We start from the raw sequence: 57,671 nt of genomic DNA, 5'->3' as shown, positions 1-57,671 counted from the left end.
CGAATGGACGCCAGTCCAGCGCGTATTGCAGCGCGATATTGCGGTGGCGGAGCCGGAGCAAGGTTGGTTTGGCCGTACCTGGTCTCGTATTACCGGCCGCTGAGGCCGCATCCCGCGCGCGCGGTTATTTCGAGGCGCGCGGCAGTTGGAAGGAGGGCGCATGAAGTGCGCGGACACCGCCCCCGGCGGTGCGGCCTGTTGCGGGCTGGAATGGCCCCGGCTGGCGGCGTGGCTGCTGGTGGCCGGGTCGTTTGTGTATGTGCTTACGGCGCTGCACGCGGTGGTGCTGGGCGATTCCGCCGCGAGCCGCCTGGCTACGGTGATGAGCCTGGTGCACGAGGGGACGTGGTACATCGATCGCCCCGGCGGCGCGGAACCGAACCCGTTCGAGCAGCGCACGATTGACAAAGTGGAGGTGGACGGCCGGATCCTTTCCACAAAGCCGCCGGTGCTTCCGCTGGCGATGACCGCGGAGTATGCGGTTCTTCACGCGCTGCTCGGGTGGGACCTGCGCGACCCCGCGTATTGGAAGCCCGTGTTGCAGTTCATGATCGTGACGCTGTGCATTGTGCCCTACGCGATCGGGTGCGTTTTTTTTCTCTGGCTGCTCGAGTTGCTTATCGCGGATCCGCGGCAGCGCCTGATCCCGCTTGCGGCGTTGCTTTTCGGAACGCAGCTTCCCGGCTTTGCGACGCAGCTGAACAATCACACGCCCGCGATTGCGGCGCTGATCGCGGCGCTGTATTTCACGGTTGGCATCTGGAGCGGGCGGCTTGCTCCGTCGCGGCCGCGCCTTGTTGGATTCGGGGTGGCCGCGGCGCTTGTGTTTACGCTGGACATGCCGCTAACGCTGTTTGTTGGGGTGGCGGGGCTGGGGCTGATCTGGAAGCATCCGGTTCGGGCGGCGATCTGGGGCGGGGCGGGCATGTTGCCGATACTCGCGGTTCATTTCGGCGCGATGCTGTATGTAACAGGGAGCCCGCTTCCGATTCAGATGCACAAGGCGTGGTACCTGTTCGAGTCGAGCGCGTGGCGCAATCCGGGGGGCATTGACGCGCTGAACGAGCCTTGGGGGACCTACCTTTTCCACTCGACGTTTGGCCGGTATGGGATCTTCCTGCTGTATCCGGCGCTGCTGGCGGGGCCGGTCGCGCTGGTGTGCTGCGCGTGGCGGCGGGAATACGCGGCGGCGCGGGCGGGCTATGCTGCCGCGGCGCTTTCGATCGCCGTGCTGTACGCGTACTACGTGAAGAGCACGAACAATTACGGCGGGGCGGCGTATGGTTTCCGCTGGGGTATGGGATCGATGCCGCTGCTGGTGCTGATGGGCATCCCGGTGTTTCAGCGCATTCGCCGCCCGTGGGCATGGGGCCTGTTCGCGCTGGCCATGGGTGTCTCGGCCTATAGCGCGTGGGAGTGCTATCGCGCGCCCTGGGGGGACAGCCACGAATGGACCTGCCGCCTGCTGTTCGGGCCGCCGTATCTCAAGCCGGGGGGCTGACGGATCAGGGAGCCGATTCGCCGGCGAGATAGTCCATGGCGGTACCGGCGAGGACTTCGATGCCGGTCGCGATGCTTTCGTCGTTGAAATTGAAGCGGGGGCTGTGCAGGGACGGGGTGTCCGCGGCGCCCGGGGGATCGTTTCCCAGGAAGATGAATGCTCCGGGGACGGCCTGGAGATAATAGGCGAAGTCCTCGGCGGTCATATAGGGGTGTGTCACGGGGTGTACGCGAGCCTCGCCCAGGCGCCTGGCCGCGATGTCCCGTGCGGTCTCCGCCGCCCCGGGGTCGTTGATCAGGACGGGATAGCCGGGGCCTTCGGATTCAACGCGAGCTTCGGCCCGGAAGGCGCGCGCGACGTTTGACGCGATACGCTCGATCGCCTCCATGGTGTGAGCGCGGCTCTCGGGGCTCAAGGCGCGAAAGGTGCCTTCCATGATGGCGTTTTCGGGGATGATGTTGGAGGCGAATCCCGATTCGATCCGGGCCACGGTGACGACGACGGCGTTCCAGGGGTTCGTTTCACGGCTGACGATCGATTGAAGCGCCGAAACGATGTGGGCCGCAACGACGATGGGGTCGACGGCCGCGCCGGGATTCGCGCCGTGTCCGCCCCGGCCTTTGACGAGAATACGGAAGAAGTCGGCGCTTGCCATTACCGGTCCTGCGCCGACGGCGACGGCGCCGCTGGGGATTCCCGGCCAGCAGTGGAGGGCGAAGGCGGCGGAAACGCCGTCCAGGATGCCCTCCTCGACGATGAAGCGCCCGCCGGCGGCGATTTCCTCGGCGGGCTGGAAGATGCACTTTACCGTTCCGTTCAGGGCGTCGCGGTGCTTCCAGAGCAGGCGCGCGGCTCCGCAGAGCATTGTGGAGTGGCCGTCGTGCCCGCATGCGTGCATACGGTTGGGAATGCGGGAGGCGTAGGGGAGACCGGTTTCTTCCTGAATCTCCAGGGCGTCCATATCGGCCCGAAGCGCGACGGTTTTCTCGCCGCGCCCGGCGATGGTGGCCACGATTCCGGTGCCCTTGGCGTGGCCGCGCGTGAAGGGGATGCCCGCATCGCCAAGAAAGAGCGCGATGCGATCCGAGGTCCAGCGCTCCTCAAAACGGATCTCCGGGTGCTGGTGAAGCTGGCGCCGCAGCGCGACCAGTTCGGGCAGCAGGGGCTGGATATCGGGGAGCAGGGGGGCGCGCATGTGGGCTACAGTTTGATCCGGCTTCCGGGGAAGGCCTTGATGTTGAACTCGAAGTTGATATCGAAGCCGGATTCGCGGTCTCGGAAACGGATGGCGGTTTCCCAGCAGTGGAGGCTGCGGCGGAGTTCATAGGTCTGCGAGCGCAGGTCATCGCCTTCGAGGTTGTAGATGTGCTCGAAGCCGATACCCCACTTGTCGCTTATGCGGTAGCCGAGACCATAGAGCACTTCTCGATTGAAGACTTCGCTGTTGGTCTCGGTATAGGCGAAGCCGACCCGCCCGGACAGGGACTCGCCGCGCTGTGCGCCATCGTAGTACAGCTGGGAGAGGATCCGGTTATAGTCGCCGAACGATCCGCTGAAATCGCTCCGGATGTCACGATCGAGGAGGCGGTTGACGGCATTGTAGGCGCGGGGCAGGTTTCTTGCGAAAGAATAGCGGTTGAGGCTGGCGTCTTCGTCGGAAGTAACCTGCCGCTCTCCGGCAACCTGGAAGCCCCACCAGGGCCGGGGGCGGACATCCACCTCAATTTCGTAGTCCTCCGTGGCGCGGCGTTCGTTCCAGAAGTCGTTTCCCTGGTAGAGCGTGACGCGTCCGACCTGCCAGACCTCGCCGGATTCCGCGTCGCGGCCGTAGACGATATTCGCGAGCTTGGATTCGATGCGGCTGCGGCCGAAAATGCTGTCGATCGGGTCATATTGGGGAATGTTCAGGGGGTCTACGCTGGTATCGTGCCGGTAGGAGTAGGTGATGGACGGGACGACCACGTGTTTGAATGCGGAGAATCCCCATCGTCCGGCAAAGGTCCTGTGAAATCGTGTTTGCGCGGTGACGCCCCAGGTGTTGGCGAAGGTGCCTGTTGAACCGCTGTCGCGGCGGTCGCGGGTATAGAAATTGGCGTCGATTTCCCAGAAGGGGGTGACCGCCACGGCGGGATGCGGGTTCCAGGCATAGGAGATTCTTGCCGTGCTCGCGGAGCGGGCTCCATCCACGCCGCGCGGCTCGCGGTTGTAGTAGCCGTTCGCGGTGTCGAAGGTTACGTAGAGGCGCTCGGCAAGGGGGCGCTCGAGGAGGTGGAAGGTCAGGTCCGGGACTTGTTCCGTCTGGCTGAACCAGCCGTGGGTTTGCGGGCGCACGGTCGCGGTGGCGAAATAGGCGGGCTGGCGGTAGGTCACGTTGGCGAAGGACCTGGGGAGTTCGCGGTTGCGGAACGCGTCGTAGTAGAAGTCCTGGTAGAAGTCTTCATCGCCCCAGTGCTCCACCTGGACGCGCGCGATGAGGTCGTCGCTGTACTCATAGCGGTGGTACAAGTGGACGTAGCCGCGGTCCTCGGTGGTGTAGAGGAAGTGGCCATCGCCGCGTGTCCGGTAGAAACGGGACGCGGGGTTTTCCATGAAGTTGTACGCGATATCTCCCCCGAGTCCGACGCCCTCCTTTTCGGTCACGAAGAGGCGGGGGCCCAGCGCCACGTCGGGGCTGAGTTCGTAGGATTGCCCGACATTGACGAAATAGCCGATGTCGGCCTGGCGCCCGCTGTCGAAGTCGATATTCCAGGGGGATCCGCCGACGCCGCCGCGCTGCCATCGGGGGAGAAAGAATGGGGTGTCCGCGCGGCCGAGTTGCAGCCGGGCGTTTGAGCCGGCCACGGGCTGGCCATCCACGAGTTCGAGTTCGCTGAGGCGGATCTTGTAATGGGGGTGAACGTGGTCGCAGGTGGTGACCCAGACATCCTCGCCGCTCAGCGATTGGGGTCCGTGCAGGTGAAGGCGGTCGGCGGCGAAATAGTAGATACCGGCCTGCCCGCGGGCATTCCGGAGTTCGCCCTGTCCCGATTTGAAATCGTACTCGAGGTATTCCGCCTCGAGTTCGCGAGTCGGCTCGGAGATGTGCGCGTTGTTCAGTGTCAGGCGGCCCTTGTCGAGGGCCGAGTCCGCGCCATCCTCGCCGGCGAGGATTCTGGGGGGGCTCTTTTCGCCGGATTCGTCGAGCTGGAATTGGATATCGTCGGCCGTTATTGAGGAGGACTGTTGCGTGATGAGCACATTGCCCTCCGCATGCACCTCGACAGGCGTTCTGCGGTGGGTAAACTTGTCGGTCGTCAGGGTCAGGTCGCCGAGCTCGGCGCGAAACTTCGAGAACACGGTGGCGTCACTGTCGGCAGCCTTTGACGCGGTGTCGAAGGTGATGTTTTCGAGATTCCTGGTCAGGTCCGGCGCCTGAAAACCGCCTTCCGTCGAGCCGAACTCGGTGGGCTGGGTCAGCGCGTCGGTGATGGTTCTTCGGGAGAGCTGTTGGAGCGGCGAGGCCGAGGGGCGGTCCGGGGAAGGGGCACGAACGCCACTGGTCTGAATCGGGAAGCGGCGGATCGAGGCGGCATCCCGGCTTATGGTCTCGGTGGCTGGACTCGTGGGCTCCACGGGTTCCCGGCTGCCGGCCGGCCGCTCTGGACGGGGCTCGTCCGCGGGGTCCGCTTGCGACTCGGCTTCGGGAGCGGGCGCATCGACCTCCGGGCGCGGGGCGCGGGCGATCCGGACTTCCTCTTCGCCAGGCGCTTCGGCCTCCCCGGCCTCCGGTATCGCGCCGCGCGCGGCGTTATCCTCGTTGGCGGGGGGGGTATCGGCAGGATCAGGAATGTCCTCGACTTCGAAGGCCACGGGCCTGGCTTCGACGACATCGACGCCGCCCGGGAGATCCAGCGGCTCGGGGGCGGTCTCGGGGGCGGCGGGTTTCAGGCTGGCGAGGCCATCGACGTGGGCGCGCTGTCCGGCGGGATCCAGCGCGATTAGAAGGGAGGCGCCGGATACGAGGCGCGAGGCGCGAAGGCCCAGTGCGCGTGTATCCAGGGGATTGAGCGAATTGTCCAGGATTTCGATGCGGTTGCCCGAGGCCGCGTAGATACGATCGCCGGATGCGGCCAGCGCGGTGGCGCTTATTGAGCGCGCCGCGGCCACCCGCGCGGACTTGAGGTCCACGAGGTACAGTGTGGATTCGCCCGCCGCGACGAGCTGGTCTCCGGGCAGGGCCGCGAGGTGGGCGGCGGGCTCCGGGATCGGGATGGCGTCCAGGTGGACCAGGGTCTGGCGGTCGTATAGCTGGATTGAGGGCGCGATGCGGCCGGCGGCGGCGGCGAAGGACTCGGTGGCGGCCAGCGCGTGCGGGACGGCTGGAGCGCGCGGCACATCGCTGGCCGAGATTGCGCCGCGGGTGTCGATGACGGTGAGAGAATCCGCGAAGGTATTTGCGGTCAGGTAGCGTCCGCCGCCGAGGGCGATAATGGCTCCCGGGGCGGCGCTGAGATCGATTTCCGACAGTACGGAAAGCCCCGCGAGTTGAATTATGGTAACGCTCTTTCCCAGGCGATTTGCGACGGCGAGGGTTTGCCCGTCGGACGCCAGTGCGGCGGGCCCGCGCCCGGCGGTTACGCGCGCGGCGATGTTTCCCGTTGCCGGATCGATGGACCAGATTGCGTCGCGGTCATAGACGGCGAGGAAAATCTGGCCGCGCGCGGGATCGATGGCCGCGTCTCGAAATTGGCCCTGCACGGGCAGGGGCGAGGCGGCGTCCTGCGCCGCGGCGGTGAACAATTCCGGGTGCGGGAACAGTAGCCAGGCGGCCAGGAGAAGGCCGGCCAGTGAGGAAGAGCGTTTGAGCACGTGGTCAATTCCCGAGGCTTACAAACCAGAACGCAGCGACACGTTTTCCGGTGGGGGCTTCGCCGCCCGTGGGCTCTTCGGCGGCTTCGGCGGATTTCTCCTCAGCAAGTTCCTCGGATTCAACCAGCTCTTCGGCCTCCGAATCCTTTTCGGTTTCCGCCGGCGGGGGCGTCTTGGATTCGCTCCCCGGGCTTTGTTGCTGGGCCTGCGCCGCGGCGGCGCCGGATGGCTGGGCGGTGGCGGGATCGGCTCCGGCGAGGAGGGCGGCCCCGATGAGCGCGGCGCTTAGGAGGATAGTTGACATGGCTCTTTCTCCATGAGTTTGTTGGCGGCCTGCAGGGAAATGGCTTTGCCCGCGGCGCCGGATGTCTGCACGGTGAGGGCGCCCACGGCATTGGCCAGGGCGCATGATTTCGCCAGGGGCCAGCCATGAATGATGCCGTAGATGAAACCGGCGCACGCGGCGTCGCCGGCTCCGGTGCCGTCGACCACGGGAACCTGGTGGGCCCGGAAGGCGACGGTTTCGTTCTTGTGGCGGGCGAGCATGCCGTGTTCACCCATTTTCAGGAGGATGTATTCGATCCCGTATCCGGAAAAGAAATCCAGGATTTCCTTCGGGTCGGATTTCCCGGCATAGTGGGGCGCCTCGCTCATGCTGGTGCAGAGAATGCTGGTGTGGTGGAGCGCCTCCTCCATGAGGGGGAGCCAGGTTCCCGAGCCGTCGAAGCAGGTGTCAATGGAGGTCATGACGCCCTTCGACTGAATCTTCTTGAAGACGCGGGCGATGGGCTTCCCGTGCAGCTTCGTGGTGAGCCCGGGCCCGCCCCAGTGGAAGACCTTGGTGCGCTTGGCGAGCTCGAAGTCGATGTCCTCCTCGGAAACGATGCCGACCGTGCCGACATGGTGGAGGAAGGTGCGCTCGCCTTTGCTGTCGATGAGGACGACGGTGGCGGCGGTCTTGTGGTTGTCGACGCGGCGTATGCCCTGGGTGTTTACCCCGAGTTCCTGGAAGGATTCGATAATGAAGGCGCCGAAGGGGTCCTTTCCGAGGCATCCGGCGAAGGCGGCCTTACCGCCGAGCCGACTGAAGACGGCGGCGGTGACGCCGGCGAGTCCGCCCATGGTCATTTCGAGGGAAGGAACGAGCGCGAGCGTTCCGCGCTTGGGGATCTCGTCAACGGGTTGTACTTTTACATCGGCGCAAACACAACCGATGGTTACCAGATCAAACGCCATGCATTGCGCCCTTTATTCAGAACAGGTTTGAATTCGCAGCGGGTGGAGTATAGCAAGTTGGGTATCGGGGCGCAATCTTGAGGAGAGGTTTGATGGCGCGTTGCGCCGGTCAGGAAGGGTGAAATGCCGCTCTTGGCTGTCGGCGCTCAATTGAAGTCTCGCACGCTCAAGCCTTCGCGGCGGAGCCGCGGAGCTTGAACGTGGCGCCCGTGGCTCCACATTCGACTTCGGAGCGCCATGAAAGGTGCAATACCATGCCGGGGGTGATGGCGGGTTGGCGTTGCACGCTCTGGGGCGGAGGGGCTACCATCGGCTTTGGAAACAACTCGAAGCGGAACCGAGGAGGTAAGATCATGGCGAGCGTTTCACGGCGAACGGTATTGAAGGGGGCCGCGGCGCTTGCGGCGGCGACGGCGTTTCCCCGGCGGGCGAGCGCGAATGAGCGTATTCGTGTCGGGATTATCGGTTGCCGGGTGCGCGGGCCGCAGGTGGCGGCTTCGATGATCCGTTCGGGCCAGTTTGACGTGCCGGTCATCTGCGATTGCGACGACGCGATGGTGGAAAAGGCGCGCGCGGACGCGAAGGACGTTTTTGCGGAGAAGCCACCGAGGTCGGAGAAGGATTTCCGGCGCCTGCTGGAAGATCCGGATATTGACGCCGTGGTGGTGGCGACGCCGGATCACTGGCACGCGATGATGACGATCCTGGCGCTGGACGCGGGGAAGCACGTGTATCTGGAGAAGCCGGCATCGTTTAACATCGGCGATGGGAAGGCCATGCTTGCGGCGCACGCGCGGCGCCCGGAGCTTGCGGTGCAGGTGGGCACGCAACAGCGAAGCGGGCGGCACTTCGCGGATGCGAAGGCGTTTATTCAGGCGGGCGGGCTGGGGAAGGTCGCGTTTTGCCGGGCCTCGCATGTGTCGGAGCGCCACATCGTTCCGGTGATTCCGAATTCCGAGCCGCCAGCGTCACTGGATTACGATTTGTGGTGCGGACCCGCGCCGATTCACCCCTACAACGAGGAACTGCTGCATTACAACTGGCACTTCCGCTATGACTACGGCACGGGCGACATGGGAAATTGGGGCGCGCACTGGCTGGATGTGTTGCGTTGGCTGCTGGATCTGGATCTCCCGGTGTCGGTTTCCGGGTACGGGGGGCAGTACGTGGTAAAGGACGCGAAGGAGTTTCCCGACACGCAGACGGTGATGTATCACTTTCCGGAACTGACGATGCTGTGGGAACTGCGGCACTGGTCGCGCTTCATGCCGGGGGGCGGGCGCGGGAACTGCTGCGAGATCGACGGGGAGAAGGGGAGCCTCGTGGTTGATCGGCGGGGCTGGCGGTTTTATCCGCGGGATGAGGATGCACCGGGAGAGGAGCATCCGGGGAGCGAGATGGAGGTTGCGCATGCGCTTAGTTTTGCGGGCGCGATTCGCGGGGAGCGCGCGCCTTCGGCGCCGCTTGTCGAGGGGCACAAATCGGCGATACTGTGTCACCTGGGGAATATCACGGCGCGCCTGAACCGGAGCGTGGCGTTTGACCCGGCGCGGGAGACGATCACGGGGGATCCGGAGGCGGAGGCGATGATGGATCGGGCGTATCGGGCGCCGTGGGTTCGGGGGGTGTGAGAATGGACGGGGTGGACGGGGTGGACGGAGTGGACGGTTTTCTGCGGGTACAGGCCCCCGCGATCTGGAGGTGGTTGCAGCGCTTTCGCGGCTCGGGTGGTTCTTGTCGCGGGCTCCAGTCCCCTTGTTTGTCTCCCCGCGATCTGGAGGTGGTTGCAGCGCTTTCGCGGTCCAGGTGGTTCTTGTCGCGGGCTCCAGTCCCCTTGGTTGTCTCCCCGCGATCTGGAGGTGGTTGCAGCGCTTTCGCGGTCCAGGTGGCTTTAGTCGCGGGCTCCAGTCCCCTTGGTTGCAGCGCTTTCGCGGCCCAGGTGGCTTTAGTCGCGGGCTCCAGTCCCCTTATTTCTGGAGTTTGAAGTTGTCTAGGACTTTTCCGGGGCGGCCGTTTTCAAGCACTTCGCGGGCGGTGAAGGTCAGTGATTTTCCATCGACGCTTATGTGGCAGTAGTGGTGGCGGTAGAATTCGCCTTCGTCGGGTTCGTTTGAGTCCGGGTCGGCGGGGTGGTCGGGGATGTCGATTTTGTCCCACTCGGCGTATTTGTGGTTGTCGAGGCCGCCGCCGCCGCCGCCGGTGATGATGTAGGTGATGCCGTTGCCGAGTTGGGTGACGGGATCCCATTCGGGGTGGGGGAGGCCGCGTTCGTAGGCGTGGGTGTGTCCGTTGAAAACCATGTCGACCTTGTGCTGTTCAAGAATGGGAACGACGGCATTGCGCAGGAAGTCCTCGCCGTCGTGGTAGCCGCCACTCCAGGTTTCGAGGAAGGCGGGTTCGTGGTAGAACACGAAGGTCCAGTCGTGCTTCCCGGCGTTCGCGGCGAGTTCCCGATCGAGCCAGAGGAGTTGCGGGTCGTCCGGGACGATGGTGTTGCCGCGCGCGGGGTCGGGGTGCGGCATCCACTTCATCTTAAGGGGTTCGAGGACGACGAAGCGCGCGTTGGCCCAGGTGAAGGCGTACCAGTAGTGGTTGCTGCCGGGGGAAGTGTCCGGGTGCTTGAAGTAGTGGTCGAAGGCGACGACGTTGGGATTGCCTTCGTATCCGCCGTATTCGTGGTTGCCCATGGCGATGTAGCTGGGGCGATCGCCCATGAAAACGCGTGCGGGGAGCAGGTACTGGAGGGTCCACTCGTCCCAATTAATGCCGCGATCGACGACGTCGCCGACGCTCATGACGAAGTCAGCGGAGTCCGCGGCCATGGCGCGGGTCACGTGGCGGGCCATGCGTACGCCGCTCTGGTTGTCTCCCCACACGAGAAACTCAAAGGGGGCGGGTCCTTCGGGGGCGGTGATGAAGGTGCGCGGTGCGGTCTGGCGACGCCCGGCGGTGACGGCGTAGGTATAGGTGGTGGCGGGCGTGAGACCGGTCAAGGTGATCTTGTGTATGGTGGACTGGCTTTCGGTCTCGGCGGCGCCGCGATCCAGCGCGCCGACGCCAAAGTCGACAAGGGCGGGAACGGGCGCGCTGGTTTCGAAGCAGATGGTGATCTGATTGGGCCGGGCGTCCTGGAGATAGGGCGGAACAAGCAGGACGGGATCCGCCGCGACCTCGGCGAGGAGGGCGTCGAAGGCGGCGCGGGCCTCTTGGAGGGTGGGTGAAAAGCGGGTCAGGTCCGCGCGCGCCGTGGAGAGCGGGGCGTTGAGGCGGGACAGGGCGTCAACCCAGCCGAATTGGGGGAGGTCATGAGCGCGAATGGTGCGGGCGAGGCGGTTCACTTCGAGCTTGAGGTCGCGTTTGAGGTGGAAGCCCTCATCGATGCTGGCGAGGCGCCAGGCGGCCTGACGCAGCTTACCGCTACCCCAGCGATTGAGGATACGGAAGGCGACATCGATTTCGTCGCCGGGCTTCGTACCCGCCGGCAGGGCGAACAAACTGCCACGAAAATCCTTGGCGAGTGGCTCGACCTCCTTGCCGTTGACATAGCACCGGGCGGGATCGTCGAAATCCAGTGCGAGCAGCGGCATCTCGTCGCGCAGGGGCACGCCCGCGACCTCATAGGGGACGGTCAGGCGCGCGCGGTACCAGGCGGGGGTGTCGTCACCGCGCCACTCGTCGCCCACCCGCACGGTTTCCCAGGCGCTGTCATCGAAATGGGTCTGGTGAGCTCCGTCGGAGTCCGCGATGACGCGTTTCCAGGGGTTGATCGGTTCGGAGTAGTCGTCCATGACGTCGAGGGAGCGATTGATGGCGGCGACCGCCGTGGAGAGGCCCGCGGGCTCGGATTCGAGCCATACGCGGTCGAGGACAGCGGCGGTCTCGCCTGTTGCGCAGCCGATTGCGAGATTAATGGGCTGCGCGTTGGCGGACTGGGGGAGCCGCGCGGTGAGCGTGGCCAGGCCGGGGGCATTTAAGGAGGCGAGATCCGCGCCATCCGCCAGGACGCGCACGGGGCCACGGGTTTCCACATGGAGGAGGACATCGAGGCCCTTCCAGGCTTCCGGGATCTCGACGGAGGTCTGGAACCAGGCCATGGGGCGGGTGCGTTCGACGGTCCACGGGAGGGTGACGACGGCGAGTTGTCCGTGGGCTATGGCGGGGGGGCGTTCGGAAGGTTCCGCGAGGGAAAGATAGCGCCAGTCGCGGAGCTCAATCTGTACTTCGGCGTCGTAATCCCAAGGGGTGGAGAAGGCGGATACGGCGAGGGCCGCGGCGAGCGCGAGGCAAGCGAGGGTTCGGTAAAAGGTCACATTTAACTCCTGGAAGGTCTTTTGCAGGGCTTCGGGACAGTATAGGGGGAAGGCCCATGCTGATGCACCCCGTTACGCAGTGCAAGCGCATTCAGCATAGATCGCGATAGATGGGCGTGGGATCGTGGTGATTTGGCGCCCCGAATCGATGAACGTGAGCTTAATGGTGAGCGTCTCTGCCGGCAGGGATGCCGGCGCTCCAACACGCGCCAATTCCTGATTCACGGTGGTTCGTATCGCGAATGGCTCGTACACGAAGTTCAAATGCGATTGCCCTGCCCTGTCAGGCCTTCGCCGCAGGGGCCGCGTAGACGACGATATCCGCGCGTTGTTCGTCTTCGGGGCGCAGGGCCGAGGCTTCGGCGGGCTGGAGGCTGATGGTGAGGTAGCGCCGATCGGGTTCGGCGGCTTTCATGCGCAGGAGGAGGCCGCCATCGAAGTCCGTGTGAAACTGGCCGACGACGAGCAGGGCGTGGCCGTGATTGCCGGCGGCCTGGAGCGTGGAATGGGCCATGGTGGCGTCCCAGACCTGCTGCGCGCGGAAGAGGGCATCCAGGCGGGTCTCCGCGGCTTCGGGATCGGCTCCGGGCGCCGCGTGGTGTTGCATGGTTTCGCGGAATCGCTTCTGGTAGCTGGTTTCTTCGATTTCGGCCGGGAGGACCGCCTGGGCCGGGTAGGCATCCTGAAGGGCCTGAAGGGCGGGGAATCCTTCGAGCCGGGCGAGCCGCACGAGGCGTCGCGGGGCGTTTGCGGCGATAACGGGGGCGGCGTGCTTCCTGGCGGTGTCGAGCAGGGGCTGGTAGCAGGCGTCCCAGGAGTCCTTGCCGGCCCAGTCTCTTGAATCCGTGATGTCGACGAAAGTCTCCTTTGAGATGGCGTCGGTCAGGTAGGCGTCGAGGAGGGGTTGCTCATCGCGTTCGAGCATTTCGAGGCAGATGGCGCGGGGCCCTGATTCGAGCAGGGCGGCGGCGAGGGCGGCCTCGAAGGCGTGTGCGGCGGGGTTGCCGTGTTGCTCGCCGAGGATGACGATATCGGCGGCGGCGGCGCGCGCGAGGAGATCGGGCCAGGAGATGGGTTCACCAGAGCGCGCGTCGAAGGCGGGCATAGCGCGGGCGTCGGGGGGCGGCGTGTCGCGCGGAGCGCGGGACTCAGAGGTAGTGGCGCAACTGGACGCGAGTGCGGCGAGGAGGACGCATAGCAGGGTGGGGATGGCGTATGGGTAATGCATGGAGAGCCTCGGAGGTGGCGGTGTCTTTGTGGGAGGATAGCATTTTGGGGCGGGGCATGTGCACCCGGGCGTTGGGATGGGAAGGCGTGGACGGAGTGGACAGAGTGGACAGAGTGGACAGAGTGGATGGAGTGGATGGAGTGGATGGAGTGGATGGAGTGGACGGAGTGGACGGGGTGGACGGGGTGGATGGGGTGGATGGGGCGTGGGCCTTGGGCATAGAAAACGCCCCGATCGGGTTGCGACCGGGGCGTGAAGTGTTTCTTGTTGTACCCGTTGATCAGGCGGCGGCGGCTACGGCCTCTTGCACGGTGAATTTTTCGAGGTAGAGGGCGCGGCCGATGATGACTTCGTCGATGCCGTCTGTTTCGAGGGGCTTGACGGCGCGTACGTCGTCAAGGCTCGACATGCCGCCGGAGATGGTGACGGGAATCGAGATGGCCCGGGCGAGTTCGCGGGTGGCGTCGATGTTCGGTCCCTGCATCATGCCGTCGCTGAGGATGTCGGTGTAGATGATGCGCGCGGCTCCGGCGGCCTCCACTTCCTGAGCAAAGGCGATCGCGTCCCGGTCGGTGTCTTCGAGCCATCCGCTCAGGGAGAGCTTCCCCGCGCGAGCGTCGATACCCACGGCGATTTTGCCGGGGTAGCGGCGGCATGCCTCCTGGAGGAGATCCGGGTCGCGGTAGGCGGCGGTGCCCAGGATAACGCGGCCTGCGCCGGCGCCGAAGATGGTCTCGATGGTTTCCATGTTCCGGATACCACCGCCGACTTCGTAGGGGATGCCGGCGGCCTGCAATGCGCGGAGCTCCTTCTCCACGCAGCAGTGACCGGCCTTGGCGCCATCCAGATCAACGATGTGGATGATGCCTTCGCCGAGGGCGTCCCACCAGGCTTTGGCCTGGGCGACGGGGTCCTCGGAGAAGACGGTCTCCTGATCATAGTCGCCCTGGACCAGATTGACGCAGAGGCCGCCCCGGATATCGACGGCGGGAACAATACGCATCAGGACGCGGCTTCCAGGGAGGCGCGGGCCTTCTCGACGAGCTGGCTGAAGGCGGCGGCGTCGTTGACCGCCATGTCCGCGAGCACCTTGCGGTCGAGGTTGATGTTGGCGCACTTGAGGCCGCTGATGAAGCGGCTGTAGGTCATTCCGTTGGCGCGGGCGCCGGCGTTGATGCGGGCGATCCAGAGTTTGCGGAATTCGCGCTTGCGCACCTTGCGGTCGCGGTAGGCGTAGACGCCGGCGTGTTCGACGGCCTGGATGGCGGTCTTAATGAGGCGGTGGTGACTTCCACGGTAGCCGGACGCTTCCTTGAGAACCTTCTTGCGCCGCTGGCGCGAAGCCGGATTGTTTGTAGCTCTGGGCATGGGGATATCCTTTCTGTATCGCGGCCCGCCAGCCCCGGGGGGCGGCGTGCGTTATACCGCGGATGGCGCGGCGTGGGGGATCAGGAGTAGGGGAGGAGCACCTTGATCCGCGGCATTTCGACGTCGCCAACGGACTTGGCGCGGCGGAGCTGGCGGCGGCGTTTGGGCGACTTGGAATTCATCAGGTGGCGGGCGCCCATCTTGTGGCTGAGGAACTTCCCGTTCTTGGTGCGCTTGAAGCGCTTGGACGCGGCGCGGTTGGTCTTGACTTTTGGCATTGTCTTCCCTCCATCGGGGGTGGCGAAAAAGTTACTACTCGACCTCCGGGCAGTCGGGAGCGGGGCAAAACGGAGCCCTCCCCCGGATTTCCGGTGTCTGTCCAGCTTGAAAACATTGGGCCCCACGCGGGGCAACGGTCCGGTGAACGCCGGTCTACTTGGCCTTAATGGGCTGCAACACGAGGCTCATGTTGCGGCCTTCGAGTCGGGACGAGGCCGGGTCGTATTCGCCCGTGCACAGGTCGGCCGTCTCTTCGACCACCTTGACCAGTATTTCCCGCCCGAACTCGGGGTGGGCCATTTCGCGGCCTCGGAACATCACGGTGATTTTCACCTTGTTGCCCTCGGACAGGAACTCGCGTACGTGTTTCGTCTTGTATTCGAAATCGTGCTTGTCGATTTTCGGACGGTACTTGATTTCCTTGACGCTGACCGTGTGCTGGTTCTTGCGGGATTCACGCGCGCGCCGTTTCTGTTCGTACTTGAACTTGCCGTAATCCATGATGCGGCAAACGGGCGGCGTGGCGTTGGGCGCGACTTCGACCAGGTCTAGTTCCCGGGCTTCGGCTTCGCGGAGGGCGTCCTGGGGAGACATGATACCCAGCTGTTCGCCCTCGTCATCGACCACGCGCACCTGGCGGGCGCGTATTTTTTCATTAATTCGGACCGTGTCTTCTTCTCGCTTGACTGGCCTGGCTATGAGTAGAACCTCCTCTTGGACGTGCCCCGGAGTACGTTTCGCCCTCGGCCGGCCTCGGCCCGGGCGCTCCTGGGACAACAGGAACAAAAAAAATCGGCAAAGGAGCCAGTCCTTTGCCGATCTGGAACGTACCCATTTCGGGCGGCACATAACGCGCCGCGTTGCAAACCGAGCTGGCAGGCGATGTTGCCGCCGCAGGGTGAGGGACCGGCGTCCCTACTTACGGAAACCGGGGAGACCGGTTTCAATGTGCGAAGTGTATCAGATTCCGGGGGGCGGATCAAATTGTCTGGGGAGTGGGGGCGGGTACAAGCGCTCTACTGGGGTCTCGCACGCTCAAGCCTTCGCGGCGGAGCCGCGGAGCTTGAACGTGGCACCCGTGGCTCCCTTTGAAATTTCGGAGCGGTCCGAAATTCTCGGAGCAGCAGCCGCTTATGAGGTGTTTGCCCAATAGGGTGAAATTAGAAGGCGACTTCGCCGCCTGGCAGGCGGGGACGCCTGCGCTCCCAGCCTTTGACGCTTCCGTGATCTCACGTGCTGTAGCGTGGTTAGCATCAGGTGGATATGAAGGTGCGGAACCGGCGCGACGGGGTGGTTCCCTGTCGCGCCGGTGTGAATTCGGGGGCTTGCGGGATGGTTTTTCAGGCGCTGTTCTCCTCCGCGGGGCGCTGCCAGCCGACGAGCAGGAAGGTGGCGGCGATGCCGACGCTCATGCCGACCCAGGGGTTGAAGATGGCGAGGGCGACGGCGGTGAGGAGTACGACGCCGCGCTCGATGGTGGTGCGGGGGATGGCCATGGCGACGAAGGCGCAAGCGAAGCCCGTGAGGACGAGGGTCAGGGAGAGGGCGACGCCCATGAGGGGCTTGAGGGCGGTTACGAGGGGCAGGCAGAAATAGAGCACGGGGATGCCGAAGACGTAGTAGGAATGGATGCCGCTGAAGAGAGAATCCATTGACTTTCGGCCGTCGGTCCAGCGCTGGACGATGACGACCTGGACGCCGGTCCACAGCGCGCCCTGGTAGGGAAAGAAGGGCGCGACGAGGGCCATAACGGCGTTTCGGATGGCGAGCGCAAGGTGGCTGCGGTTGGAATTGATGTCGATGTGCTCGTCGGGGCGGGCCTTCTGGGCGGCCTTGATGATCTCGCTGCCGGTGATGATGTCGCCGAAGAGGATAACGTAGCTCATGAGGGCGAGGGGCAGGGCCTTGAGGAACATGGCGGGGTCCGGGAAGCCGATGGAGAAGGGCGACATCCTCTGTATGACGGCGCCGAAGGGCAGCCAGAGGACGCCCCATTCGATTTCGTAGATGACTTCGGCGGGGCCTTCGCGGAAGAATCCGGTGAGGGGGCCGATGAGGGCGGCGGTGAAGAAGCCGGGGAGGAGGCCCAGGCTGGCGAGCAGGGCCAGCCAGCGCATTTGCTTCTTGTAGCGCTGCACGGGCTCGGAGAAGATGAGGAGCATGCAGACCACGAGGGCGGCGGTGGTGGTGATCGGTGTGGCGTGAATGAGTTTGTCGGCGTCGTCGAGGAAGACGCGCTTGAGGGCGGCGATGGCGGCGCCGAGGATAATGCCGCCCTTGAGCGCGGGCGGGATCCACTCGATGAAACGGCTGCCGAGTCCGGTGATGCCGAGAACGAAGAGGATGATGGCGAGGTTGATGGAGGCGGCGGTGAGAAAGTGCAGGCGGTCCTCCGGAGTGGCCATGTCGGGGCCGCTGATGGCCAGAAGCATGAGCGGGAGCGCGGGGGTGACCATGCCGGGGGCGAAGGGCTCGCCGAAAAGAATCGGGGCGCTGCACAGGATGAGGGACTGTATGAACATGCAGGCGACGGCTTCTTCAAAGGAGAGGCCCAGATAGTGCGTGAGGATGGGCACGGTGGCCAGGCCTGTGGCGCCCGCGACGAAGATGCCCTGGACGAGGTCCTGCCATTCGAAGCGGGTGTGGATGAAGGGGATGCGGGTTGTGAAGGGGCCCCAGTTGATGCCCGGGTGGACGGAACCGCTCTCTCGCTGGCTCGGCATAGACACACTCTCCAGGTACGGGGGGCCGGACATCGCAGGCCCCGGTTGGAATGAACAGGGGGAAGCCGCCGTGGCTTCGCGAAAGGGTCTAACTTTACCAGCGTGCCGCCCGGAATGCCACAAAATCACACGCCAGGGCAATCGCATCCCAACCAGGCTGCGCCCTATTGGGCCGCAGCCAGAGCGGTATCGGCTCCTTGGTTCAAATGAGGTGGGCGCGGTGGAGCGCCGGCATCCGTGCCGGCAGAGATGCCGGCGCTCCAACGACACTGCCTTTTCACACGAGTCGCAGCCTGAATGTCGCATCGCTATCGCTACTGCGCCAAGTGCGGTTGCCCTTAGTTGCGCCCGCCTTGCGGGGGGGCGCTCGGGTGTGTCAGGCTTTTCCGTGACGAGGCGAACCAACCGCGCGGGGCGGCGGGCAGGGCTGTGATGGAGACCGTGGCAGATTCCAATAACGACGGCTTCGCGGCGGTGTCGCGTTTTGCGCCAAGCCCGACGGGCTACCTGCACCTGGGCCACCTGGTGAACGCGATCTGCGTGTGGGGGGTGACCCGGGCGCTTGGCGGAGCGGTGATCCTGCGCCTGGAGGATCATGATCGGGGCCGTTGCCGTCCGGAATATGAAACGGCCATTCTGGAGGATCTTGAATGGCTGGGGCTGGCTCCGGACCGGGGACTGCCCGCGGAATTTCGCGGGGGCGAGACGCCCTACCGACAATCGGATCGCGGGGCGCGCTACGCCGAATTGCTGGAGGGCCTGGCGGCGCGGGGGCTCGTGTATACGTGCCGCTGTTCGCGCCGGGAGATCCTGGAACGTACGGGCCCGCAGCCGGGGGAATTGTGTTACGACGGGCACTGCCGCGATCGGGGGTACGACCCGGGGTCGGCGGCGGGCGTGCGGTTGCGGCTTGATACGGGCGCGGTGGCGTTTGACGATGTCCTGGCGGGACGCCTGTCGCAGGATCCGTCTCGGCAATGCGGCGACGTGCTGTTGCGGGACCGTCACGGGAACTGGACGTATCAGTATGCGGTCGTGGTGGATGATTGGGATCGGGAGGTGAATCTGGTGATTCGCGGCGAGGACCTGTTGGAATCCACGGGGCGCCAGATCTTGCTGGGCGGCAGACTGGGGCGTGAAACGCCGCCGTTCTATCTGCACCATCCGCTGATCACGGACACGCGGGGGCGGAAGCTGAGTAAGCGGGACTTTTCCAGGGGGCTTCGGGACTACCGTGCGGAAGGGTGGACGCCGGAGCGGGTGCTTGGCGCGGCGGCGATGGGGGTGGGGCTGGGAATTCGGGGGGAGCGCCTGGAGGCGGGTGAGATTCCGGGGTTGTTTGAAGAAAGCGAGCTTGTGGCGCGGCTTCGGGAGATGTTTCCCGCGCGGCGCCGCCAACCAGAAGGAGCGCGGATATGAGCGGGATGCCGGAGGAAGATGCCCAGCGTATGACGGAGGCGATCTTTGCGGGCCGGAAGATCGAAGCGATCAAGATTTACAAGGAGGCGACGGGGACGGGGCTGAAGGAGTCGAAGGAGTTCGTGGAAGATCTTGAGCGGCAGTTGCGGGCGGAGTGTCCGGAGCGGTTTGCGGCGGGGGCGAAGGCGGGGTGTGGGGCGGTGGTGCTGCTGGGGGGAGCGATCGGGCTGGTGGGGTGGCTGGTTTGAAGAGTGAATGGTGAAGGGAGAAGAGTGAAGAGAATTGGCGGGGTGGATTCTGGGGGTACAGACATTCATGACGCGTTGCGCGATCTGGTAAAGTTGAAGCACTGCCCATGACTGTTGGGCACATCTTAAGTCTCGCACGCTCAAGCCTTCGCGGCGGAGCTGCGGAGCTTGAACGTCGGAGATCCGCCGCAGGAGGATGGCACCCATCGCTCCCTTTGATATTTCGGAGCCGTCGCTCATGACGCGTTGCGTCACCCGTTAAGGATGAGAATGGACGGCGGCTTCGCCGCCTGGCAGGCGGGGACGCCTGCGCTCCCAGCCTTTGCCGCTTCCTTGTTTGAGAAACGTTAATCTGGTTTGCATGAGGTAGTTGTGGTGATGCTGAGGCGCTTTTTTTCGGAGCAGCCATTCGCGAAATTGGGTTGGTTTGGGCGGTTTCGCGGCGTTGGTTTTGGTCGCGGTTGGCAGTCCCCCGGCGGGCGCCGCTTTGGACGCCCGCCGGATTGTGGCCCCCTGCCGTTTTCCCGCTATCTTGACCCGGTGAGGGTCTTGGCGGTGATGACCAGGTCGACGAAGGCTTCGCGGTCGGGATCGCCGTTGCTTGCGGCGCGGGCCATCTCGATGATGCGGTCGAAGTTGCTGGGGTGGCGGTAGCCGCTGTGGCGGAGCACCTGCCCGAAGGCGGCGACAGCGGAGGCGAAGCGGAAGTCGGCGTCGGCCTCGCGGAGGTCGTTGTTGACGGTGGCCAGGGGGACATCGAGACGCGTGCTTTCGCTGGCTTCGGGTTCTTTGTAGCGGAGTTTCACCGTGAGCCATTCGGGGAGCGGCGCAATGTCGGGCCGGGGCGTCGGTTCCGGACCGGGCAGGATCGGGGTTTCTCTATCGCCGGCAGGCGCGGCGCCGTACTTCAGGGAGTCCACATCGGGTTCCACAGCCTGGTACTTCAGGGGGTCGACGCCGGGCGCGGGGCCGCTGCCCGCCGGGATGATTTCGTAGAGCGCGGTCACGGTGTGGCCCGCGCCGATCTCGCCGGCGTCTTTCGTATCGTCGTTGAAGTCGCGGTTCGCCAGCGCGCGGTTTTCGTAGCCCAGGAGGCGGTAGTGCGATACCCGCGCCGGATTGAACTCGACCTGGATCTTGACGTCCTTCGCGATAGTCTGAAGCGTGCCGGCGAGCTGGTCGACCAGCGCGCGGCGCGCTTCGGCGTGGTTGTCGATGTAGGCGTAGTTGCCGTTGCCGCGGTTGGCGAGCTGCTCGAGGGTTGCGTCCTTCAGGTTGCCCATGCCGAAGCCCAGGGCGGTGAGGAAGACGCCGGATTTTGCGCGGGCTTCGATCAGGGACATCAGGCCGCCGTGGGACGTGACGCCGACATTGAAGTCGCCATCCGTGGCGATGATGACGCGGTTGATGCCGCCGCGGATGAAGCCTGATTGGGCTAGATCGTAGGCCATCTCGATGCCGCCGGCGCCGTTGGTGCTGCCGCCGGCGCGGAGGCTGTCGATGGCTGCGACGATGGAGCCGCGTTCGCTGCACGGGGTCGGGTCGAGCACCTTCCGAGCGTCGCCCGCATAGGTCACGATGGCCACGCGGTCGTTGGGGCGAAGCTGTCCGAGGAGGGTCTTCATCGACTCCTTTACGAGCGGGAGCTTGTTCGCGTCGCCCATCGAGCCCGAGACGTCCAGCAGGAAGACCAGGTTCGCCGGGGGGCGCTCACTCTGGGGTACTTCCAGGCCTTTGATGCCGATGCGCACGAGGCGGTGCTGCGGGGCCCAGGGGGCGGGCGCGCCCATGACATTCACCGCGAAGGGGCGGCCATCCACGGGCTGCGGATACGCGTAGGCGAAATAGTTAATCATCTCCTCGATGCGCACGGCGTCCGGCGGCGGGAGGTGTCCCTGGTTCAGGAAGCGGCGGACATTGCTGTAGGCGGCGGTGTCCACGTCGATGCTGAAGGTGGACAGGGGCTCGTCGCGGACGGCGAGGAAGGGCTTCACGCCCGCGACCTTGACGTAGGTCTCCGTGCCGGGGCCGCCGACGATTTCGGTGGGCTTGTTGTCGGGGGTGTTCCACTTCCAGGGTTCACGAAAGGCATCGCGGTCGGCGCCCAGCCGCAGGCCCGTGGCTTCATCGTCGGGTATGTTCGAGGCGAGTTCAGAGATTTCCGTCTGGCCGGTGAGGTTGCCGACGTTGTATTCGGCCCACTGTTCGGTCTCGGGCGGCGCGGAGGGTACAACTGGTTCCCCGCTGGCTCCGCCGTCGGTTTCGTAGCTCAGGCTCAGTCCGTCGTTCAGGTTGGCGCGTATTTCGAGGCGGTTCCGGGCTTCGACGATCTCGGATTCTTGTTCGAGGAGCTGACCTGGTTTGGGCGCGGGCTCTGTGGGTCTTGAAGTTCCCGAAACGAAGGGAACCTCTTTGCCGATCGTGATCGTCGACTCCGACGGAGCGGATTCCCGCTGCCCCGCGATTCCGGGGAATCCTGACGAGTATACGGTGCTGTCTTCTGATTTGATCGTCTCCATGTCGTGTCTACCTGATCTGGCACCGAGCGTACCAACTGGGTCTCTGAATTCACCGAAGTTATCCCTGCCGATGGGCGGGGGAGGCGGTTCCGCATGTTGCGCAGATTCCGAAGCCAAATAGTAGCCTTTCGATATCCACTTTTGCGTGTTCGGGATCGCAATGGCCGCGAGAATGGCAATTACTGCCGCAGCCGTTAAGAGTCCAGGGAAGATGGACTTTCGTCTCTTCATCCGTACCACGTTCTCCGGCACCTCCTCCGCCGTCCCCACAATCGCGGCGCGCTGCTCGTCGGTGAGCGCGTTCGCCGCTTCGTCTTCCCGCAGGATGCGGCGCGTGGTGTTTGCGACGCCGCGAAGTTCTTCCACGAGATCGCGGGCGTCCTTGTTTTCTTCGGCTTCCAGGGCGGCGGCGAGGGTCTGGGCTTCGCCGTCTTCCAATTCGCCGAGGATGTAGTCCATGAGGCGGGGATCGTCTTTGTCGAGTCGCATGGGGGGGACTCCTTTACTGGCCGAGGGCCGGGTCGAGGCGGCCCTGGAGTTGTTGGCGGAGGGTCTTGAGGGTGGTATGGATGACGTAGCGGATGTTGTTTACGTCGTGCCCGGTGACCTCGCTGATTTCCTTGTAGGTGAGTTCGTGCTGGAACTTGAGGCGGAATATCTCCTGGTTCTTTTCCGGGAGCCGCGCCAGGGCGGCGTGAACGAGCGCTTCGGCCTCGTGGCCTTCGGCGACCTCGCCCGGGACCGGTTTTTCGTCCGGCCGGGCCTCGGCTTGTCCTTCTGCGAGGGGTATCATGCGGTTTTCCTTCTTCAGGACGTCGAGGGCGCGGTTTCGGCAGACCCGGTAGAGCCAGGGGGCGAGATGGGCCTCAATGCGCGCCCAGTCCGCGGTGCACAGCTTTACGAAGGTGTCCTGCACAATGTCTCGCGCCAGCTCGCCGTTGCCGGTTAGCCGCGTTGCGTACCGTATGAGGGGGGCTTCGTACCGGTCGAGAGCCGCCCGCACCCGGTCCGCGCGACGTTGGTCGTCCATGGTCATCCAGTCTGCTCCGGAACCTGGTTGGTTGCCGACGCTTCGGCGTCTGTCTACCTTGTTAACGCTTCAGTCGGAAATGTGTTCGATACGTTTGTTGGCATGGTACAGGATTGGACACCGAAAGCGTGGGTTGGTTCGGCGGAGAGGGGGGAATGCGGTTATTCGCACGCATTTTTTCGTTGACAGGATCGACCTGCCAGTCGTATAAGGAATAATGGCTTGCTTCGCGGATGGTCCACGGGGTGAGACGATGGATAAGGTGGAAGGCCGCGAATGCGGTAGTGGCGGCTCCACAACCCATTTCCAGGAGGGCAAGACCATGTTGAGCACGCATCGGTGTATCGTATTGGGGTTGCTGAGCGGTTTTTTGGCGTCTGGTTCGGCGTATTCGGCGGAACCGGCGCGGATCGAGGGAATCCACTACCAGGACGGGAAACCGGCGTCGGGGGAGATTGCGCTGGAATATGTGGAGCGCGGCAGTGGGAAGGAAATGAAGCGGGTTCATGCGGATACGGAGGGGCGGTTTGTGTTCGAGGAGGTGGAACCGAGCGAGGTGAAGGTGGGGCGCTTTGTCGAGTACGTTCGGATACAAGGGGGCGCCTCGTGGCCAGCGTGGACTTCCAGCCATACCCGGATACTGTTTCCGAAACCTGGCGAAACGCTGGAGGTTGAACTGGGGAACGGCGGCTGGACCGTTCGGGGGCGGATGGTCGCGCCGGAGAACGCCCGGATCGACATAGGCTGGCAAGCGGGGAGTAGCCGTCGCCTGTATTCGATCGAGCGCGACGAAGCCGCCCCACCGGCAGGACTCACGCGGGAAGAGGCGGAGGCCTGGCGCAGGGAACGTTACGATTCAGAGGAAGCCAGGGCCATACGCGGGCGCCAGCGCATGTACGTGGTGGATGTGGAAGAAGACGGGCGCTTTGAAGTGGCCGATGTGCTTCCCGGCGCGTATCACTTATACATCGAGGTGGACGACGACGCCAAAGACAAGGATAAAACCGGCCCCATGGGTTCGGGTATGGCGAGCCTCGCGGTGACGGTGCCCGAAGGCGAGGGAGGCGAAGTCGACCTGGGCGCGATAACGGTCAAATTATACGATCATCTTCAGCCGGGGGATGCGGCGCCGGCATTCACGGCGGAGACCCTGGAGGGCAGGTCGATTACGCTTTCGGATTTTCAGGGCAAGTATGTCCTGATTGATTTCTGGGCGACCTGGTGCGGGCCGTGCATTGCGGAGATGCCGAAAATGAAGGCGCTGTACGAGAGGTTCGGGCAGCATCCAGCGTTTGAAATGCTCGGGCTCAGCGTGGACAACGAACGGGACAGGCTGGCGAACTACGTGAAGGACGAGGACCTGAAGTGGGTCCAGGGATATCTGGGGCCGTGGTCCGAGACGGATGTGCTTGACAACTACGGTGTTCGCGGTATCCCCTCCATTTTCCTGATTGGCCCGGACGGTAAGGTTGTCGCGAAAAACCTGCGCGGCGATCGGGTGGCGGAAGCGGTGGCGACGGCCCTGGGGGAGTAGGGCCTTTGGGGTACAGTCTTTCATGACGCGTAGCGTCACCTATTAAGGATGAAAATGGACGGCGGCTTCGCCGCCTGGCAGGCGGGGACGCCCACCACGGCGCGTCTTCGACCTGCGCTCCCAGCCTTTGCCGCATCCTTGGGACTTTGCGCCCTGGGATACATCGAACGGGTGGTGGACTTGGTGGACAGAGTGGACTTGGTGGACAGAGTGGACTGAGTGGACTTGGTGGATGGGGTGTGCTTGGTGGATGGGGTGGACTGGGGTGGTATTAGTCTCGGTTGGCAGTCCGTGCGGGGTGGCGCTGGGCTTCTTCGTGCATGGCCTGGACGGCGGCGTGGACTTTTTCGGCGAGTTCCTTGCGGTCGCCTTCGGCTTTGATGGGGTCGCCGAAGCGGATGGTGCAATGGATGCCCTTGAAGCCGAGGAAGCGCAGGACGTGTGGGCCCATGGGCGTGCCGCGCCAGTAGGCGATGTCCTGTTCGAGGTCTATTGCGGGGTCGCCGGCGCGCCAGGTAATACAGACCGGGACGATATCGACGCCGGCGTCGAGCGCGGGCTGGAGGAGGGGGGCGCGGAAGGGGAGCAGAGCCGTGCCGCCGGAGGTCGTGCCTTCGAGGAAGACGCAGACGTTGTAGCCCTCCTGGATGCGCCGAGCGATGCTGTCATTGGTGGCGGCGAGGCAGCGCCGGTCGTTGCGATCAACGGTGAGGTTGCGCGAGAAGCGGAAGAGCCACCCGAACAGGGGCCACTTCAACACGTCGGCCTTGGAGACGAACCACATGCGGGCGGCGACGGGCAGTACGGCGATGTCGGCGTAGGTGATGTGGTTGGGCGCCAGGAAGGAACCGTGTTCGGGCGGGGTTCCTTCGACGGTAACTTCGACGCCGATGGCGCGGGCCATGGCGCCGAGCCAGTCCTGGGTGCCGCGGTAGAGGAGGTTTACCCGTTCCTTCTCGGTCTTGTAGCGAAACTGTCCAATGTAATAGGGGGGGACGACGCGGGCGGTGCCGGCCAGCATGCACAGGATACGCCAGGCGCATCGCAGGCGGCTGGAGTGCGCGCGCGAGGTGGCGTAGCCTTCGTTTTCCTGGGTTTCTGCCGTCACCTGGGGTGCTCCGTGGGGTCGTACCGCGGGTCGCGATCATTGGGTTCACATGCTTACGCCTGTTACTATACTGGGCGTGTGCGGGGCGTTACAAGCGGCGGGGACAGGGCAATCGCATTTAAACTCGAGCTCGGAATATGGGGGTAAACTTGAGTCGATTTGGAACCTTGAATCAACGATAGTGAGCGTTTTGGAGCGCCGGCATCTGTGCCGGCAAGGTCAGAGATTCGCCGTAGGTGAAATGCCAGCGCTCCAACACGCGCCCTTTTTAACATTGAAGGTGGTTCATGTGGGGATCGGCTCGAGTTGGAAGCTTAAATGCGATTGCCCTGGCGGCGGGGAGGCCTTCGACGGGCGCTATTCCGGCCGATAGGGAACAATCGAACTGGCCCGAAGCAGGCTGAAGCCGTCGTAGCGCTCCAGGAGCCCCTCGACTGTGACGCGGGCGCCCGCCAGCGCCAGGTCGAAGCTCAGTGGGGCATTGCCGTTCCCCGCCAGGAGCACCACCGTGGAGCGGTTGCCTGTCGCGTGGACCAGAAGCCCCGGCGTTGTCCCGGCGGCGAGGCAACGCACGGCGCAGCCGCGGTGGAGCTTCCCCGCCCCGGGGCGCATCGATCCGAGCGAGCACGGCAGCGAAACGAGTTCGCCGGAGATGGAGGTATCTCCAATTACCCGAGGCGGGGTTGGAACCACGCCGCCAGCTGGCGGTTCCACACGCATCGGTGGCGCATCGGACTTGAGTTGCAGCATGGCCACTTCATGGCGGTGGAAAAAGTCGCCTTCCGCGCTGATAAACGCTCCGTCGAATTCACGCCAGCTTTCCGGAATTCCAGTCAGGCCGGGCCCACCGAGTGGAAAGTAGTATCCCGGGCGGTAGCCGGTACTGTCCGCCGGGCCAGGTACATACAGGGCCGGGACGGGATCCATCCGTAGGACGCCGTCGAGGGTTCGGCCGTGTCCCCGGGTAATCATGCCGGGGTCAGGCGGAGACTGGGCCGCCGCAAAGGCAGCCAGAAGCGCGGCGCCGCCGAGGACGAAGAGGGCGGACGCCATTTGCAGGAACTCGTAGAGCGGCGCAGGGAAGCGTCCAGGCTCGCCCAGGTGAAAATCAGGCGGAACGGACGCCTCTTCGGAGGGCACATCCATGGATGCAGCCCCGGCGGGTTCGGAACCTGGTTCCAAGGGGCGTGGCTGGACAAATACCACGCCTTCGCGAATGCACACCGGGTAGACCGGAACAGGAAACGCGGACCCGGAGAGGGGTTGCCCGGAATCCAGCCGGAAGCGGGCGCCGTGCCAGGGGCAGGTGATGGCGCCCTCCGCGATCTGTCCCTCGGCAAGCGGCCCTCCTTGATGGGGGCATAGGGCTCCGGTGGCGTATACACGGCCAGCGGAGGCGAATATGGCGATGGAATGCCCCCCGATCCGCACGCCCAGGCCTGTGCCTGTGGGCAGGTCGGAGGCGCGGCATACGGTGTGGAATCCGTCCGGCGGCGTCACGTCCGGGGTGGCGATACGCGGTTTACGAGCCTTCAGAAAAGCCGCGGTGTGCAGGACCAACAATAGGATGGCGCCCACGGCAATCGTGAGCGGGTAAACGAGGTGGAATTCGGATTGCAGGTAGCCGAAGGCCACGTGCAGCACCACAAGCAGGTACGCTGGATAGACGAGCAGGTGGAGGAGACGCCAGACGCCGGGGCCCAGGATGCGCTGCCAGAAATCGTGGCTGCTGGCGGCGAGGACGTAGAGGCAGAGCAGTGCGAGCACGCCGAAGGGCTCGAAGGGAATTTGGGCGAGGCGTTCGGGGGACGCGAATGCGCCGCGGTATTCGGCGGCATAGGCGGTGAAGAGGCTCATTAGAGGAAAAGCATTGGGGCCGCGGTATTGGTATATGGCAAGAACGGCGTGGAGCAGGGCGAGTAGGAAGAGGCAGACGCCCAGATGACGCCGATCATAGCGCAGCGCGAGGAAGCGCGGGTTCAGGCGCGCGAGGGGCCCGAGGCAGAGAACGACATGGAGGAGGTACAGGGCCATGAACGCGCTGCATCGCAACGCCAGCGCGAGGATGGGGGTATCGGGATGGAGGGTCAGCGTGGTTGCGCAAAAGGCGGCGGCGGACAGCACGATGAACGCCACGATGGCGGCATCGTAGTATCGCGTACGAACGGACCAATGTTTGTGCGGCGCAGCGCTCATCGGCGTCCCCTCGAACTGCCGCTGGTTGCTTCGAGACGTTCGAGAGACCGATCCAGCATGTGGTATACATACCAGAATCCTTCGCGGGACATTTGTTGCTCTGGAAAGCGGCGCCAGAGGTTTGGCCAAGGCCACAAGAGTCCGATATACACGGAACCGTCGGGGAGGATATCGCCGCTGGTCTGCGTCGGGGCCCAGTATATGATCGAGGGGAGCGCCTGCTCACCGTCCCGAAAACGCAACTCCAGACCGTACTCGCGGGCTGTGGTGCGCGCGGGAAAAACTTCGGCGGGCAGCGATGGAAAAGCGTTTCCGAGATTGGCGCCATAGCTGAGGAGCTCGTTGTCCGGTATCACGGCAAACGGAATGGGTTGGGACAGTGGGCTGACATCGCGCCCGAGCAGGGCGAGCGCGAGTATGGGCGGCGTGGCCAGGAAGGTGATGACCGCGATGGGTGGCTGCCACCGTGCGACGTGTTCCGCGCGCCCGAGGTTGGGCTGGGGGAGCCGCCCGGTCTTGTTCTTACTCCGCCAGAGTAGCACGGGCCAGAAGACGGCGATTCCCGGCGCGAGGAAAAGGCGATCGAGGCGGGGGAGCCTGCCCGGTTCGACACGTTTCGAGAGACTTCGGTAGAGCGGCGCGGCGAGGAGTAATCCAGCCAGGAGCCAGGCGGCGATTGCCACAAAGCCAATCAATACGAGGGTTTCAAACATGCGGACCCGTTCCCGTAGCGTCGTGACACAGCCATAGCCGATTCCCCATTTATGGTATGCATTCGCGGCGGTTCCGGATCCATACCGCGAGGCGCTCCATGCCCTCCGCCATGCTTACCGCGGGATTGTATCCCAGATCGCGCCGCGCGGCCGAAATATCGAACCAGTGGGCGGTGGCCAGCTGGCGGGCGACGAATCGGGTCATGATCGGCTCTTCGTCCTTTCCAAGGAGGTTGTATACGGCCTCCATCGCGGCGCCGGCGGCATAGGCGACGCCCGCGGGGACCTTTTTCGTGATAGGCGGGAGGCCCGCTGCGGCGAGGATCTGGTTCAGGAGGACATCCATGGCGACGGGTTCGCCATTGGAAATGAAATAGGCCTTCCCCGCGCATGGGGCATCGGGGGCGAGGGCGTCGAGGGCATTCAGGTGCGCGGCGGCGGCGTTGTCGATGTAGGTGGCGTCGACGAGATTGCCGCCGCGGCCGACGATCTTCACTTTTCCGGCCTTTGCGCGGGCAATGAGGCGGGGCACGAGGTGGTTGTCGCCGGGACCCCAGATGAGGTGGGGACGGAGGGCGACGGTGGCGAGCGCCGGGCTGTTCGCGGCGAGGACATCCTGCTCGGCCCGGGCCTTGGTGGCGGCGTAGTGGCAGAGAAAGCGCGTTGCGTAAGGGGCGGATTCGTCGACGCCGCTCTCGTCTTCACCGTTGAAGGTGACGCTCGGCGTGCTGGTGTAAACAAGTTTACCGATGTGCTGTTCGCGGCAGGCCTCCAGCAGGTTTCGGGTGGCGGTGACGTTGGCGCGGTAGTAATCGTCGTGCGGCCCCCAGACGCCGGCTTTCGCGGCGACGTGTATCACGGCGTCACACCCCGACACGGCTTCGGCGGCGACCTCGGGATCGGCCAGGTCGCCGCGGACGCAGGTTACGCCCCTGGCCTCCAGTTCCGGGTAGGCGCCGCGCGCGACGCTGCGCACATTTTCCCCGCGGGCCAGGAGTTGGGAAACAATCGCGCCGCCGAGAAACCCGCCGCCGCCGGTAACGAGAACGGTCACGAGAATTTCCCTTTCGCCCATTCCGCAAGCTCTTCCCGGAAGATTTTTGCGTTGTGCCGCACATCGACCGGGAAAGCGGGGTGAAACAGGAAGGTGTGCACCGGACGGGTGATTTCGTGGCGCCCGCCGATGGCCTTCAATTCGTTGATGATGGTTTCGTCGTCGCGACCGCCGGTGTCGGGGGCTTTCTCAACACAGAGGACGGGGATGGTAACGCCGCCCTTCGAAACGCCGACGAGGGCGGTGCGCTTGACGGCGGGGTGGGTATTGAAGATACGCTCGACGGGGATGGTGAAGAGCGTGGCCTCGGGGGTTACGACACGGTGCGCCTTGCGCCCGCACATCCAGAGCCGGCCCTGATCGTCGAAGTAACCCACGTCGCCCATGCGGTGATAGATGATGCCGAGGTACGGATGCTTTATCTTCGCAAGCTTCGTGGAATCGGGGCGGTTGTAGTAGGCCTTGGTGACCACGGGGCCGGTCACGGTGATCTCGCCGATTTCTCCGGGCGCGCAATGGAGCTTGTCGGACCAGTGCTCGATGGGGTCGTCGGCGATGTGGATCACGGAGGCCTCGACGCCGTGCACCGTGCGTCCCACGCATACGCCCGCGCCCTGGTCGGTGGCCTCGGCGGTGTCGCTGAGGAGTTCCTTCGATCCGATGAAGGCGACGGGTAGGGCTTCGGTGGCGCCGTAGGATGGGAAGATCTCCACATCGTCGGGGAGGAGCTTGGCGAAGCGGGCGAGGGAGGGGTTGCTTGCGGGGGCGCCGGCGGAAATGACCCGCTTCAATGTCGGCAGGGTGATGCCGTTGGCAATGCCGTATTGCCCGACCAGCTCGATGAGGGCTGGCGAGGCGAAGAGATTCGTGCAGTGGTTGTCGTGGATGGCGTCGACAATGTGACGCGGATTCGAGGTCGCCGGCTGGCTTGCGTCCATGTCGGGGATGACGGCGGCCATGCCCAGGGCGGGCCCGAAAAGGGCGAAGAGCGGGAAGGTGGCAAGATCCTTTTCTCCCGGCTGGATGCCATAATCCTCGCGGAGGATTTCCACCTGGGCGTTGAAGTTTTCGTGGGTGTAGACGGCTCCCTTGGGGATGCCGGTGCTGCCGCTGGTGAAGAGGATGGCCGCTGTTTCGCCGGGAGCGGGTTCGACGGGCGCGAAGGGGCGCGGTTCCTTCAGGGTGATACCGTCCAGCGTGTAGCCGCCGAGAAAGAGCTTCGGCCCTACGGAAACGAGTGTTTTGACGGTGGGTTTGCCCCAGCCGAAGAGCTGGCGCGCGATATGGGCCTTGGGAATGCCGATGAAGGCCTGTGGCTCGGCCTCCGCGAGGCAGGTCTTGAGGTTTTTGATGCCCATGCCGGGGTCCACGAGCACGGGAACGGAGCCGGCCTTGAAGAGCGCGAAGGTGAGGGCGAAGAATTCGAGGCTGGGCTTGACCATGAGGACGGCGCGGACGCCGCGCCCGATCCCGACGCGATCGAGGCCGTGTGCGATGCGATCGCTCTGGTCGTCCAATTGTTTCAGGGTCCAGGTGGCGTAACGGTGGCGTCCGGTTGCGCCGCCGGGGCGTTGCACAGCGACGGCAAGGTGATCGGGGTGTAACTGCGCCATGCGAGGGAGGTGCGCGGCGATATTGCCCGACAGGGCGGGTGTTTCGGTGGTCATAGTCTCTTCCTCATGCGTTGCCCCGGGTGCTGTCGTTGCATTCTACCGCTTTTTACACGGGAGAGTCAGGTTCTATTCGTGCGAGTGGGTGGGGCTTGCGCGAAGGAGTGGACCACGTGGAATGGATGGTCGGAGTGGACTGGGGCGCCGGGAGCCGGTTGCTATGCGAATTGAAGGCGCCGGCCTTTGGGCTCGGGAATCGGGCGGCCAAACTCGCGGGCGGTATCGATCCACAGGTCAATGGCGCTCTGGCAGTTGGAAAGGGCGTCTTCCGGTGTGGGGCCGTGCGCGGCGCAACCAGGCAATTCGGGCGCCACGGAGATGAACGCCGCGTCTTCGTCACTCCAGTAGATGATGATTTCATACTTGTGCATCAGGCGTCCTCCTTGTCGAGCAGGCCTCTGGACGTGATCGTTTCTCTTACTTGCCGAACTTGATACGCCTTAGCCAGGCGCCCGTCTCGCTGCAAGTTTATCAGGATATCACTCCCAGGCATCACGAACACATGGTGACTTCCGCGAATTCTTTCGATAAATCCAAGCTGGATCAACAGCTTTCGAATATCATCGAATTTTAAGTTCGAATCCGACTGCCCACGAAGAATCCTGGCAATCAGTTTGTCCTGTTTGGTCATTCTAACACATCGCTCCGCGCCTTCAGGGACATACGTCGGAGATTTGGGCTCTCGATTTCCGTATGCCTCCACATCCTGTACAACGAAAGCTTCTATCCATCCTCACCACGTCCGGGCGGACCCGGAGACGAGATCACGCAAACCTTCAAACCCCACTGGCTTTCCGCCTGCGCGGAAGTGAGACCGCAGGACATCAGCACATTGACCAGCGCGCAATCCAGATCGGCAGCTTGTATACTGGGGCATCGGGAGATTTTAGAAGACGGAATGGAATGGGTGTGAAAGCGCGGCGCCGCGTGTCATTGCGCGAGAAACCGCTCGATCAGCCCGATTACCTCGTCCTTTGCGTCCTCCAGGATGTAGTGGCCGCAATCGTGGAAACGATGAACCTTCGCGTTCGGGAAGGTGTCGGTCCATCGCTTCAGGAAATGGCGGTCGAAGACGAAGTCCTGCATGCCCCAGCAGATCAGCATGGGGCGATCGTTGAATTGTTTTGCCTTGATCTCCACTTCGGTGACGATGGGGTAGGCGGGGTCCTTGCCGTGGAGCGGGATGTCCTGAACGAAACGGAGGGTGGCGATTCGGTTCTGCCAGGAGTCGTAGGGGGCGCAGTAGGCGTCCCGGAGTTCTTTGGGCATGGGGTTTCGCTTGCACCCCACCTCCGCCGCGGCGCGCGCGAAGGCGTTGAAGCCCCGAATGAGCGCCGCGCCGAGGAGGGGGACGCGGCACAGCCACAGGGCGAGGGGGAAACGCTTTTCGGGCGGCAGGTGGAAGGCGGAAGTGTTGAGGATGACGAGGCGCTTGACGCGTTCGGGGTGGCGCGTGGCCCAGGCCATGCCGATCATGCCGCCCCAGTCGTGGAGGACGAGCGTGACGTTTTCGGTGACGCCGAGGTGGTCGAGCAGGGCTTCGAGATCATCGACGCGGCTCTTGAGGGTGTAGGCGTACTGGTCATCGTCGGGCTTGTCGGAGAGCCCGCAACCGATGTGGTCGGGCGCGATGCAGCGGTGGCGGTCCTTGAGCGCCGCGATAAGGTTGCGGTAGTAGAAGGACCACGTGGGATTGCCGTGGAGCATGACCACGGGGTCGCCCTGGCCTTCGTCGAGGTAGCTGTACTTGAGGCCGTTGCGGTTGATGTGCCTGGGTTTGTAGGGGTATTCAGGAATAAGCATGGGGAGTACCTTGGACGAAAAGTTTGAACCACGAATAAACACGGCGCAGCCGATGGCCACAACCAATAGCGTTGAACCACGAATGGACACGAATTCACACGAATAAGACCGACGCACGAAGAGGCGCCCGGTTGTATAGCCCCGGAGGGGCGGCAGACCGTAGCCCAGGGTGAAGATCGAAAACGCGCCGGAGGCGGGTTCGATCGGAACCCTGGGTATTCGATAACCTAACAACACAGCCCTGAAAAGGCGACATAAAACAACCACAGATCCGCATCAAGAAAATTCGAAAACATCTATGAAAGCATCGCTCAAGATGACGGGTAGTAGAACGAATTTACACGAATGGAGAGGCGTTTTACCACGAAGATCCAGGATTCGACCTCCCGTGGTGAGGACCCGAAGTTGGTGTCAAGAACTTTCTGTAATTTGTCTTGGTGTCTTGGTTGAAGCCTGGGTTTAGGTTTTGACCTCGGGTTGTTTTTCAGTTTCCCCCTCCCCCCGGGGGGAGGGGGAAACTGTACTAGTATTGGTTATGCCGCGTTCTGCTTCTGCTTCTTCGTATTCGCCCTGCGTTCGTCCACCCAGTTCATCGTAAGGTAGCGCGCCCGCTCACAGACCCAGCTTTCATGGCGTTCGAGCAGGTGCGCGCCAATCAGCCTGTCCGCGGACGCCACATTGGGGAAGATGCCCACGACATTCGTTCGCCGCTTGATCTCAGCCATGACCCGCTCGATCATGTTCGTCGTGTACACCCGCCGCCGGCACGGGCCGGGCAGGTCGTGCGTGGCAAGGGTCTCCTCGAACTGCTCCCGTATTTGCGTGGCGACTTGCGGGTATTGATTCTCCCAGCGCTCCGCGACGCGCTCCGCTTCGGCCAGGCTTGTCTTGACGTCTTCAATCTTCCGGGCGGCCCGCAGCTCCTGCGCCAGCGGCTTCTTATCCTTGTGACCCACCTTGGCCAGCGCGTTGCGCTGGAAGTGGGTCCAGCAACGCTGCCAGGTGGCCTGGGACCACTGCGTGCCCACCGCCGCCTGTATGCCCAGGTGCCCGTCCGAGACGACCAGCTCAACGCCCGTGACGCCACGCTGGCGCAATTCGCGGAACACCTCGGTCCAGGTGGCCTCGCTTTCCAAATCCGCCAGACGCCAGGTGAGAATTTCCCGGCGCCCGTCATCGTTGATGCCCGCAACCACGAGAGCGGCCTGCTTGCGCACCCGGCCGTGAGAGCGGGCTTTGACGTAGCACGCGTCCACCATCAGTACAGGCCATTCCCGCTCGTCCAGACGGCGCTCCCGGAACTCCGCGAGCTTCTCGTCCAGCTCCTGGGCCACGCAGGAAACCGTGCTCGCCGACAGGCTAAAACCGCCCATCTTCTCCAGCACGTGCTTCACTTTCCGGGTGGATACGCCCATGAAATACATCTCCGCGCAGGCCGTCAAAAGCGCTCGCTCGCTCCGCTCCCATTTGGCGAAGAACAGCGGCGAATACGGCTCCGTGCCGCGCACCTGGGGGACATCCAGGGAAAGCTCGCCAACCCGGGTCTTGAGCTTGCGCGGCTTGTACCCGTTCCGATGGCCTTTCCGGCCTTCCGAGCGCTCGTGACGGTCCGCCCCCACGTGCTCGGCCACACCAGCCTCCATCACCGCCTTCGCCATGGTCTCCAGCATCAACTTCATGATGTCTACCTCCCCTCCTTCTTGAATCTGGCTCAGATAATCCGCAAAATCCTTCATGGCTGTCATTACTCCTCGTCTTGGCTTCTTCCAAAAACACCTAGACTGGAGCAAATGACGGCCATCTTTGTCTAGCCCCTTTTACAGAAAGTTTTATACTCCATCGACCCGAACGTGATATCATGCTACATGTAGATTCACGGCGTACATCAAACCCGGTAAAGTGGGGACAATCCTCCATGCTGAGATTCTTAAAAGCCAGAGTGCTTGATTGGCTGCTGTTTGCGCTTGCCTTTGCGATAGGCGCCGTTGTTCTGCCCGCCACGCTATCGGATGCCCCTGCCGAGGACTTGGTCGGCTCCTCTGTTAAGATTGTGCCTCTATTCATTGGGGTATTCATAATCGGGGATCTGACGTTACGAATCTCGGTCTTCATTGTGTCCTCTATCGCCATGAAGTATTTCGGCGAGACAATTCGCAAGCATTTACGCAATTATGGCATCGGAATAGAGCGGCCTGAATCGGGGACGTAGTAGCGAGATCCAAATATTCCCATTCGTGTAAATTCGTGTCCATTCGTGGTCAAACTTTCCTCCCACCTTTCCCCCTACCACCGCACCCCCAGCATCATACAATTCAACCCACTCCCAATCCCCAGAAGCGCCACCCGCTCCCCAGCCTTCAGAAACCCCCGCTCACCCGCAATCGCCGCCGTAATCGGCAGTGACACCGTCCCCATATTGCCGAGGTAGCCGAAGGTGGTGAAGTCCTTTTCGGGGGGCATGCCGATCGATTTGAGGATGGCCTGCTGGTTGGCGCTGCCGACCTGGTGGCAGATGGTTTTGGCGACGGTCTCGCGGGTCCAGTTCAATTCGGCGAGGAAGGCTTCCCAGGTCTGGAGGCCGAGGGCTACGCCGTGTTTCAGGACGGAGACGGCGTCGGTGCTCATGAACTGCTTGCGGAGGGGGCCGTCCACGCGCTCGAGGCCCCAGGTGCAGAGGCCGTGGTGCTCCGGGGCGGCAAGGGCGACTCCGCCGAGCAGCTGGCGCTGATCGCCGGGAGCGCGGAAGGATCCATCGGTGACGAGCAGGGCGACCGCGCCGGAGCCGCCGGTGAGGGTGGCGAGGGACTCGATGTAGTAGGGCATGGTGGGGTTTGCGAGCATCTTCTCGATGGTCTCGTGGACGATGTCGCGGGCGGTTTCGGCGGAGACGACGAGTCCGGCGCGGATCTGGCCGAGTTCTATGCGGTTGGCGACATCGAGGATGCCGTTCAGGACGCCGAGGCAGGCGTTGCTGAGGTCGTAGACCGCCACGTTCCCGCCGATCCCGAGTTCGCCGGCGACGCGGCAGGCGGTGGCGGGTTCGAAGTTGTCGCGCCCGACGCCGCAATAGACCACGGCGCCGATATCGGCGGGTTGCACGGCGGAGTGGGCGAGGGCCTTGCGCCCGGCGGCGATGGCGCCGTCGCTGAGGGCGTAGCCCTCGGGCCACCAGCGGCGCTCCTGGATGCCGGTGAGGGCTTCCAGCTGGCCAACGGGGATGTGGAGTTTCCGGTAGAGGGGCGCGAGGGCCTCTTCGAGTTCCTCGGAGGAGACCACGACGGGGGCGAGCTCGTAGGCGATGGTATCGATGTGGGCTTTGGTGTAGATCATTTTTTAACCACGAATGGACACGAATTTACACGAATAAGAACCTGCACCACGAAGGGCACGAAGATCGCAGGGCAGCCTTGGGCCGCAACCGAATAAAATTGAACCGCGAATGAACACGAATAAACGCGAATTGTATGGTGGCTCAAGGCGCGTCAATATTGAATTGAGTCGACTTGGGTTTCCCGCTCTTTCGGCCCGAAGGGCCAATGCAGCTTCGAGCCCTGCGCAGCGCCCAGGGGAAGCGTGGTGTAGTTTTTATTCGCCCTGAAAGGGCAGCGCAGTACAGCGCGGGAGCAAAAACTCCGCCGCCCTTTCAGGGCTCACAGGAAACCTATTCCGTTTACCCCGGGCGTTGCCCGGGGCTCGAAGCTGCCGTGCCCCTTCGAGGCGTTTTCTCAAGGCTTGGTAACGGGATACCCGTACGCTCCTGCGTACGAGCGTTGAACAGGATGCCCGTCTACGTTGTATGAACCGATTCTGTATCAATGATTGACCTCGTCCGCCGGTTGCGGATTGCCCAGAGTGTCCAAGTCACATGACAAAGTTCTGTTCCGCGGAGCGGAACGGTATCGCGTTACCACGGAGGACCGTGGTAACGAGAAGTGAATCTTGTTGCGGTGAGCGGAATGGCATGCGTTATCAAGATGGATCGTGGTAATAAGTGTACCGGCACGCGTAGGGGTCTCGCTATTCCCGTGCCCTCAGGCTGAAGTGTTTCATCTGGTATATGACGCGGCCGTCCACGATGAGGAAGCCATCGGCGTGGATGAGCCGGTTGGCGTCGTCGGCGCGGGTGATGACGGCTTCGACGGTGACCTCGTTGTCTTTGGGGATTACCTGGCCCCGGTAGATCCATTCGTGTTCCTCGCCGATGGCGATGGTCTCGAAGACGGCGTCAGGGCCGAGGTTCCACCGGCGCGCGGCGGCTACCTTGAGGAGCTGGAGGAAGGATTCGAGGCCGAGGGATCCGGGGCAGACGGGGTCCTCGTAGAAGTGGGCCTGGAAGAACCACTTTTCGGGGTCGACTTTCATCACGCCGCGGATGAAGCCGAGGCCCTGCGGACCGCCCTCGGGCGCAAAGGCGACGATGCGGTCGAGCATGCACCACTGTCCGTCGGGGAATGGGGCTTCGGCGGGATAGTCGAAGGGTGGGTTGGCGTTCTGTTCGGCGTCCGACGGGGTATAGCGTAGGGCCTCGCGAATGCCCACCTGATCGGCCAGTGCGGCTTCGGAGAAGAAGCCGAAGTAGGTCGTTCCCTCGTAAAGGCAGCCGGTGGCGCCGTGCACGGCCATGTCGTAGTGCTGGATGATCATGCCGCCGGAGGTGGACACGGCGGTCATTTTCACCTGGATGGTGATCGTGCCTGTTTCCGCGTCCACGGGCTGGCGCTGGATGGCCTTGCCGCCGAGGTTCCGGAATTTGAGGTCGGTCTCGCTTGTAAGGGCGGAACCGCAGTAGGCCGCGAGCCAGCCGCAGGGTTGCAGGGCGATTTCCAGGAGCACAGCGAAGGGCATTCCGGGCTGGCGGTTCGCGGTAAAGTACCACTCGCCGGGGGGGATGTCGTACTGGGCCTCAGCGGCGGCGCCGGCCTTGAGTTCGAAGGGTTCTCCGGTGACGTCGGTGATCCGATCGAGGAACTGGAAGGGCGGTCGCGGGAGGCGCGCGATTTTGCGGGGTTGTCCCGCGTCAAAGATGGCGTAGGGCGCGCCGAAGGCCTCCGAGGGGTTGCCCTGCGAGAAGGCGAGGATCTGTTCGAAGGTGTAGACGGGTGGCTTCGGTGCGCCGAAGTTCGGGGCGGCGCCGGCCCACAGCGCCTCAAGCCCTTCGCGGGTCTGGCCCTGGAGCTGAATGGACATGTTGTTGATGTCGACGATGGCTTTTCCGTCGGCGTACATGCGGGCGTCGGCGATGGCGTAGGGGGCGGGGCCGTAGCCTAATTCTTTGATGTTCACTTCGTAGGTGACGCGCTTCGTGGTCTCCAGAACCTGGCCGCGGCACTTGAGGCGACCGGTGACGCCCGGTTTCGGCTCCCAGTAGGCGGAATCTGCTTCGGCCACCCAGCCCATGCGCATGAGGTAGATCCGTAGCGTGTGCAGGCAGCACTCGAACATGAGGGTGCCCGGCATGACGCGGTCGTCCACGAAGTGGCAGGTGATAAACCAGTCGTCCGGGTGGATGTCCGCCTCGGCCACGATCTTCCCGAGGCCGTAGCGGCCGCCGCCCGGGGTCAGTTCGACCACGCGGTGGACGAGGTTCATGCGCCCGTCGGGGATGCGGACGGGGTTCTGGAGCGGGAGCCCGCGGAAGGCCTCGCCGAAGCAGCCGGCGAGGTTGCCGATGCGCAGGGCGTTTACCTGATCCTCGTTGTAGGCCGCGGATTGCATGGGGACGAGTTCGCGCCAGTCCGCGGGCAGCACGCCCTGGTTGTTTTCGCGGTCCAGGCGCGCGTCCACGACGCCCTGGCCCGCCGCGAGGTCTTCCTCGGTGAAGAATCCGGCGCACCCATTGCGCATGGACATGAGGGGCTTGCCCTCCACGGTCGCGTCGAACCAGAAGTGGAAGAACCAGGGGTTTCCGTGGCGGAAGAAGCGGTCGATGTGGATGTCGTAGCGGATAACCTGGCCCGCGACTGGCGTGTGGTCGTGGAAAGTGACCTCGGCGTCGAGGAGCCGGTACATCGCGAGGCCCTTCGTCTGGAAATCGATCCCCAGGTAGCCGGAGAGGAAGAGGTCGGCCTGGCCCGCTTCCACAGCGATACAGGTCGGGATATGGCCGCCGTCGAGGTACCAGCCGTTTGGCAGGACGTCGTGCTCCGTGACCACGCGGCCGGAACCCATGGAACCGGGCTCCCCTTCCAGCGCGGTGATGCGGTCGACGAGCATGAGCGGTTCGTCGGGCAGGCGCACGCGGGTGGGGTGGCGGTCGATTTCGGCGAAGCGCGGGCCGAGCATTTTGCCGATGGCGCCGATGGCGAATTCCATGCACTGGTCGCGATCGAAGACGAGGTCGGGCGCGGGTTGCGCCGGGGGGTTGGACTTAGTGGGCTCGGGGGCCGGGGTGGCTGCGGGTGCGGCCATGGCGTGGCGGATACCGGCGGCCAGGGTGTCCTGGAGCGCGCCGGCGAAGCGCAGGTATTGCGCGTGGGCGGCGGCGGTGGCGGCTTCCGCGGCCGAAACGCTGTCGAGCAGGGCGGAGGAGGCGCCGGCGGGCTGCGCCTGTGTCGTGGACAGAGTGGACGCAGTGGACAGAGTGGACTGGTTGGACGGGGTGACCTTCTGGGCTTTTTGGGGCATGGTTATGGGGATTTCGATCGGGCGCACCGCGACTGCCGTGGCTGCGGGCCGGGGCAATTCCGGGGCTGCGAAGGGCGCGCCGCCGACGGGCACGGTGACGGTGGGTTTGGTGTCGAGCGCGACGGGTTGTTCAGTTTCGGCGCTGTAGAGGGCGTCGAGATTGACCGGCATGCCCTCGGCGACGAGTTGCCCGAGCGCGCGCAGGACGAGGGATACCGCGCCGGCGCCATCGTGGCAGATAGGGCGCGCGAGGTGCGGCCTGTCCGCGAGAATGCGCTGGATCATGCGGCTGCACGAGTTGCCAGGCCCCATCTCCAGGAAGAAGCGGGCGCCGTGGTCCCAGGCGCCTTCAATGACGGCGGGGAAGTCGACGCCGTCGATGGCCTGGGCGAGGACGGAGTCGGCGGCGGATTCGCGGTTGACGGTGTAGGCCTTGCCCCAGGCCCCGCTGAAATATTCCACGCCCGGCGGCGGCGTGGTGGGGAAGAGGTGTAGGTCGCGGTATTCCCGCTCGACTTCCTTGACGATGTCGCAGTGGACGGTGGTGACGCCTTCGAGCGGAATGAACTGGCACTCTAACTTGGCGATGAGCTTTTCGACCGCTTTCCGGTTGCCGCCGATGACGGATTCCTGGAAGGTATTGGCGATCAGCGGGTAGACTTTTTTCCGGTTTTTGACCGCCTGCCGGGCGACCTTCATGGGGCGGTCGATGACGCCGAGCACCCAGTCGACCGTGTCCTGGCCGGGGAGTTTCCAGGCGCGGCGGGCGGCGTCGCATTCGCCCGCGAGTTCGTGGGTGAAGAGGCGGGAGCTGGCGATGCGTTCGAGCATGAGATCGCGGTCGCGCCAGGCGCGCAGCGCGAAGAGGCTGGCGGTTTCGCCGAGGCTGTAGCCGATTGCGATCTGCGGTTCGATGCCGAAGCCGCGCACGAGGTCGCTCACGGCCGTGCCCAGGGCGACCTGGCCGAAGATCATGGCCTTGTGGTTGCCATCGAGGCCGGGTGCGCCCTGGCGCCAGAAGACGTCGGGCTGGAACTGCTGGCGGAGGCAGTGGTTTTCCTTATCCTGCGCGCGCAAGACGCCGGGCCACTGGGCGAAGAGGTCGCGGCCCATTCCGGGGTAGTGGTTTCCGGAGCCGGGGAACACGAATGCGATTTTACCGGTTGCGCCGAGGGGATCCGGGCTGAAGAAGATACGGTCGCGCGCGACCACCTCGCGGGGCTGCGGGTGGCGTCCGCCGATGCCGGTTTCCGGCGCATTGCGCAAGTCCTGGCCGAGGATGCCGATTTGCTCGAGCAACTCCGATACGGATCGGGTCACCAGCGCGGCGGATCGGAGTCCGGCGCGCGATTCCACGGGGTTATTGCGCCACCAGTCGCGGGCGAGCCGCTCGATGGGCCGATCCTGGCCTCGTTGGGCGTGTTGTTTCAGGCGATCGAGGGCGTTGAGCAGGGCGGCGGTGTTTTCCCCCGTGACGATGAAGAGACCTTCCGCGCGCGGGCCGAGCGGCTGTTCGATCACGGGAAGCTGCTGCGCGGCGGCTTCCAGGATGACGTGGGTATACACGCCGCCGACGCCCAGCGTGGCGACACCCGCGCGCCGGGGACCCGCGGCGCGGTCGTGGAGCCAGTACTGGGGGGCGTCCGGCGCCCAGAGGCGGCTTGCGCCCTGGCGCAGGGCTTCGATGGGCTGGCGCACGTGGCGCAGGGGGGGCAGCATCTCGTGGTGCAAGCAAAGGGTGGCCTTGAGAACGCCGGCCAGACCCGCCGCGGCGCCCGTGTGGCCGATATCGTTCTTTGCGGCGCCCACGAGGCAATGCTGGATGTCTTCTTGCGGCCCGTCCCACGTCACCCGGCTGGCGAACGCGGCGGCTTCCATTGCGTCCTCCGCGGGCACGCCGCTGCCGTGGGTTTCGATGTAGCCCAGCGAACCCAGCGGGACATGGGCGTCAGCGGCGGCCCGATCCAGGGCCGCGCGGCAGGCTTCGGCGGAGAGGGGCGCATCCACACCGCCCGCCGCGGCGCTTCCGATGCCGCGAATGACGCCGTAGACGCGATCGCCATCCGCCTCGGCGTCGGCGAGGCGCTTCAGGACCAGGGCGGCCGCACCCTCGCCGAAGAGGCTTCCGTCGCTGCCCGCGGCGAACCCGGCTCCGTCGCCCGTCGGGGAGCAGGGGCTGTGGTGGTGCGCGCCGAGGATCGCGCGGACGTCGCCCGCGAGATCGACCGCGCCTGTGATGGCCTGCCGGATCTCGCCGCGCTGCAGGGCGCGCACGGCGCATTCCAGGGCGCGGATACCGGAGGCTTCTTCACCGGAGAGCGTGAAACTCGGGCCGCCGCAGCGGAGTTCGCGCGCGATGCGGCTGGCCACGACGCTCGCGAGGGCGCCCATCGTGCGGTTGGCGGTGAGTGCGGGTCCGAAGGCGTCGCGCAGCTGCTGTACGTACTGCGCTTCCGTTTCGGGGGCGGATCCGTCCGCCTTCCGCCAGGCGCGGGCCTCGTTGAGGAGGGACCAGCGCACATTGAAGTTTGTGGTGTTCAGGTCGAGGCCGAGGCCGATGTAGACGCCCGTCCACTCGTCGCCGTAGCCCGCGTTGCCGGCGTGTTCCCAGGCGTTGACGGCGACCTGGAGCATGAGCAACTGCTGCGGCAGCATTTCCTCGAGCTCTTTCGGGGGAATCTTGAAGCGGACGAGTCGGGACGTGACTTCGCCGATGCCCCAGCCGTGAAACCGGGTGCGGCTCAATCCCGCGCGGCGGAACCAGGCGCTTTGTTCGACGCCCCACCAATTGGCCGGGGCCGAAGGCGCGATGTCGGCGCCGCCGCCCAGCAGGCGCTCCCGGACGGCGTCCAGGCCCCGCCACGGCCCGAAGTGGGCGTCCAGGCCGACAATGGCGATGGGGCAGTCCGGGCCTTCGAGGGGTTCGATGACCGACTTCGGCGAGTCGGCGGGCGCGGTCCACTCTTCGACGAGTACGTGGGCGTTGATGCCGCCGAAGCCGAAAGCGCTTACGGCGGCGCGGCGCGGCGTTTCGGCCTCCCAAGGGGACGCTTCCCTGCGCACGACGAAAGGCGACGAATCCATTGCCCAGCTTGTGGGGGAATGGTCGTAGCTCGCGGTGGGGGGCAATTGCCGGTGGCGTATGGCCAGGAGCGTTTTCAGGAGCGCGGCGGACCCGGCGGCAGTGAGGGTGTGGCCGATATTCGACTTCACGGAACCGAGGGTGCACTGTTGCGGGTTCCATCCGGCATCGGTCCAGAGTTGCCTGAGACTCTCCACTTCCACCGCGTCGCCGACGGCGGTTCCCGTGGCGTGGCACTCGATGAGATCAACCGAGCGCGGGTCCCACCCGGCGGCTTCGTAGGCCGCGCGCATGGCGCGTAGCTGGCCCTCGGAGGTGGGGGCGAGCAAGCGGCCGCCCACGTCGTTGGAAAGGCCGATGCCGCGGATAACGCCGTGGATGGTGTTGCCGTCCGCGATGGCGTCATCGAGACGCTTGAGCACGAAGACGCCCGCGCCTTCGCCGACGACGAGACCGTCGCCCGCCTCGTCGAAAGGCGTGCAGACGCCCTTCGGGGACAGGGCGCGCAGCTGCGAGAAGCCCATCTGCGTGTAGAGTGGATCGGGGCGCGATACGCCGCCCGCGAGCATGACATCCGCGCGGCCGGATTGGAGTTCGTCGCAGGCGAGCTTGAGGGCATAGAGGGAAGAGGCGCAGGCGGCGTCGAGGGTGTAGGCGCCGCCGCCGAGTCCGAGGGCCTTCGCCAGGACGGCCGCGGGCAGGCCGGTGACGTAGCGGTTCAGCGGGTGCGGCATGGGCGCATCCGCGCTGGCTCCCCGCACTCTTTCCTCGAAGGTGCGTCCGAGGATCGCGCGGGCCAGGGCGGAGGACTGCTCCGTGGGCAGCGCGAGGTTGCCCAGGATGACGCCAGTGTGGGCGTGATCCCAGCCGCGCGCGCCGGCATCGCGGAAGGCGGCCTGGCCCGCGTACAGGAGGACCTGGTACATGGGGTCGAGGGCGCGGGCGAGCGCCGGGTCCAGATCGAGATCGCCGAAGTCGAGCGGGATGTCCCCTTCAATGAAGCAGCCGCGCTTCGAATATACCTTGTCGGCCTTGCCTTTTTCCGGGTCGAAGGCGTCGTCCGGATCGAGGAGCCAGCGCCCGGGCGGCACGTCGCGCGCGGAGGCCCTGGCGGAGACGATGTTCTGCCAGAAGGTTTCCAGATCGGGCGCGTCCGGGAAGATCCCGCCCATGCCGACGATTGCGATTGGTGGTTGTTTCATAGGATATGTAGGTTCCGCTCCGGGACTGCCGCGCCCGGAGTGCAATGTGTATTGGGCGGCTCGGTGGATCCCTGGGTCACCGATTCGATAACAGGTTCTTCTATGCCGCTCCGTTGGAGCTCTCTCGTTGGGAACCGTCAACCCAGGGCTCGCTTCGCTCGCGCCTGGGCCACGGCATGCCGCCACTACGTGGCTATACAGTCGGGCGCATTCCAGCGCGCGAGCTGTACTTGCGTCGTTTCGGATGACGGGACATGGTTTTGGACGACGGGACAGCCCCGGATGTTGGCGCCGGTCCTGCCGGGTTGTGGCGTTGTGATTTAGTTCGTTGTTATTGGCGCGCGTTGTGCGCCTGTTCCGTGGCAGTCCCTGCGGCGGCGCGGGTCCTGCCGGTTTAAGGCGTCGTGTCTTGGTTCCTTGTTACTGGTGCGTCTTGCTCGCTTGTTCCGTGGCAGTCCCTATAGTCTCAGGCGCATCCAGGGTGTTGTTCTGAAAGGCCTTGTTCAGGAATGAGCCCAGGGTACATTCGTAGCCGTCAATTCGCGCGATGAGTGCGCCGGACTTCGGGTCGACAAATTCGATATCGGCCGTGGCCTTCCGCTTGTTGTGTTCCGTGACCTGGACGAGGATGCGCGCGCCGTCCTGCGGGAATCGGGCCGCGTATTGACGGTAGCTGCCCAGATAGCTCGGCAGGCTGCCCACGCCGTACTGGCGGAAGGTCCAGAGGATCATCATCTGGAAGCTGCTGTCGAGAATGAGGGGGTCGGCGAGCCAGGTGTTGCGCAGCGGGCTGACAATCCACTCTTTCGGGGCCGGGGCGCGGCCCACGAGGGCCGCGATGATGTCGTTGGCGGCGCCGTCGACCGCGTGGAGCCCCTGGAAGGCCGGTCCGTGGAAGAGGTGGCCTCCCTCGTAGAGGCCACCGTTGTTGTAGGCCTTCTTCCGGAGATTCGCCGGCTTGATGCGGGCCTCCGCCGAGGGGAGGGCGTCCGCCAGGTGGATTTCCGCGGCGGCGTGCAGGATTTCCTTGTCGCCGCTCGGATTGCTCCGAAGCTCCACCGGGACCGCGTAGCCGTCCGGGGTGCGGAGCATGTCGCCCGTGCAGAGGGCGAGACGCACGCGTTCGTTCGCGTCGAGGGTGACGCCCTTGAAGACGCGCAGGCTGTCGAAACCGTGGAATCGGAGGCCGGGGTGGGCGTGGAGCGCGGTATGGGCGAACCATTCCGTGATCATGGCAACGGGGAGCACGGCCTTGTTGCTCAGGACGTGCGAGCGCAGAAAGGGAAAGGCTTCCACGCTCAGGTCGACCTCGATGGCGGGTTTCGCGGCGGGCGCGGCGGTCTTGCGGGCTGGCGCGGCGGGTTTCGGTATTTCGTTAAACTCGGGGATGGCGCCGCCCATCACCACCACCTCGACCGGACGCGGCGCGGGCTGGCGCAATTCGTCGACCAGGTAACGCGCGCCATCCTCCAGGCCAATGAGACCGACGCCCTCGGCCTTGAAAAGCCGGGCGAGATCGTCGGTGACCATGCCGCCGGCCCAGGGTCCCCAATTGACGGACAGGACGCGGCAGTCCGGGCGGGCCTGGGCCTCGCGGCGGGCGCACTTGTTGAGGGCCTCGTTGGCCGCGGCGTAGTCAACCTGGCCCTTTCGCCCGAATCGCCCCGTGGAGGAGGAGAAGCAGACGATGAAGCGCAGGTCATCCGAAGCGGCCCCGGCCAGAAGGGCGCGCAGGCCGTCGACCTTTGTCCCGTAGACGCGATCAAACTGTTCCGGGGTCTTGTCGGCGATGAGGCGGTCCGCCAGTACGCCGGCGCCGTGGACAATGCCGCGAATCGGGCCGTACTCGCCGCGGACTTCGTCCAGCAGATCCACGATGGCGTCGCGATCGCGGATATCGGCGGCGAAGTACTCCACGGCGGCTCCGGCGGCCTCCATGGCTTCGATATTGCGGAGCGCGGCGCGGTTACGGAGAATCGCGTTCAGGCGATCGCGCAATTCCTTCGGTTTCAGGGCGCCGCCGGCCTGTTGAATGAGGGCCTGCTGGATTTCCTGTTCGGATTGCAGCGGCTGGAGCCAGGCCTCCTCCGGGGCGGGGGCGTCGCTTCGGCCCAGGAGCACGAGGGTGGGTTTCCAGGCCCGCGCCATTGCGAGCGCGACGTCGGCCGTCACGCCGCGCGCGCCGCCGCTGATCACGACGACCTCGCCCAGCTGGACGGGGTCTGTTTCGGCGGTCGGTACGTCCAGCGGCTGGAGGCGCAGGGTGCAGAAGCGGTCCGGGGAGACGCCGATTTCGACCGGCCCTTCGGCGAGCATCGCTTCGACGAGGCGTTCCGGCGCGGTTCCGGCGGCGATGTCGAGCGCGCGGCCGTGGAGGCTGGGCCATTCCTGCGCGGCGGTCTTGAGGAGCCCCGCGAGCGCGCCGGATTCGGCGTTCTCACCGGCCTGGTTCAGACCGAAGGCGCCGTCGATCTGGGTGACCGTGGCGAGGAACGCGTTTTCGGCCCGCTGCATGTGCGCGCCGATCGCCTGAATCCAGTCGAAGGCCCGGGGGACATAGCCCTCGGGACAGGGGCCCGCCGGGGCGACGAGCACGAGTCCCACGGGGGTGTTGACGCCGGCGGAGGCGGGATCGCTGTCCCAGGGTACGGTGTGGGTGGTGAAACCCCGGGCATGCAGGGCGTCGGCCAGGGTGGCGTCGAGCGGATCCCCCGAGGCCACCAGCAGGACGGTCCCGTTCGCGGGCAGGGATGCAGGCGCGCCCAGTTCGAAGTCGAAAGCTTCGAGGGCGGCAACGGAGAGCGGGTCGCCCGCCGGGGCGGCGGCTGGCGCCGACGGAAGTTCCTGGGACGCGGACGGAGCGGCTGGCGCGCTGGCGCCCGTGCCGATGTAGGCCACAATATCGCCGAGGGTCTGGAACTGGCCGAGTTGGTCGGGTCCGAATTCCGGGATGTTCGGGAGTTTCTCCCGCAATGCGGAGAGGATCTCCACGCGCTTGATGGAGTCGATGCCGAGGTCGGCGTCGAGCGCCATGGTGAGTTCGAGCATGTCGGCCGGGTAGCCAGTCTTCTCCGCGATGGTGGCGAGGAGCGCGGCTTCTACCTGGCCGTTGTCAGGTGCCGGCGCGGACGGGGCCATCGAAGCGGACGCGGGTGCGGACGGTGCGCTGGCGGCGATGTAGGCCACGATGTCGCCGAGGGTGTGGAACTGGCCGAGTTGATCGGGGCCGAATTCCGGGGTGATCGGGAGTTTCTCCTTCAGGGCGGAGAGGATTTCCACGCGCTTGATAGAATCGATGCCGAGGTCCGCGTCGAGGGACATCGAGAGTTCGAGCATGTCGGAAGGGTAGCCGGTCTTCTCGTCGATCACTTGCAGCAGAGCCGTTTCGATCTGGCTGGTGTCGGCCCCGGCGGGCGCGGGGCGAAGATCGGACGGGGCCGGTGGCGCTGTTGCCGACGCGGTGTTCGCGCCGATGTAGGCCACAATGTCGCCGAGGCTGTGGAACTGGCCGAGCTGGTCGGGACCAAACTCGGGGGCCTCGGGGAGGCGTTCCTTCAGGGCGGAGAGGATTTCGACGCGTTTGATGGAATCGATGCCGAGGTCCGCGTCAAGGGCCATCGAGAGTTCGAGCATGTCGGCGGGATAGCCGGTCTTCTCCGCGATGGTGGCGAGCAGGGCGGCCTCGATGTGGCTGCTGTCGGCCGCGGTCGCGTTCGATGCCTGGGAGAGCGCGGAAGCGGAAGACGTGTTCGCGCCGATGTAGGAAACGATGTCGCCGAGGCTGTGGAACTGGCCTAACTGGTCGGGACCGAATTCGGGGGCCTCGGGGAGGCGTTCCTTCAGGGCGGAGAGGATTTCCACGCGCTTGATGGAGTCGATGCCCAGGTCCGCGTCGAGGGACATGGTGAGTTCCAGCATGTCGGCGGGGTAGCCGGTTTTTTCCGCGATCGTGGCGAGCAGGGCGGCCTCAATGCGGCTTGTATCCGCGACCACGGGGGCGGCGGACGGAATCGACTGGGCGGATGGCGCTTCGGGCGCGTGGGAGGGGACCGAGGCCGGAACGGTGGATGCGACGGGTGACGGGGGCGCCACCGGCACGGCTGGCGCGGGCGTGGTCCTGGCCGGCTGCGCGGGGCTTGCGGCGTCCGGCGTGTGGCCAAGCAGGAGCGCGCGGAAGGTCTCCATGGCGGCCTGCTGGCCCTCCAGGAACTGGCGGTGCAGTTCGGCGGTCTGCTGCTGCATGCGCTGCAGGGCGATCAGGTGCTGTTCCATGGGGTGGGACGACGCGGCGGGCGCAACGCTCTGCGGGGCCGGTGTCGGCGGTGTTTGGGATGCGGTACTTGAAGGCATGGGGTTGTCCGAGGGCTGGGCGTGGGCCGCCGCCTGCACGGCGGGGCGCGGCGCGGCCTTTGGTTTTTTTGCGCGCGGGGTGACATGGTTGGCGCCGCAGAGGGGCACGCTGAGTTTGGCTTTGGGGCGCAGCGCGGCCGGATCGATCCGGCAACCGTCGTTCCAGGCCGCCAGGTCCACGCGGTGGCCCAGGGCGGCGAGCTCCGCAAGGGCGCGCGCCAGGTCGGCAACGCCGTCGCGCTTGCCACCGGAACTGTCCACGGCCACGGCGCGGTGGGGCGTATCGTCGAGGATGGCGCCGATCAGGCCCGACATTCGCGACCCCGGCCCGATCTCGAAGAAGGTATGCACGCCGTCGTCACGCATGCGGCGGATCTGATCCACGAAGGCCACCGGCTTCGCCAGTTGCTCGGCGATCAGGACTTCCGCCGCCTCACGATCCGCCGGATAGGGCGCGGCGAGGGTGTTGGAATAGAGGGTGACGTCACCTTCGCGTAGATCCATCTTGCGCAGCGCGTCCAGGAAGGGGTCGCGGACGTGGGACACAAAGCGGCTATGGAAGGCCGCGGCGACGGGGAGAATCTTGGTCTGAACGCCGCGCGCGGCGAAGGCTTTGTCCGCGCGGGCGATGGCTTCCGTACCGCCCGCCAGCACCATCTGCTCCGGGGCGTTCTTGTTGGCGATGATAACGTCGTCGAGGTTTTCCTCGCGGATGATAGCCTCGGCGTCGGCCTCGAGCGCGCGGACGGCCATCATGGCGCCCTTGTCGCCCTCGCCCTGGCCCATGAGGGCGCCGCGCAGTTTGGAGAGTCGGTGAAAGGCGTCCTCATCGACCTTGCCCGAAGCGAGGAGGCCCACGATCTCGCCGTAGCTGTGTCCGGCGATGGCGTCGGGCGCGATACCGAAGCGCTCCACGACACGCAGGGCGCCCGCGCTGACGGTTCCGATGGCGGACGGGGCGACCGCGGTGGCCGTGAGGGCCTTCATCTGCTCCGCCTCGTCCTCCGGCGAGAACGCGGGCACGGGGTAGATGCGGTCGCTCAGGCGCGCAGTTTCGCCGCCGTAGACGGCATTGGCGCGCGCGAGCACATCGAGGAATTCCGGAAACTGGCACGCGAGATCGCGGAGCATGCCGGTGTATTGCGTGCCCTGGCCGGGAAAGACGAAGGCCAGCTTACCGGGGGCGGCGCCGTAACCAAAAAATATGCCGGTCGGGAGGGTCCAGGCGGCGCTGGTTCCCTTGCTTGCGAGGGTGGACTTCGCCTGCGCGATGAGCTTCCCGAGATCCGTTTCGTGTTGCTGCGCAACGATGAGCAAGCGGCACGGCGCGGCGGCGTCGAAATCCGCGCGAAGCTGACGTGCGGCGAGCTGCGCCTCGGCCCAGGACCCGTTCGCGGGGAAGGCGTCCAGCGCGCGGGAGAGATCGTCCGCGCCGGCGCCGGAAAACGCGAGCAATTCCACGGTCCCATCCCAGTCGGGGGCCGGCTTTTCCGCGCCGTGCTCTTCGAGGACGCAGTGGAAGTTGCTGCCGCCGAAGCCGAGGGCGCTGAGTGCCGCCCGGCGGGGGTGCGCCTCGCGCGGGAGCCAGGGACGCAGGGTGGTGTTGACGTAGAACGGCGTCTGGGCTTCGCGGAGGGGCGCCAGGGGTTGCTTCACCTTGATGGTGGGGGGGAGCACCTTGTTGTAGAGCGCCAGGGTGGCTTTGATCAGGGCGGCGGAACCCGCGGCGGCCTTGGTGTGGCCGATTTGCGACTTCACGGAGCCGATGGCGCACCAGGGGCCGGTTTCGGAGGCGCCGTAGACCTGGGAGAGCGCGCTGATCTCGACCGCGTCGCCCTTGGCGGTTCCGGTGCCGTGCGCCTCGACCAGTTCGATGGTGTGCGGGTCGATCTGGGCCTGTTCGTAGGCGCGCCGGAGGGCTTTCACCTGGCCGGGCGCGCTCGGGGCGTAGATGGCGTCGCCCTTGCCGTCGCTGGAGGCGCCAATGCCCTTGATGACGGCGTAGATGCGGTCGTTGTCGCGCTCGGCGTCGGCCAGGCGCTTCAACACCACCATGCCGAGTCCTTCGCCGAGGATGGTGCCATCGCCATTCGCGTCGAAGGGCTTTGCGTCGCCCGTGGGCGAAAGGGCGGGCGTCTTGCTGAAGCACATGAACATGAAGATGTCGTTGAAGGTGTCCACGCCGCCCGAGAGGACGACATCGCTCTTGCCGGATTGGAGCTCCAGCATCGCGAGGTGGACCGCGCTCAGGGAGCTGGCGCACGCGGCGTCCACGACGCAGTTCGTGCCGCCGAGGTTGAGGTGCTTGGTGATGCGGCCGGCGACCACGTTGCCCAGAAGACCGGGGAACGAGGCTTCCTGCCAGGGGACGTACTGATCCGCCATGCGGCCGAGGACATCTTCTATTGTTTCTCGGTCGAGGCCGGCATCGGTCATGGCCTCGCGCCACTTCGGGTGACCCAGGCGCGCGCCGAGGGGAATGACCAGTTCGAGGGCGCCCGTGACGCCGAGTACGACGCTGACGCGGTCGCGATCGAAGTCGAGGTCCTTGCCATAGCCCGCATCCTGGAGGGCGCGCTCGGCGGCCACCATGCCCAGGAGCTGCGCGGTGTCGGTGGCTTCCAGCGTGTTGGGGGGCATGCCGTAGTCGAGCGGATTGAAGTCGATGGGCTCCAGGAAGCCGCCGCGCCTGCCATAGGTGAAGTCGGGGCGTTTGGGGTCGGCGTCGTAGTAGTCTTCGGGCCGCCAGTGCGTCTCGGGGGTTTCGATAATGGCGTCCACACCGTGCTTGATGTTCGCCCAGAAGGCGCCCAGGTGGTTGGCCCTTGGGAAGAGGCAGCCCAGGCCCACGATCGCGATATCCGCGGGGGCGGGGGAATTTGGACGGGTTGTCACTGTACTACTTCCTCCAGTTGGGAACGGTCCAGGGGCCGGTATTGCCCGCATACGCTTGGGAGGGGCACGCCCTGGCTCGTGAGGCTGGTGTATCGCTGGACTACCGCCGCGCCGTGGAGAATATTCAGCACAACCGTGGCGACTTCGCGGCGTTTCGGGTCTTCAAGAAAGGAGCCGCGCACCCACTCGTTAAACGCGCCCATGGCGGGGCCGCACCAGACCTGGTAATCGATTTTGCGGGAGGCATCGCCGCGATTGGCCCAGATGGAAGCCTGGCCGAGATAGGAACGGAAAAGGAGCGCCATCTTGTGGCGTGGGTCCTGTTCGGCGCGGACCAACTGCTTCGGATCGCGTTCGGCGAAGAACGCCTTTGTCGAAGCCCACTCCTCCGCGATGCTCTTGCGGAAATACTGCTTCTCGAGTTTATCGCGCTCGGCGACGGGCAATTCTTCGATGCTCTTGTGGTGCCGGTAGAGCTCGTAGAGTTTCGCGGCGCGCATGCTGAACATTGTCCCGCGCTTGAGGACCTGCACTTCGACGCCCATTTCGAACATGTCGGCGGCGGGCGCCATGGCGGTGTCGGCCTGTTCGGCTTCGGCGAGCATCTGGCGCACGATGTCGGACGAGCCGCTTTCGACGCAGGCCTGGTTCACGGTGCCGGTCACCACGAAGGCCGCGCCCATGGCGAATGCGGCGGCGGCGGCGTGGGGGGTGGAAATGCCGCCGGCCAGGCCGACGCGCGGTGCTTTGGCGTAGGCATATTCCGCCTGGATGCGGTCACGCAGGGCGATCATGGCGGGGAGCAGGGCGATTGCGGGGCGGTTGTCCGTGTGGCCGCCGGAATCCGCTTCCGCGGTGAGATCGTCGCACATGGGAATGCGCGCGGCCAGTTGCGCCTGGCGTCCCGTGATGTGTCCCGCCGCCACGAGCTTTTCCAAAATGGCGAAGGGCGGGGGAGAAAGGAACTTGGTCGCCACTTCGACGCGCGAGACCTTCGCGATGAGACGGTTCGGCGTTACGACGGCGCCGTTTTCGTCCTCGTGGATGCCGTGAACGCGATAGCGGACCACGTGGGGCGTCAGGTCGAGAAAGGCGGAAGCCTCGGCGAGTCGGACGCCTTTGTCGAGGTAAAGTTGCACTACGGCGGCTTCGAGGTCCTGCTCATTGGGGCTGTGGATGAGATTGCAGCCGAAGGGGAGGTCGCCGAGGGTGGTCTGGAGGCGATCGATGGCCTGCGTGACGCGATCCAGGGCGAGGCCGGCGGCCCCGAAGATGCCCAGGAGGCCGGCGTTCGCGAGGGCTTCCACGAGTTCTTCGGAGGCGATGCCGTTGGCCATGGCGCCGCCGTAGTAGGCGAATTTCACGCCGTAGTCGTAACGGAAGGTTGGATCGCCCAGCTGCGCGGCGCGCACGGGCAGGCCCAGGGCCACGGCGGGCAGGGCGTCACCGTTCAGACCGGGATCCGGCAGGGAGCGAGTGGCGGCCAGGGCGCCATCGGGCAGGCGCACGAGGACGAAAGGGCGCGCGGTGTCCTGAAGGAGCGCGGTGAATTCGGGGGCGGCCAGGGGGAGCGTGGGGGCATCCGCGGGCACACCGCCCCAGTGGGCGCCCGTTTGCCGGGACGCTTCGGTTTTCTCCTGGGTAATCAGCGGCATCCAGAATCTCACAAGCTGGCCGACGCCAGGCGGCTCGGTAACGTACTGTTGCAAAATGGCTTATGGGTGTATTGGGCGGGCATTGCGGGCCGTTCCAGCAATCACCCCGTTCGGCGCGCGGCCGGTGCGCGTCGTCGAACTCGAATTCGCCTCATGACAAAGTTCGTTATCATAGCACCGATCGGCGTAAGAAGGCCAGTCGCATGGGCTTGCAGGAGGGGAGCCAGGTGGGGGCGGGTGGTGTTGATGGGGAGGGATGGAAGCGCTCGTGTGGGGTGGTATTGGCTGGGGTGGGTTGGGGTTTCGTTTTCGTCGATGGCCGGGTCTCCTGTGTTGACGCGGCGGGGTCTGGGCGACACGGGCCGGGACGTACCCCCGCGCTATGGCGGCTGACCATTGGGCCGGGGGGATCGGTTTGACGCGGGGTTCGCTTTGTTGTGCGTCGCTTCGGTGCGGCGGTACGTCCCTTGTTGGGCCATCACGTGGCGCGGGTGGGGTGGATTAGGGGGGGCGGTGTTGTGTGAGTCGGGGCGGTTTCTGTCGCGGGAATGCCCGCGATCCTTTGGTGGTGATGGGGGTGGATGTTGTATTTGCCAACAGACCTGGAAACGGGGCCTAATAGGGGTATTCGGAATGCGCCGTGGGGTTCGGCGTGGCGCCTGCCCCTGGAGCGTATTTTCGTTCATTTCATCATCAGGGAGAGCACCAGCCATGAAGAGCAACCGCCCATCGACCCGCCGGCAGTTTATGCAGGCTTCCATCGCATCCACCGCGGCCCTTTCCATGCCCGCGATCGTGCCGTCGCAGGTGCTGGCCCAGACGGCCGGCGTCGCGCCGAGCGAGAAGATCACCCTCGGGGTCATCGGCTGCGGGTCGCGGTGCCGCTATGTCCTTAACGGCATGCTGACCCTGCCGGATGTGCATTGCGTGGCGCTGGCGGATGTTCAACAGCGCCGTCGCGAGGGGGGCAAGGCGCTTGTGGACAAACTGCAGGGCAACAGCGACTGCCAGCTCCATACCGACTTTCGCGATGTGCTTGCGCGGGACGATATTGACGCGGTGCTCATCGCGACGGGGGATCGATGGCACGCGCACGCCTCGATGATGGCGGCGGAGGCGGGCAAGGATGTGTACAGTGAAAAGCCGTGCGCGATTACGATCGGGCTGTGCCAGGAAGTTGCGGAGACGTTCAAGCGGACGGGGCGGATTTTTCAGGCGGGCACGCAGCGTCGCAGCGTGGCGAACTTCCGGCAGGCGGTGGAAATCGCGCATTCCGGCGCGCTCGGGAAATTGCAGACGATGTACGCGTCGGTTTACACGCCCAGCTATCTGACCGAGTGGTTGCCGGGCGAGCCGACGCCGGCGAAGGAGGAGGCGGACTGGAACATGTGGCTTGGGCCCGCGCCGTGGCGGCTGTACAACAGCGAATACGTGAAGGGGGGATGGCGCGGCTATTACGATTTTGATTCCGGGTCGCGGTTGCTGGACTGGGGCGCGCATACGGTGGATCTGTGCCAGTGGGCAAACCAGGCGGACGATACCATGCCGGTGGAGTACATTCCGGAAGAAAAGAAGATCACGGCGCGCTACGAGAATGGCGTGGAGGTGATCCTGGACTTCCTGGAAACGCCGTTTGGCGTGCGTCCGGGGTGGATCCAGAAGCTGGGGACCTGCCCGGTCCGGTTTGTGGGTGACGCGGGCTGGGTGGAGACGGGGGACACCGGCGGCATCGAAGTGGGCCCGGACGCGCTTAAGGCCGGGTTTGCGGACCTCCCGGAAGCCAGCACGAGTCAGGAGATCGGCGAGCACCCCGGCCTGGATGTGGTGGCGCATGCGCGGAACTTCATCGATTGCGTGAAATCGCGCCAGCCCACGGTGACCAATCCGGAGGTGATGCGGCATTCGCATATTGCGTGTCACGCGGCGGCGCTGGCGTGGTTGCTGAAGCGTCCACTGAAGTTTGATCCCGCGACGGAATCGTTTATCGGCGATGACGAGGCCAATGGGCTGCGCCACCGTCCGGCGCGGGACTGGAACGCGTAAGGAGATTTCATTGACAGGCGGAACGCGCCACGGCGCGATCGGGCGCCCGGAAGCGGACGGAATTGGCCGGGCGCGGGCGTGCACGGTGGCGGCCCTTGTGCTAGAATCACGGGATTCCCCCTTAAACAATCTCGCGAAAGGCCCTTTATGGAACGCGAAGCGCGTATAGCCCTGCTTATCGACTGTGACAATGTGAGCCACCAGGCCATCGATGGCGTGTTGAACGAACTGGCGAACTACGGCGTGGTGAACATCCGGCGCGCGTACGGGAACTGGAAGAATTCCGAGCTGAAGGGCTGGGAGGAGGCGTTGCACCCGTTCGCGATCCAGCCCATCCAGCAATTCGCGTACACCAAGGGCAAGAATGCGACGGACGCGGCGATGATCATTGACGCGATGGACCTGCTGTATACCCAGGAGCTGGACGGCATTGCGCTGATGACGAGCGACAGCGATTTTACGCCGCTGGTGATGCGGCTGAAGACGAGCGGGCTCAAGGTGTATGGATTCGGCGCGACGAAGACGCCCGAGTCGCTGGTGAACGCGTGTTCCCGGTTCATCAATACCGATAAGTTGATCGCGGAGAAGGAGGAGGCGGAGAACGGCGGCGCGGTGGACCCGATTTTCAAGAAGAAGATGCGGAAGGAATTGCGGCAGGACGCGGGGCTGGTGAAGATGTTGCGGAACGCGGTGGAGGAGAAGGCGGACGAGGACGGGTGGTCCAATTTTTCGCAGGTGAACCACTACATTAACAACAACACGTCGTTTTCCTCGATCAACTACGGCTATAAGCGGCTGAGCGATCTAATCCGGGAGACGGGGCTCTTCGACATCGAGATGCGCAATAACAACAGCGCGATGTACCTGCGGAGGAGGGCGTGAGCGCGCGCGGGCGTGATTTCTCGGCCGCGCGGGCGTGGGCGCGCCGCCGGGGGCGTTTCGCCGCGCGCGTTTTCGGGCTGCCGCCATGACCCACGACCCGGAGCATTCTCCGAAAGGCCAGCCGCCGGAATCGCATGGCGGGGAGGAGGCGGCCGCGGGGCCGCCGGAGCGCGGGGAGAGCGAGCTGTACACGGTTCGCGTCACGCCGGACCGGATGGCGGTTCTGATAGACGCGAACACGGCGGGCCAGGAGCTGGAGGTGCTTGCGGAGGCGATCGCGCGGCAGCTGGTGCGGTATCGCGTCCGCCGCCCGCCGAAGCAGGACGCGATTGTCGCCTGGCTGCGCGAGCACACGGCGGATTCACCCGTAATAACGGGGGTTGCGCTGTTGCGGGGCACACCGCCCGTGTATCCGGTAGATGGCCGCATTGAATGGGGCGGCGACTACTTCAATACGGGATTTGTGGTGGACGAGGTGACGGGGCGGGTGAACTTCCGGCAGCGGGCGGGGGAGCGCGAGGTGTGCGAGGGCCAGCGGCTGGCCACGGTGATCCCGCCGATCGAGGGCAAGAATGGGATGGACGTGACCGGGGCGGTGGTGCGCGTCCGGAAGCCGCGCGCGCAGCGCATCCGGATGGGCTCCCATGTGCGGGAAGATGCCGGGACGGCCAGCTACTACGCCACGTGCGATGGCCGCTTCCGGTGGAACAACGGGCTCCTTTCCGTTGACGAAGTGTACGAAATCAAGGGGGACATCGGGCTGGAGACGGGCAATGTGTCGCACCCGGGCGCGGTGGTGGTGCACCGGGACATCCAGGAGGGGTCGCGGCTGGAGGCGAAGGGGGACGTGGAGGTGATGGGATCGGTGAACCGCGCGCACATCCAGACCACGGGCATGCTGATCGTGCGTGGCGGGATAACGGGGGGTGAAGGGGTCCGTGTCGTGGCGTCTGGGGGCGTCCGAGCCAAGTACATACTGGAGGCGGACGTGACCTCGAATGGGGACATCGTGGTGGAGAAGGAGGTCATGCACGCGAACATCTCGACGCTGGGGGCGGTGCTCATACCGCAGGGGCGCGTTATCGGCGGCCGGGTCATCGCGCGGGGCGGGATCGATGTGGGGCAGGCCGGTTCCACCGCCTCCGCCGCGACACACCTGATCGCGGGTGAGGATTACACCATTGAGGGGCAATTGGCGATACTCCGGGCGCGGCTTGCGCACCAGCGGGGCAATCTGGAGAAGATCCAGAAGACCTTCGCCGGCGTGCGCGGCAAGACACACACCCTTCCGGAGAGCGCCAGGCAGGCGATCCGGCTGCTATCGGCGCGGATACCCGCGATACAGGCGTCGATACAGGCGATCAAGGCGGAAATCGACGAGGTTCGCGCCAACTCGCTGCGGGACACCAACCCGGTGATTCTGATTCGCCGCCGGCTGTACTCGGACACCTATTTGACGGTCGACGGAGAGACCTGCCATGTGCAGGAGGAAGTGCCGGGGCCGGTGCGCCCGCTGGTGCGGGATGGGCGATCGCGGATCGTCCCGACGAACCTTCGGACGATCAAGGCCCCGGCGCAAGAGGGGGCCGGGGAGGAAAAAGGCGCCGGCGGGAGTGGCGGGGTCCCGCCGAAAAGGAAAAACCCCTGAGTTCCAGGGGTTTGGGAGTTCATGGCGGAGAGAGAGGGATTCGAACCCTCGGTACGATTTTGTCGCACAACGCCTTAGCAGGGCGCCACCTTCGGCCACTCGGTCATCTCTCCAACGGGGCATGGCGCAAGCGCCATCGCTGTAAGAAGATACCACGATACGGCCGCGCGGTGCAACCTTTGCGCGGCGTTGGAGACTACTTCCGGTTTGGCCGGGGCGGTCTGGCTGGGGTAAAATGCGCGGTTTGGAAGGGAATGTTCCCGTAGACAGGAAGGAGGCGCACTATGGATCTGCCCGATCCTATCGCCCAGGCCGTACAACCCCTGTTCGATGCGCTGCCGCTCGACGAGGCGATGACCGAATTGGCGCCCCGGAAGGGCGCGCCGGATGAACTGAAGGCGATTGTGCGCAAAATAATAAAAGAACCGCCAATTGCGGAGAATCTTCCGTTGCAGTCGGCGCTTTGGCTCTACATCGACGAGCTCGACCTCAGCCACGAGATC

At 64.9% G+C, this 57,671-nt stretch carries 37 protein-coding genes and 1 tRNA gene (2 of these 38 only partly in view); 11 read left to right on the top strand and 27 right to left on the bottom strand.

All coding sequences use genetic code 11. From position 1 onward, the window contains the following. A protein-coding gene (locus tag KF886_09455) for a hypothetical protein (GenBank protein ID MBX3177575.1) crosses the window boundary here: on the top strand, positions 1 to 103 show its end. It extends 527 nt beyond the left edge of the window; only the last 103 of its 630 coding nucleotides appear in the window; the start codon falls outside the window, past its left edge; its stop codon occupies positions 101 to 103. A gap of 57 nt (positions 104 to 160) precedes the next feature. Further along, positions 161 to 1,501, top strand: coding sequence for a hypothetical protein (locus tag KF886_09450; GenBank protein MBX3177574.1), 1,341 nt, complete (start codon positions 161 to 163; stop codon positions 1,499 to 1,501). 4 nt (positions 1,502 to 1,505) lie between these two features. Here the strand turns inward: KF886_09450 and KF886_09445 are convergent, their stop codons facing one another. Genes KF886_09445 through KF886_09430 form a run of 4 tightly spaced genes read right to left on the bottom strand, consistent with a single transcriptional unit; the run spans position 1,506 to position 7,585 of the window. After that, on the bottom strand, positions 1,506 to 2,696 hold the full coding sequence (locus KF886_09445; protein ID MBX3177573.1) for an amidohydrolase: 1,191 nt from the start codon (positions 2,694 to 2,696) through the stop codon (positions 1,506 to 1,508). A 5-nt stretch (positions 2,697 to 2,701) separates the two neighbouring features. Then, complete coding sequence (locus tag KF886_09440; GenBank protein ID MBX3177572.1) at positions 2,702 to 6,349, bottom strand: hypothetical protein; 3,648 nt, start codon at positions 6,347 to 6,349, stop codon at positions 2,702 to 2,704. Between the two features lie 4 nt (positions 6,350 to 6,353). Next, positions 6,354 to 6,653: a hypothetical protein gene (locus KF886_09435; GenBank protein MBX3177571.1), complete on the bottom strand. Its 300-nt coding sequence runs from the start codon at positions 6,651 to 6,653 to the stop codon at positions 6,354 to 6,356. Then, complete coding sequence (locus tag KF886_09430) at positions 6,635 to 7,585, bottom strand: carbohydrate kinase family protein (GenBank protein ID MBX3177570.1); 951 nt, start codon at positions 7,583 to 7,585, stop codon at positions 6,635 to 6,637. Before KF886_09430 ends, KF886_09435 begins: the two co-directional genes overlap by 19 nt. 353 nt (positions 7,586 to 7,938) lie before the next feature. Here KF886_09430 and KF886_09425 point away from each other — a divergent pair, with 353 nt between their 5' ends. Next, a complete protein-coding gene (locus KF886_09425; protein MBX3177569.1) occupies positions 7,939 to 9,216 on the top strand; it encodes a Gfo/Idh/MocA family oxidoreductase in 1,278 nt (425 codons plus the stop codon). A gap of 336 nt (positions 9,217 to 9,552) precedes the next feature. Here KF886_09425 and KF886_09420 read toward each other — a convergent pair whose 3' ends face one another. The 7 genes from KF886_09420 to KF886_09390 all read right to left on the bottom strand — a co-directional run bounded on the left by KF886_09420 (position 9,553) and on the right by KF886_09390 (position 17,493). After that, positions 9,553 to 11,895 (bottom strand): metallophosphoesterase family protein, encoded by a 2,343-nt coding sequence (locus tag KF886_09420; GenBank protein ID MBX3177568.1) that lies wholly within the window; start codon positions 11,893 to 11,895, stop codon positions 9,553 to 9,555. 283 nt (positions 11,896 to 12,178) lie between these two features. Further along, positions 12,179 to 13,123 carry a ChaN family lipoprotein gene (locus KF886_09415; GenBank protein ID MBX3177567.1) on the bottom strand — a complete coding sequence of 315 codons (945 nt, stop codon included), beginning with the start codon at positions 13,121 to 13,123 and terminating at the stop codon, positions 12,179 to 12,181. A 280-nt stretch (positions 13,124 to 13,403) separates the two neighbouring features. Further along, positions 13,404 to 14,126: a 1-(5-phosphoribosyl)-5-[(5-phosphoribosylamino)methylideneamino] imidazole-4-carboxamide isomerase gene (locus KF886_09410; protein ID MBX3177566.1), complete on the bottom strand. Its 723-nt coding sequence runs from the start codon at positions 14,124 to 14,126 to the stop codon at positions 13,404 to 13,406. Continuing rightward, positions 14,126 to 14,491: a 50S ribosomal protein L20 gene (gene rplT / locus KF886_09405; GenBank protein ID MBX3177565.1), complete on the bottom strand. Its 366-nt coding sequence runs from the start codon at positions 14,489 to 14,491 to the stop codon at positions 14,126 to 14,128. The genes KF886_09410 and rplT overlap by 1 nt, the downstream gene beginning before the upstream one ends. Before the next feature lie 80 nt (positions 14,492 to 14,571). After that, positions 14,572 to 14,769, bottom strand: coding sequence for a 50S ribosomal protein L35 (gene rpmI, locus KF886_09400; protein ID MBX3177564.1), 198 nt, complete (start codon positions 14,767 to 14,769; stop codon positions 14,572 to 14,574). Positions 14,770 to 14,923: 154 nt separating this feature from the next. Then, entirely contained in the window at positions 14,924 to 15,619 is a 696-nt protein-coding gene (gene infC / locus KF886_09395) for a translation initiation factor IF-3 (protein ID MBX3177563.1), read from the bottom strand. Positions 15,620 to 16,110: 491 nt separating this feature from the next. After that, positions 16,111 to 17,493, bottom strand: coding sequence for a hypothetical protein (locus tag KF886_09390; GenBank protein ID MBX3177562.1), 1,383 nt, complete (start codon positions 17,491 to 17,493; stop codon positions 16,111 to 16,113). Positions 17,494 to 17,934: 441 nt separating this feature from the next. On the opposite strand from KF886_09390, the gene KF886_09385 reads away from it, so the two are divergent. Both KF886_09385 and KF886_09380 read left to right on the top strand, forming a co-directional pair. Continuing rightward, positions 17,935 to 18,912: a tRNA glutamyl-Q(34) synthetase GluQRS gene (locus KF886_09385; protein MBX3177561.1), complete on the top strand. Its 978-nt coding sequence runs from the start codon at positions 17,935 to 17,937 to the stop codon at positions 18,910 to 18,912. Continuing rightward, on the top strand, positions 18,909 to 19,160 hold the full coding sequence (locus tag KF886_09380; GenBank protein MBX3177560.1) for a ribosomal protein L7/L12: 252 nt from the start codon (positions 18,909 to 18,911) through the stop codon (positions 19,158 to 19,160). Before KF886_09385 ends, KF886_09380 begins: the two co-directional genes overlap by 4 nt. Before the next feature lie 527 nt (positions 19,161 to 19,687). Here the strand turns inward: KF886_09380 and KF886_09375 are convergent. Both KF886_09375 and KF886_09370 read right to left on the bottom strand, forming a co-directional pair. Beyond that, a complete protein-coding gene (locus tag KF886_09375; GenBank protein MBX3177559.1) occupies positions 19,688 to 21,679 on the bottom strand; it encodes a VWA domain-containing protein in 1,992 nt (663 codons plus the stop codon). A gap of 502 nt (positions 21,680 to 22,181) precedes the next feature. Further along, entirely contained in the window at positions 22,182 to 22,715 is a 534-nt protein-coding gene (locus KF886_09370; GenBank protein ID MBX3177558.1) for a sigma-70 family RNA polymerase sigma factor, read from the bottom strand. A 316-nt stretch (positions 22,716 to 23,031) separates the two neighbouring features. Between KF886_09370 and KF886_09365 the strand changes: the two genes are divergently transcribed. After that, a complete protein-coding gene (locus KF886_09365) occupies positions 23,032 to 24,243 on the top strand; it encodes a TlpA family protein disulfide reductase (protein MBX3177557.1) in 1,212 nt (403 codons plus the stop codon). Positions 24,244 to 24,514: 271 nt separating this feature from the next. Here KF886_09365 and KF886_09360 read toward each other — a convergent pair whose 3' ends face one another. The 9 genes from KF886_09360 to KF886_09320 all read right to left on the bottom strand — a co-directional run bounded on the left by KF886_09360 (position 24,515) and on the right by KF886_09320 (position 34,523). Continuing rightward, positions 24,515 to 25,351 carry a 1-acyl-sn-glycerol-3-phosphate acyltransferase gene (locus KF886_09360; protein MBX3177556.1) on the bottom strand — a complete coding sequence of 279 codons (837 nt, stop codon included), beginning with the start codon at positions 25,349 to 25,351 and terminating at the stop codon, positions 24,515 to 24,517. A gap of 357 nt (positions 25,352 to 25,708) precedes the next feature. After that, positions 25,709 to 27,547 (bottom strand): Rieske 2Fe-2S domain-containing protein, encoded by a 1,839-nt coding sequence (locus tag KF886_09355; protein MBX3177555.1) that lies wholly within the window; start codon positions 27,545 to 27,547, stop codon positions 25,709 to 25,711. Next, positions 27,544 to 28,260 carry a hypothetical protein gene (locus tag KF886_09350; GenBank protein MBX3177554.1) on the bottom strand — a complete coding sequence of 239 codons (717 nt, stop codon included), beginning with the start codon at positions 28,258 to 28,260 and terminating at the stop codon, positions 27,544 to 27,546. Before KF886_09350 ends, KF886_09355 begins: the two co-directional genes overlap by 4 nt. A 49-nt stretch (positions 28,261 to 28,309) precedes the next feature. After that, positions 28,310 to 29,314 (bottom strand): NAD-dependent epimerase/dehydratase family protein, encoded by a 1,005-nt coding sequence (locus tag KF886_09345; GenBank protein ID MBX3177553.1) that lies wholly within the window; start codon positions 29,312 to 29,314, stop codon positions 28,310 to 28,312. Beyond that, positions 29,311 to 30,981 (bottom strand): AMP-binding protein, encoded by a 1,671-nt coding sequence (locus tag KF886_09340; GenBank protein MBX3177552.1) that lies wholly within the window; start codon positions 30,979 to 30,981, stop codon positions 29,311 to 29,313. The genes KF886_09345 and KF886_09340 overlap by 4 nt, the downstream gene beginning before the upstream one ends. Positions 30,982 to 31,142: 161 nt before the next feature. Continuing rightward, positions 31,143 to 31,355: a type II toxin-antitoxin system HicB family antitoxin gene (locus KF886_09335; protein MBX3177551.1), complete on the bottom strand. Its 213-nt coding sequence runs from the start codon at positions 31,353 to 31,355 to the stop codon at positions 31,143 to 31,145. Beyond that, positions 31,355 to 31,615 carry a type II toxin-antitoxin system HicA family toxin gene (locus KF886_09330; GenBank protein ID MBX3177550.1) on the bottom strand — a complete coding sequence of 87 codons (261 nt, stop codon included), beginning with the start codon at positions 31,613 to 31,615 and terminating at the stop codon, positions 31,355 to 31,357. Before KF886_09330 ends, KF886_09335 begins: the two co-directional genes overlap by 1 nt. 299 nt (positions 31,616 to 31,914) lie before the next feature. Then, positions 31,915 to 32,787: an alpha/beta fold hydrolase gene (locus tag KF886_09325; protein ID MBX3177549.1), complete on the bottom strand. Its 873-nt coding sequence runs from the start codon at positions 32,785 to 32,787 to the stop codon at positions 31,915 to 31,917. Positions 32,788 to 33,320: 533 nt separating this feature from the next. Further along, positions 33,321 to 34,523, bottom strand: a complete 1,203-nt coding sequence (locus tag KF886_09320) for an IS256 family transposase (GenBank protein ID MBX3177548.1) — start codon at positions 34,521 to 34,523, stop codon at positions 33,321 to 33,323. 179 nt (positions 34,524 to 34,702) lie between these two features. Between KF886_09320 and KF886_09315 the strand changes: the two genes are divergently transcribed. Then, on the top strand, positions 34,703 to 34,996 hold the full coding sequence (locus KF886_09315) for a hypothetical protein (protein ID MBX3177547.1): 294 nt from the start codon (positions 34,703 to 34,705) through the stop codon (positions 34,994 to 34,996). Positions 34,997 to 35,070: 74 nt separating this feature from the next. Here KF886_09315 and KF886_09310 read toward each other — a convergent pair whose 3' ends face one another. From KF886_09310 to KF886_09295, 4 genes are all read right to left on the bottom strand, one after another. Next, positions 35,071 to 36,117: a 3-oxoacyl-ACP synthase III gene (locus KF886_09310; protein ID MBX3177546.1), complete on the bottom strand. Its 1,047-nt coding sequence runs from the start codon at positions 36,115 to 36,117 to the stop codon at positions 35,071 to 35,073. A gap of 687 nt (positions 36,118 to 36,804) precedes the next feature. Then, the gene (locus KF886_09305; protein ID MBX3177545.1) at positions 36,805 to 43,695 is read right to left on the bottom strand and encodes a type I polyketide synthase; all 6,891 of its coding nucleotides are present in this window, start codon (positions 43,693 to 43,695) and stop codon (positions 36,805 to 36,807) included. Positions 43,696 to 44,115: 420 nt separating this feature from the next. Continuing rightward, entirely contained in the window at positions 44,116 to 50,991 is a 6,876-nt protein-coding gene (locus KF886_09300) for an SDR family NAD(P)-dependent oxidoreductase (protein ID MBX3177544.1), read from the bottom strand. Then, positions 50,937 to 52,595: a PfaD family polyunsaturated fatty acid/polyketide biosynthesis protein gene (locus tag KF886_09295; protein MBX3177543.1), complete on the bottom strand. Its 1,659-nt coding sequence runs from the start codon at positions 52,593 to 52,595 to the stop codon at positions 50,937 to 50,939. The genes KF886_09300 and KF886_09295 overlap by 55 nt, the downstream gene beginning before the upstream one ends. A 711-nt stretch (positions 52,596 to 53,306) precedes the next feature. Between KF886_09295 and KF886_09290 the strand changes: the two genes are divergently transcribed. The 3 genes from KF886_09290 to KF886_09280 all read left to right on the top strand — a co-directional run bounded on the left by KF886_09290 (position 53,307) and on the right by KF886_09280 (position 57,168). Further along, the gene (locus KF886_09290; GenBank protein MBX3177542.1) at positions 53,307 to 54,638 is read left to right on the top strand and encodes a Gfo/Idh/MocA family oxidoreductase; all 1,332 of its coding nucleotides are present in this window, start codon (positions 53,307 to 53,309) and stop codon (positions 54,636 to 54,638) included. Positions 54,639 to 54,785: 147 nt separating this feature from the next. Next, on the top strand, positions 54,786 to 55,520 hold the full coding sequence (locus tag KF886_09285) for an NYN domain-containing protein (protein ID MBX3177541.1): 735 nt from the start codon (positions 54,786 to 54,788) through the stop codon (positions 55,518 to 55,520). 85 nt (positions 55,521 to 55,605) lie between these two features. After that, positions 55,606 to 57,168, top strand: coding sequence for a DUF342 domain-containing protein (locus KF886_09280; protein ID MBX3177540.1), 1,563 nt, complete (start codon positions 55,606 to 55,608; stop codon positions 57,166 to 57,168). Between the two features lie 22 nt (positions 57,169 to 57,190). Here the strand turns inward: KF886_09280 and KF886_09275 are convergent. Then, a tRNA-Ser gene (locus KF886_09275) sits at positions 57,191 to 57,281 on the bottom strand. A gap of 171 nt (positions 57,282 to 57,452) precedes the next feature. Here KF886_09275 and KF886_09270 point away from each other — a divergent pair. After that, positions 57,453 to 57,671, top strand: the 5' end (the start) of a protein-coding gene (locus KF886_09270) for a hypothetical protein (GenBank protein ID MBX3177539.1). It continues 252 nt past the right edge of the window; the window shows 219 of its 471 coding nt (coding positions 1–219); it begins with the start codon at positions 57,453 to 57,455; its stop codon lies off the right edge, out of view.

Source organism: Candidatus Hydrogenedentota bacterium, assembly GCA_019637335.1.
GTDB lineage: Bacteria > Hydrogenedentota > Hydrogenedentia > Hydrogenedentales > JAEUWI01 > JAEUWI01.
Note: the sequence above shows the minus strand (reverse complement) of the source record. Positions and strands in the feature narration are given on the sequence as shown.

What these genes read in the sequence shown, in the direction of transcription:
- rpmI (MBX3177564.1), bottom strand. Translation starts at nt 14,769, where the DNA reads ATGCCAAAAGTCAAGACCAACCGCGCCGCGTCCAAGCGCTTCAAGCGC.
- infC (MBX3177563.1), bottom strand. Translation starts at nt 15,619, where the DNA reads ATGTGCCGCCCGAAATGGGTACGTTCCAGATCGGCAAAGGACTGGCTC.
- KF886_09450 (MBX3177574.1), top strand. Translation starts at nt 161, where the DNA reads ATGAAGTGCGCGGACACCGCCCCCGGCGGTGCGGCCTGTTGCGGGCTG.
- KF886_09320 (MBX3177548.1), bottom strand. Translation starts at nt 34,523, where the DNA reads ATGAAGGATTTTGCGGATTATCTGAGCCAGATTCAAGAAGGAGGGGAG.
- KF886_09300 (MBX3177544.1), bottom strand. Translation starts at nt 50,991, where the DNA reads ATGCGGGCAATACCGGCCCCTGGACCGTTCCCAACTGGAGGAAGTAGT.
- KF886_09290 (MBX3177542.1), top strand. Translation starts at nt 53,307, where the DNA reads ATGAAGAGCAACCGCCCATCGACCCGCCGGCAGTTTATGCAGGCTTCC.
- KF886_09295 (MBX3177543.1), bottom strand. Translation starts at nt 52,595, where the DNA reads ATGCCGCTGATTACCCAGGAGAAAACCGAAGCGTCCCGGCAAACGGGC.
- KF886_09325 (MBX3177549.1), bottom strand. Translation starts at nt 32,787, where the DNA reads ATGCTTATTCCTGAATACCCCTACAAACCCAGGCACATCAACCGCAAC.
- rplT (MBX3177565.1), bottom strand. Translation starts at nt 14,491, where the DNA reads ATGCCCAGAGCTACAAACAATCCGGCTTCGCGCCAGCGGCGCAAGAAG.
- KF886_09375 (MBX3177559.1), bottom strand. Translation starts at nt 21,679, where the DNA reads ATGGAGACGATCAAATCAGAAGACAGCACCGTATACTCGTCAGGATTC.
- KF886_09285 (MBX3177541.1), top strand. Translation starts at nt 54,786, where the DNA reads ATGGAACGCGAAGCGCGTATAGCCCTGCTTATCGACTGTGACAATGTG.
- KF886_09280 (MBX3177540.1), top strand. Translation starts at nt 55,606, where the DNA reads ATGACCCACGACCCGGAGCATTCTCCGAAAGGCCAGCCGCCGGAATCG.
- KF886_09415 (MBX3177567.1), bottom strand. Translation starts at nt 13,123, where the DNA reads ATGCATTACCCATACGCCATCCCCACCCTGCTATGCGTCCTCCTCGCC.
- KF886_09350 (MBX3177554.1), bottom strand. Translation starts at nt 28,260, where the DNA reads ATGTTTGAAACCCTCGTATTGATTGGCTTTGTGGCAATCGCCGCCTGG.
- KF886_09370 (MBX3177558.1), bottom strand. Translation starts at nt 22,715, where the DNA reads ATGACCATGGACGACCAACGTCGCGCGGACCGGGTGCGGGCGGCTCTC.
- KF886_09340 (MBX3177552.1), bottom strand. Translation starts at nt 30,981, where the DNA reads ATGACCACCGAAACACCCGCCCTGTCGGGCAATATCGCCGCGCACCTC.
- KF886_09310 (MBX3177546.1), bottom strand. Translation starts at nt 36,117, where the DNA reads ATGATCTACACCAAAGCCCACATCGATACCATCGCCTACGAGCTCGCC.
- KF886_09445 (MBX3177573.1), bottom strand. Translation starts at nt 2,696, where the DNA reads ATGCGCGCCCCCCTGCTCCCCGATATCCAGCCCCTGCTGCCCGAACTG.
- KF886_09365 (MBX3177557.1), top strand. Translation starts at nt 23,032, where the DNA reads ATGTTGAGCACGCATCGGTGTATCGTATTGGGGTTGCTGAGCGGTTTT.
- KF886_09390 (MBX3177562.1), bottom strand. Translation starts at nt 17,493, where the DNA reads ATGCCGAGCCAGCGAGAGAGCGGTTCCGTCCACCCGGGCATCAACTGG.
- KF886_09430 (MBX3177570.1), bottom strand. Translation starts at nt 7,585, where the DNA reads ATGGCGTTTGATCTGGTAACCATCGGTTGTGTTTGCGCCGATGTAAAA.
- KF886_09355 (MBX3177555.1), bottom strand. Translation starts at nt 27,547, where the DNA reads ATGAGCGCTGCGCCGCACAAACATTGGTCCGTTCGTACGCGATACTAC.
- KF886_09435 (MBX3177571.1), bottom strand. Translation starts at nt 6,653, where the DNA reads ATGTCAACTATCCTCCTAAGCGCCGCGCTCATCGGGGCCGCCCTCCTC.
- KF886_09335 (MBX3177551.1), bottom strand. Translation starts at nt 31,355, where the DNA reads ATGCACAAGTATGAAATCATCATCTACTGGAGTGACGAAGACGCGGCG.
- KF886_09330 (MBX3177550.1), bottom strand. Translation starts at nt 31,615, where the DNA reads ATGACCAAACAGGACAAACTGATTGCCAGGATTCTTCGTGGGCAGTCG.
- KF886_09410 (MBX3177566.1), bottom strand. Translation starts at nt 14,126, where the DNA reads ATGCGTATTGTTCCCGCCGTCGATATCCGGGGCGGCCTCTGCGTCAAT.
- KF886_09425 (MBX3177569.1), top strand. Translation starts at nt 7,939, where the DNA reads ATGGCGAGCGTTTCACGGCGAACGGTATTGAAGGGGGCCGCGGCGCTT.
- KF886_09305 (MBX3177545.1), bottom strand. Translation starts at nt 43,695, where the DNA reads ATGAAACAACCACCAATCGCAATCGTCGGCATGGGCGGGATCTTCCCG.
- KF886_09380 (MBX3177560.1), top strand. Translation starts at nt 18,909, where the DNA reads ATGAGCGGGATGCCGGAGGAAGATGCCCAGCGTATGACGGAGGCGATC.
- KF886_09315 (MBX3177547.1), top strand. Translation starts at nt 34,703, where the DNA reads ATGCTGAGATTCTTAAAAGCCAGAGTGCTTGATTGGCTGCTGTTTGCG.